This is a genomic window from Streptodolium elevatio, assembly GCF_053592165.1.
The window spans coordinates 407,558-464,324 of the sequence record NZ_JBSFVE010000001.1; the positions used below are offsets into that span (position 1 = coordinate 407,558).

Consider the following 56,767-nt stretch of genomic DNA (forward strand, 5'->3'; position numbering starts at 1 on the left):
CGACGGAAGCCCCCGGCGACCCCGAGGCGCTGCACGAGCCCGAGTACAACCCCTCGGAATCGGACGCGTCCGCGGCGAAGCCCGGCGCGGGCCCGGCGTCGGCCCCGGCCGGCGCCGCCGCCGCGGCCGCGCAGGCCGCGGCCCCCGTAACTACTCCCAGCGCAACGTGAACGGCAACAAGATCCAACTGCACACCTGCAACGGCACCGCGGCGCAGAAGTGGCGCATCGACAGCGCGAACCGCATCGTCAACGCCGGAACCGGCAAGGTTCTCGACGTGGCCGGCAGCAAGACCACGAACGGCACCGCCGTACAACTCTGGGCGCCGCACACCAAGGCCAACCAGAAGTGGACCGTGCGGGCGCAGTAGGCCATCAGAGCCTGCCTGCGCAGCCGGTCGGGCAGAGAAGCCGAGCAGGCCGAGGAAGCCCGGCGGGACCGAGTAGCCCGGCGGGACCGAAAACCCGGCAGGACCGCGTAGGGGCCGCCGCGTCGCGACGCGGCGGCCCCTACGTTTGCCACGTCAGCGCGTCGCCGCGATCGGCTCCAGGATGACCGCGTCGACCAGGTCGCGCGCCCAGTTGAGCAGCGCCGTGTCGCGCAGCGGCTGGCCGCCGATGCGGGCGGTCATCGGCTTCGGCACCAGGATCTGGTGCACGGCCGACTTGACCAGCGTCTTCGGATAGAGCCGCTGGAGCCGCAGTTGCTGCGACTCGCGCAGGTCGACCGGGCCGAAGCGTACGAAGTTGCCCTGCAACGTGACGTCCGACAGCCCCGCCTTGCGAACGTGCGCGCGGAACCTGGCCACTTCCAGCAGGTTCTCCACGGGGACCGGCAAGGGGCCGTAGCGGTCGATGAGTTCGTCCCGCACCGCGGCGATGTCGTCCTCGCAGGTGATCGCCGCGATGCGCTTGTACGCCTCCAACCGCAGCCGCTCCCCCGGCACGTAGTCGTGCGGAATGTGCGCGTCGACCGGCAACTCCACCTTCACCTCGGGCACTTCCTCGCCCTGATCGCCCTTGTACTCGGCGACCGCCTCGCCCACCAGGCGCACGTACAGGTCGAACCCGACCCCCTGGATGTGCCCGGACTGCTCACCGCCGAGCAGGTTGCCCGCGCCGCGGATCTCCAGGTCCTTCATCGCGACGAACATGCCCGCACCCATCTCGGTGTGCTGGGCGATGGTCGCCAGGCGCTCGTGGGCCGTCTCGGTGAGCGGCTTCTCGGGCGGGTAGAGGAAGTACGCGTACGCCCGCTCGCGCCCGCGGCCCACCCGGCCGCGCAGCTGGTGGAGCTGCGAGAGGCCGAAGTTGTCGGCGCGTTCCACGATCAGCGTGTTGGCGTTCGAGATGTCGATGCCCGACTCCACGATCGTCGTGCAGACCAGGACGTCGAACTCCTTCTCCCAGAAGTCCACGACGACCTGTTCGAGGGCGTTCTCGTTCATCTGCCCGTGCGCGGTCGCGACGCGCGCCTCCGGCACCATCTCGCGGATCTTCGCGGCGGCCTTGTCGATCGACTCGACCCGGTTGTGGATGTAGAAGACCTGGCCCTCGCGCAGGAGTTCGCGACGCACCGCGGCGGCGATCTGCTTGTCGTCGTACGGCCCCACGAACGTCAGCACCGGGTGCCGCTCCTCGGGCGGCGTGGTGATCGTGGACATCTCGCGGATGCCGGTGACCGCCATCTCCAGCGTGCGCGGGATCGGCGTCGCGGACATCGTCAGCACGTCGACGTTGGCGCGCAGCTTCTTGAGCTGCTCCTTGTGCTCGACGCCGAACCGCTGTTCCTCGTCCACGATGACCAGCCCGAGGTCCTTGAACCGGGTGTCGGACGAGAACAGCCGGTGCGTGCCGATCACCAGGTCGACGCTGCCGTCGGCCAGGCCCTCCAGCGTGGCCTTGGCCTGCGACTCGGTCTGGAAGCGCGACAACGCCCGGATGTTGACCGGGAATTGCGCGTACCGCTCGGCGAACGTCGAGAAGTGCTGCTGCACCAGCAGGGTCGTGGGCACCAGGACCGCGACCTGCTTGCCGTCCTGCACCGCCTTGAACGCCGCGCGCACCGCGATCTCGGTCTTGCCGTAGCCGACGTCGCCGCAGATCAGCCGGTCCATCGGGACCGACTTCTCCATGTCCGCCTTGACCTCCTCGATGGAGGAGAGCTGGTCCGGCGTCTCGGCGTACGGGAACGCGTCCTCCAACTCGCGCTGCCACGGCGTGTCCGCGCCGAACGCGTGCCCCGGCGCGGCCATGCGCGCCGAGTAGAGCTGGATCAGCTCGCCCGCGATCTGCTTGACCGCCTTCTTGGCACGGGACTTGGTCTTCTGCCAGTCGGCGCCGCCGAGCCGGTGCAGCGAAGGGGCCTCGCCGCCCACGTACTTGGTGACCTGTTCGAGCTGGTCGGTCGGGACGAAGAGGCGGTCGCCGGGCTGGCCGCGCTTGGCCGGCGCGTACTCGACCACCAGGTACTCGCGCTGCGCGCCGCCGACCGTACGCTGCACCATCTCGATGTAGCGGCCCACGCCATGCTGTTCGTGCACCACGAAGTCGCCGGTGCGCAGTTGCAGCGGGTCGACGACGTTGCGGCGGCGGCTGGGCAGGCGACGCATGTCCTTGGTCGAACTGCGCTGACCGGACACGTCGGTCTCGGTCAGCACGAGGAGCTTAAGGCTGTCCGAGACGAAGCCGTGCTCGATGCGCCCGGTGGTCACGTGCACGAGCCCGGACTCGGGCGCGGTCGGCAGGTCGGGGTCGAGCCGGGCGGTCACGCCTTCACCGGACAACAGCTCGACGTACCGCTGCGCCGGGCCCTGACCCTCGGTCACGAAGACGATCCGCCACTCCTCGGCGAGCCGCCCCTTGACGTCGGCCAGCACCCGCGCGGAGTCACCGCGGTACGACTCGACCGCGTGCGCCCCGATGGCCACCGTGCCGGCCTCCAGCCGCACGTCGAGGTCGGTGTCGGCGCTGAACGGGCTCGTGGTCCACCAGGCCACGCCCAGCTCGTTCGCGTGCTCGCGCGTGTCCGCGAGGCTGCGCAGCGAGGCGGCGCCCAGGTCGATCGGGCTCTCGCCGCCACCGGCCGCGGCGGCCCACGACGCGTCCAGGAACTCCTGGCTGGTCGCCACGAGGTCGGCGGCCCGGGTCCGCACCCGCTCGGGGTCGCACACCAGGATGTGCGCACCCGCGGGCAGCACGTCGAGCAGCATCTCCATGTCGTCCACGAGCGCGGGCGCCAGCGACTCCATGCCCTCGACCGCGATGCCCTCGCTGATCTTGCCGAGCATGTCCGCGAGGTTGGGGTGCTCCTCCAGCAGCACGGCCGCGCGCTCGCGCACGTCGGCGGTGAGCAGCAGCTCACGGCACGGCGGCGCCCACAGGCCGCCCTCGGCGACCTCCAGCGAGCGCTGGTCGGCGACCTTGAAGTAGCGGACCTCCTCGACCTGGTCGCCCCAGAACTCCACGCGGAGCGGGTGCTCCTCGGTGGGCGGGAAGACGTCCAGGATGCCGCCGCGTACCGCGAACTCGCCGCGCTTCTCGACCAGGTCCACGCGCGCGTACGCGGCGGCGGCCAGCCGCTCCACCACGTCGTCGAGCTCCGCCTCGACGCCTGCGGTCAAGCTCACCGGCACCAGGTCGCCCAGGCCCTTCACCTGCGGCTGCAGCACGCTGCGGACCGGCGCGACGACGACCTTGACCGGGCCTCCGACGGTGTCCGGCGCGCCGGGGTGGGCCAGCCGCCGAAGCACGGCGAGCCGGCGGCCGACGGTGTCCGACCGCGGCGACAACCGCTCGTGCGGCAGCGTCTCCCACGCGGGGAACTCCACCACGGACTCCGGCGGCAGAAGCGACCCCAGCGCGCTGACCAGATCCTCGCTCTCCCGCCCGGTGGCCGTGACGGCCAGCACCGGCCGTCCGGCACGGGCCGCGATCGCGGCGATCACAAACGGCCGCAGCGCGGGCGGCCCGACCAGGTCGAGGTGGGTACGCCCACCGCTCGCCGCGGCCTCGACGGCCTCGGCGAGGGCGGGATCGGTGACGACGACATCAAGCAGACCGGTAAGGCTCATGAGATGCGCGGATCCTCCGGACGAGCGACGCGCGGGCAACGCGGAACGCCCCGGCCTGAGAAGGACCGGGGTTCCCCCAAGAGTACGCGGCCCACCGAAAACCTGCCGGACAGCCGCCCCCGCCCCCCGCTCCCCCACACCCCACTAGGCCAAACGAGTGAACCCCCACCATTCACGCCACCCCCCGCCACCCCGCTACCTACCGTTCCCCCATGGTCACTTCGCACGCAGGCATTGCGTGGCGCTGACACGGACGTCCTCGGTTACTACTCGGAGTTCCTGGAAGTCGGGCCGGACAACACCCCGGCGCGAGCCTTCTGGAGGGACTTGATGTACCGCGGCAGCTTCTTCCCCGGGCGCGGGACGCTCGTCGAGGAGAGCCAGAAGATCGGCGAGGCGCGGGCGCGCGCGGCCGACGTCCTGCGCATTCTGGAGCGGCGCGGCGTGGCCGTACCGGAGGTCCACCGGCAGCGCGTGCTCGAATGCGACGACCTCGGTGTGCTCGACGACTGGTTCGATCGCGCGATCACCGCCGAGGCGGCGGACGAGGTCTTCGGCGAGCCGCAACAGTAGCTGTCGGCTGCTCTGCCCCGTGTTGTACGGCCCGGTGTGACGAGTGCCGCTTGGCCGGTGCGGTCTTGCCCCTTGGCAACGCAAGGCGTAGGGGATCAAATGAGACCGGAGAAATCTGACGACGCGTCGGATTACTGAGAGTCACATCGGGTCGTACGGGCGTACAGGGCGAGGGAGACGACGCAAAAGATGAGTGGCGAGGCGCAGAAGCTCTTCATCGGTGGCGAGTGGGTCGAGCCGGACCGCGGCCACTATGAGGTGATCAACCCGGCGACCGAGGAGGTCGTGGGCCTGGCTCCCGAGGCGTCGGTCGAGCAGGCGCACGCGGCGGCCGAGGCCGCCTCGAAGGCGTTCGAGTCGTGGTCGCAGTCCACCCCCGAGCAGCGCGCCGCGATCCTCGACCGGGCCGCCGACCTGCTGTTCAAGGGCGGCGATCTGCCGGCCCTGGCCGCGGCCGAGTCCGGCGCGACGCCGCAGACCGCGATGATGATGCACGTCGGCACCGCGTACGCGCGCTTCAAGCGCTACGCGAAGGGCGCCCTGGAGCCGGTCGAGAGCGCGCTCCCGCCGTCGATCGCCCCGGCCACCGCGCTCAGCAAGGCGGGCGTGTTCGGCTCGCTGGTGATCCGCCAGCCGGTCGGCGTCGTCACCTGCATCACGTCGTACAACAACCCGCTGGCCAACACCGCGGGCAAGATCGCCCCGGCCATCGCGATGGGCAACACCTGCGTCGTCAAGCCCGCGCCGCAGGACCCGCTGGCGGTGTACCGCCTGGCGAACGCGCTGGAGGAAGCGGGCCTGCCCAAGGGCGTGCTCAACATCGTGACCGGCTCGGCGCCGGACGTCGGCGTGGCCACCGTCGAGTCGCCGTTCGTCGACATGGTCAGCTTCACCGGTTCGACCCAGGTCGGCATGAAGATCGCCGAGGCCGCGGGCCGCGGCATGAAGCGGCAGCTCATGGAGCTGGGCGGCAAGGGCGCGTGTGTCGTGTTCGACGACGCCGACATCCCCGCGGCGGTCGCCGGCATCGGCACCGTGTGGAGCTTCTACTCGGGCCAGATCTGCACCGCCCCGACGCGCGTGATCGTGCAGCGCGGCGCGTACCAGCAGCTGGTGGCGGGCCTGGAGGCGTACGCCAAGGCACTCAAGGTCGGCAACCCGGCCGACGAGGGCGTCGTGGTCGGCCCGGTCATCTCGGCGGTGCAGCGCGGTCGCGTGGAGGACCTGGTCGCGCAGGGCAAGGCCGAGGGCGCGCACCTGGTGGTCGGCGGCGAGCGCCCCGACTTCGACAAGGGCTTCTTCGTCGCCCCGACGCTGTTCACCGAGGCCACGAACGAGATGAGCATCGCCCGCGAGGAGTTCTTCGGCCCGGTCGTCACGGTCATCCCGTTCGACGACGAGGAGGAGGGCGTCAAGATCGCCAACGACTCCGACTACGGCCTGATCAGCTACGTCTTCTCCGCGGACTCCGAGCGCGCCTTCCGCGTCGCGCGCCGCCTCCGCTCGGGCGGCGTCGGCGTCAACACGGTCGGCCGCAACATGGAGGCGCCGTTCGGCGGCTTCAAGAAGTCCGGCGTCGGCCGCGACGGCGGCTCGTACGGCCTGCACGCCTACAGCGAGATCCAGTCGCTGGTCTGGCAGGGCTGACCCCACACGCAACCACCCGAGGGCCGCACCGGATTCACCTCCGGTGCGGTCCTTCGTGGTCGGGGATGGGGTCGAGGGGTTCGTATGCGTGAGTCGTCCACGTGAGGTCGACCTGAGTCCGATCGAGTTCGTCACGTCGCGCCAACGCGTGGGCCACGAACACACCGAGCAGGCGGTCGCGGCGGTGAGGGGCGGTTGGCAGGGGTGTCGGGGGAATTGCCGCCGGGCGGGTGGGTTGTCGCATAGCCTGACGGGGTGCGGCCGGGGGTGGCCGTGGGGCCGGGGGGCTGGGGGTATCGGGTGCGGGATTTGCGTGCCGATGTGCGGCGGGTCGTACGAGGGGCCGCCGGGCGGTTCGTCGTGCCCGTCGCGGCGCAGTTCGACGCCTCGACGCGCGCTCGTCGGTGGGAGTGGTTTCGCGAGGCGTTCCCGGACATCGACAAGCTGCGGGTGGTCGACCTCGGCGGGTCCGTCGACTTCTGGTTGCACGCGCCGGTGCGGCCGGCGCATGTCGAGGTGGTCGGCATCGACGCCAAGCCGCGGCGGGTGCTGTCGTGGCTGGAGCTCGGGGTCGGCGATCCGGTGACGTACGCCGGAGCGTACGACGTCGCCCTGTGCGACGGGCTGTTCGAGGTCGAGTCCGGTCGTCGGCGCGAGGCGCTCGCGGGGGCGGTGCGCGGGCTCGCCTCCCGCTACTGGGTGCGCGCCGCGCGCGTTCGGCGGGCGGAGTTGGAGCGGTTGTTCCCGGACGCCGTCGTGCGCCGGGAGCGCCGGGGCGGGCTCGTGGTGTCGCATATCGCCGCCAAGCCCCGCTAGCGCGGGGACGGCAAGGGTTGTTGGGGAGGGGAACAGCATGCGGGTGGTCATCGCGGGTCAGGGGTACGTCGGGCTGCCGCTGGCGGTACGCGCGGCGCAGGTCGGCCACGACGTCGTCGGCTACGACACCGACGCACGGCGGGTGAAGCAGCTTGCCGCGGGCGAGTCCTATGTCGAGGACATCCCGTCGGCGCAGGTCAAGGAGATCCTGGACGCGGGCCGCTACCGCGCCACCGCCGAGCCGCGCGAGCTGGGCGGGTTCGACATCGCGGTCATCACGGTGCCCACGCCGCTGCGCGAGGGCGTGCCGGATCTGACGTACATCGAGGACTGCGCGCGCACGCTGTCCCGGTATCTGCGGCCGGGCGCGACGGTGGTGCTGGAGTCGACGACGTACCCGGGCACGACCGAGGAGTTGGTCGGGCCGCTGCTGGAGGAGGGCTCCGGGCTGGCCGCCGGGCGGGACTTCCACCTCGGTTACAGCCCCGAACGCATCGACCCGGGCAATCCGACGTGGAACCTGGTCAACACGCCGAAGGTGGTCTCCGGCATCGACGCCGAATCGCTGGCCGTCGTCGACGGGTTCTACGGCTCGCTGGTGGACCGCACGGTGCCGGTCACGTCGCCCAAGGAGGCCGAGCTCGTCAAGCTGATCGAGAACACCTTCCGGCACGTCAACATCGCGCTCGTCAACGAGGTCGCGATGTTCGCCCACGACCTGGGCATCGACGTGTGGGAGGCGATCGACGCGTGCTCGACGAAGCCGTTCGGCTTCATGCGCTTCACCCCCGGGCCCGGCGTCGGCGGCCACTGCCTGCCGATCGACCCGTCGTACCTGTCGTGGCGCGTGCAACGCACTCTCGGGCAGAGCTTCCGGTTCGTCGAACTGGCCAACGACGTCAACAACCACATGCCCGACTACGTGGTACGCCGCCTCACCGCCGCGTTCAACGCCCGGCAGCGCTCGGTCAACGGGTCGCGCGTGCTGCTGCTCGGTCTCGCGTACAAGAAGAACACCGGCGACGCGCGCGAGTCGCCGTCGACGCGGATCGCCCGCCTGCTGCTGGACCTCGGCGCCGAGGTCAGCGCGGTGGACCCGCACGTCGACCTCGCGCAGCGGGTCGACGCTCGGCTGGTCCGCGTGGAGCTGACGGCCGAGGCGGTCGCCGCGGCGGACGCGGTGGTCCTGCTGGTCGACCACGACGACCTGGACCTCGCGCTGGTGCGCGAGCACGCCGCGTACATCCTCGACTGCCGCCGCTCGCTGGGCCGCGCGGACAACGTCGAGGTGCTGTAGCAGTCGTCCGATCAGCGGTGACCGGAGTGGAGGGGTCGTGAACAACGCCACGGGGGCGTCGAGCGCAGGCGGGCCACCTGTCGATCCGCGGCCGGGGTTCGCCCCGGAACGCCTGGCCCGGCTCGCGGTACGCGCGGTCGCCGATCTGAAGCTCGACCTGACCGGCCGGACGGTGCTCACCGAGGCGGCGACCGGGGCGTACGCGGTCACCCCGGTCCTCGCCTCGCTCGCCGGCGCGCGCGTGATCGCGCTGACCCGCGACACCAGGTACGGCACCGCCGAGGAGGTACGCCACCTCACCGGCCTGGTCGCCCTGTTCGCGGGCACCCGGCAACCAATCGACATCGTCACCGAGTTGACGCCACGTCATATCGAGGCGGCGGACGTCGTGACCAACAGCGGCCATCTCCGGCCCATCGACGCGGAGTTCGTCGCCCGCCTCAAGCCCACCGCCGTCGTCCCCCTGATGTACGAGGCATGGGAGATCGGCCTCGGCCGCCAGGACGTGGACCTCGCCGCCCTGCGGGAACGCGGCATGTCCCACGCGGGCACCAACGAACACCACCCGTCCGTCGGCGTGTTCGACCACCACCGCGCCATGGTGGTGCGCCTGCTGTCGGACTGCGGCGTCGCGGTCTACGGGGCGAACTGCGTCGTCCTGTGCGACAACCCCTTCGAGCCGGAGATCGTCGACGGCCTCGTCCGGGCCGGCGCGCAGGTGCACGGCGCGGACTCGCTCGACCTGGTGAACACCCCGGAGGACGTCGACGCCGTCGTGGTCGCGCTGCGCCCCGGCGACCGGCCCGTCATCGGCGCCGCCGAGGCGTCCAGGATCGCCGCCCGCTGGCCGGGGGCCGCGGTCGTGCAGGTGTGGGGCGACCTCGACCGTGAGGCGCTGACCGCGAGCGGCGTGCCGTTCTGGCCGCCCGTCGGCCCCGCGCCGGGGCACATGGCGATCCTGCCGTCCGCGGTCGGCCCGGAACCGATCGTGCGGCTTCAGGCGGGCGGGCTGAAGGTCGCTCAGATCCTGCTCACCAGGCCGGAGTTGCGCAGTGACGAGGACAGGGAGTACATCGATGACCTCTGAGGCGAAGCCGCGCGTGCTCCTCGTCGGTATCGGCCCGACCACCCGAGACGCACTCGAGGCCCTGGCCGAGCGCTTCGACGTCGTGGCACTGGTACGCCCCGGCGACGACGACACGACCGCGTACGCCGGGAAACTCGGCGTACCCGTCGAGCCCGGGACGCGCGTCGCCGACATCGAGGCGCTCGTCGAACGCCTGGCTCCCGACGCCGTCGTGGTCTCGTCGTACGACCGCATCCTCCCCGACCGCCTGCTCTCCCGCCGCCCGTTCGTCAACGTGCACTACTCGCCGCTGCCGCGCGGGCGCGGCCGGGCCAACGTCAACTGGGCGATCGTCAACGGCGACGCCGAGACGGCCATCTCAGTGCACACCATGGCCCCGGGGCTGGACGCCGGGGGCATCCTGCACCAGGAGTCCGTCCCGATCGGTCCGCGCGACACGGTGACCGACCTGTACGACCGCCTCAACGGCCGCCAGCGCGCCGTTCTCGCGGACGCCGTCGCCCGCCGCCTGGCCGGCGACGAGGGCGATCCCCAGGACCACTCCCTGGCGACGTACGGCTGCACCCGGCTGCCCGAGGACGGCGAGATCGCGTGGTCCGCACCGACCGCGGTGACCGATCGGCTGATCCGTGCGCTGACGCCGCCGTACCCCGGCGCCTTCACGCACTTCGGCCTCGAAACCCTGCGGATCCTGCGCGCCGAGCCCGCCCCCGACGCCCCCGACTACACCGGCCGAGTCCCGGGACGCGTGGTCCTGGTGGACCGCACCGGCGCGGGCTGGGTCGACGTGCTGACCGGCGACGGCGTTCTGCGCGTCCACGAAGTCGCGGTCGGGGACGGCGAGTCCGCGGCGGTGCCGGCCGCGAGCGTGATCAGGTCGGTCAAGACGACCCTCGGCCTGCGCACCGCGGACCTGCTGCGCCTGCTGCGCGCCGCGCCCACCCGGGAAGACGGCTGAGGCCGTCGGCTGCTACGGCACCCGTTCCGACGGGTCGACGCGCAGCGGAACCGTGCCGCCCGAGACGCACTCACCGGTCGCCAGGTCCCACTTCCAGTGGTGCCGCGGGCATTCGACGACGCCGTCCTCGATGTCGGCGTGCGCGAGGTCCTCCCCCGCGTGCGGGCAGAACCGCTGGAAGGCGTACCCGCAGCGCTCGATCGTCTCGCCCGACGCCGCCTCGTCCCGTTCGCGGACCATCTGCATGGTCTGCGCCGGCTGGTTGCCGTAGCGCAGCAGGCTCATCAGCGTCAGGTCGAACACGTCCGGGTCGCGGTGCAGGCTCAGCCGCAGCGACAGCAGCGCCTCCTCCCACCCGATGCGCCCGTCCACGATCGCCCGCAGGGCGCGCGGCGGAACGTGGATGGTGTAGCCCGCGTCGACCGGGTCCTCCTCCAGCACGCCGCCGACCCGGCCCAGGCGTACCGCCCACGTGACGCCGTCCGCGACCAGCCGCACGTCGCGCTCGTAGTCGGCCAGGAACCGCTTGTTCCAGCTCGTCAACTTGGCGAAGTATCCACTCAGTTCCTCGGCCCCCACCGGCTCGAACGGTTCCTCGTGGTACGCCGCCCACTCGTCCGCCCGGCGCACCCGGTACGCCGCGAGGTACCCCTCCGGGTCCTCCCGCCACGCCGCGCGCCCCGGCAGGCCCGACTCGACGGGTCCGTCCGCGGTCAGCGCGTCGCCCGGTTCCAGGCAGACCGCCGCCACTCCGGGGCAGGCCGCCGCGAAGTCGTCGGCCAGGTCGTCCCACACCGGGAAGATGGTCGCCGTACGGTCGTTGAACCGCTCCAACTCGGGGTCGAGGAAGCACGGCGGGCCCGCCGCCGGGAGGTATGCGGACGCACCCGTCAGCCGCACCTTGCGCACGAGCGTGTCGAACAGGTCGCCGCGCACCTCCGCGGTCTTGCGGCGCTGCACTTCGTCCGGGTAGGCGTAGCAGTTCGGGTACCACATGGCTCCCGAGTACTGCGCCGACAACAGGTCCACGTCGGTCGGCAGTTCGGACAGCGGGGTGTTGCAGTCGTTGAGGTCGAGGAAGCGGAAGCCGTCGAGGTCGACGACGAGCCCGCTGTCCTCCTTGTGGCTTGTGTCGAGGAGCATCGTGAGCACGAACCCGTCGGCCACCTCGTGCCGTTCCTTGTGCCCGAGACTGACCACGGTACGGAAACCCAGCTCCTCCAGCCGCCGCACCAGCGCCTTGGAGCGGAAGCGCGGCACGACAACGGTCGTCGCGTCGCGGTCGATGAGTTCGAGGGTCCGCTCGTCGAAGTGGTCCTCGTGCGCGTGCGACAGGTAGAGCAGGTCGTACGCGTTCGTCACCACGTCGTCCAGCAGCGGCCGGTTGTCCGGGAACGGGAACCACGAGCCCAGGAACGCCGGGTGGAACCACGGGTCGATCAACAGCCGCACACCCGCGTGCTCGATCTCGTAGGACGCGTGCCCGAGCGACCGGATGCGGGCGCCTTGGGGCAGCGTGCGGCCGGTCATGCGCCGCTCCCGGAGGCTCCCGCCCGGGCCAGCGCCTTGCCCAGCGCCTCGGCCACGCGGACCTGCTGCTCCTCGGTGATCTGCGGGAACAGCGGCAGCGTCAGGATCTCCGCTGCCGCCCGTTCGGACACCGGGAAGTCACCGGGACCGTGGCCGAGTTCGCGGAAGGCGGCCTGGAGGTGGACCGGCACCGGGTAGTGGATCCCGGCGCCGATGCCGGCGGCGTTGAGTTCCGCCAACACCTCGTCGCGCCGCGGGACGCGGACCGCGTAGAGGTGCCACACGTGCACGTTGCCGGGTGCGGTACGCGGCAGCCGTACGTCCTCCAAGTCCGCCAGCAGCGCGTCGTACCGGGCCGCCGCGGCCCGGCGGGCGGCGTTCCAGTCGGTGAGCCTCCGCAGTTTCGCGCGCAGCACGACCGCCTGCAGGGTGTCGAGACGGGAGTTGAAGCCGAGCCGGTCGTGCGCGTACTTGCGGGACGAGCCGTGGTCGCCCAACTCACGGACCACCCGGTCGAGTTCGGCATCGTTCGTGAGCACCGCGCCGCCGTCGCCGTACGCCCCGAGGTTCTTGCCCGGGTAGAAACTGGTGCCGGCGGCGAGGCCCCACGATCCGGCGCCGCGGCCGTCCTGGGTGGCACCTTGGCACTGCGCGGCGTCCTCGAACAGCCGCAGCCCGGTCTCGGCGGCCAGGGCCGCCAGCGGTGCCATCGGGGCGAGTTGGCCGTTCAGATGGACGGGCAGCAGGCCCCAGGCGTCGCCGCGCGATTCGGCGGCACACTCCGGGTCGAGGAGCAGGAACTCGTCGTCCACGTCCGCGAACACCGGCCTGCCGCCGGCCCGGACGACCGCTTCCGCGGACGCCACAAAGGTGTTGGCGGGCATGACCACCCCGGCACCGGCCGGCATCTCGGCGGCGCGCAGCGCGAGTTCGAGCGCATCGGTGCCGTTGGCGACGCCGACGCAGTGCGCGGTTCCGCTGAACGCGGCGAACTCGGCTTCGAAGGCCGCCACATCCGGGCCCTTGATGAACGCGCCGGTGGCCAGGACGCGGGCGAAGCCCTCCTCCACCTCGGCGGCGACCTCGGCGTGTCCGGCCAACAGGTCGACCAAGGGGACGTTCCCGGCGGCCGGGCTCGTCGCGGGGTTCGCCGTCGCGTCGGTCGCCGGACTCGACGCCGGGCTCGATGCCGGACTCGACGCCCGGCTCGCTGCCGGACTCGATGCCGGGCTCGTCTCCTGACTCATGCCCCCGCCTCCGCCAGCTCCGGTGCGGCGACGCCCGCCGCCGCGTACAACACCGAGACCACACGGTCCTGCTGAGCTTCCGTCAGATCGTGGAAAAGCGGCAGGATCAGCGAGTCCCGGGTCAGGCGCTCGGTCGCGGGAAGCGGCCCGTGGGGGGTGTCGGCGTACGCGGGCTCCAGGTGCGCCGCCATGATGCCGCGCCGCGCCGATATGCCCTCGGCGGACAGGCGGCCCAGGAGCGCGTCGCGTTCGAGCGGGAAGTCCTCGGGGAGCAGCGCCCAGCACGCCTGGTAGTTCGTCGTGCCGTACTGGGGGTCCGCGACGAGCCGCAGCCCCGGCACCCCGGCCAGCAGCCTGCGGTACCGGTCCGCCAGCTTCCGGCGGCGCTCGACCATGGCGTCCAGGCGCCCGAGTTGCACGAGTCCGATGGCGGCCTGGACGTCGGTCATGCGGTAGTTGAAGCCGAGTTCGTCGTACGTCTCCAGAACCGGCGGCGCGCCGCCCCGGTCGGCCGCGTCGCGGTCCGCCGCGCTGACGCTCATGCCGTGCTCGCGCAACCGCCGCAGCCGGACGGCGACATCGGCCCGGTCCACCGTGACCATGCCGCCCTCGCCGCAGGTGAGCAGCTTGCGCGGGTGGAACGAGTAGGTCGCGAAGGCCGCCCCCGCGCCGACCTGGCGGCCGCGCAGCCGGGAGCCGGCCCCGCACGCGGCGTCCTCGACCACGACGATGCCCAGCGGGTCGCAGAGTTCGCGTACCGCGTCGAGGTCGGCGGGCACGCCGCCCTGATCGACCAGGATCACGGCCCGCGTGCGAGGCGTGCGCACCGCGTCGACGGTGTCCGCCGTGAGGTTGCCGGTCTCGATGTCCACGTCCGCGAAGACGGGGCTCGCGCCCACGTACCGCACCGCGTTCGCGGTCGCGATGAACGACAGCGACGGGACCACGACTTCGTCGCCTGGACCGACCCCGGCGCCGATCAGCGCCAGATGCAGCGCGGTCGTGCACGACGACACCGCGACCGCGTCGGCCGCGCCGACCCGCTCGGCGAACGCCGCCTCGAACGCGGCCACTCTCGGCCCCTGGGCCACCCACCCGGAGCGCACGGCCTCGGCCGCCGCCTCCGCCTCCTCCGGACCGAACCACGGCCGCATGACCGGAATACGCTCGCTCACCGAACCCCCCACACGGATTTCCCCCCACGTTTGTCCACTTGCCTCGGGCGGCCGCCTCGTCCGGCCGCCCGGTACCGCTCCTCGGTCAACCGCCAGCTACGGCCGCCGTCACTTGCTGTCCACCCACCACCGCACGAGTTGGCGCAGCCCCTCGTCGAGCCCGATCTCGGCGCGGAAGCCGAGGTCGCGCTCGGCCTTGCCGGTGTCCGCGAGGCGCCGCGTGACACCGTTCACGGCGCGCTCCGGGCCGTGTTCCACGCCCAGTTCGGAGCCCATCGCGACGAGCAGCCGCTCGGCCAGCTCCTTGAGCGACGTCTCGACGCCGGACGCGATGTTGTAGACCTCGCCGGTCACCGGGGCCTGGACGGCCAGCAGGTTCGCGCGCGCGATGTCGGCGGTGTGCACGAAGTCCATGGTCTGCAGGCCGTCGCCGAAGATCAGCGGGGGCTCGCCCTTCGAGATGCGCTCCATCCAGCGGATCAGCACTTCGGTGTAGAGGCCGTGGATGTCCATCCGCGGGCCGTACACGTTGAAGTAGCGCAGCGCCACGTAGTCGATGCCGTACATCGCCCGGAAGCTGCGCAGCAGGCCCTCGTTGAACAGCTTCGCGGCACCGTAGATCGTGTCGTTGTCGTACGGGTGGTGCTTCTCGGTCGTCGGGAACTCCTCGGCGAGGCCGTAGACCGATGCGGACGACGAGGCCACCACCTTGCGCACCCCCGCCTTCTGCGCGGCCTCAAGCACGTCGAACGTGCCGTCCACGAGCACTTCGAGGGCCAGCCTCGGGTCCTCGACGCACTGCGTGATGCGGATCGCGGCGAGGTGGAAGACCACATCGGTGCCCGGCATCAGATCGGCGAGCAGGGCGCGGTCGCGGATGTCGCCTTCGACGAGGCGGCAGCGGCCCTCGCGGGCGGGGTCGAGGGCGTACGCGAGGTTCTCGCGCCGCCCGCGCGTCAGGTCGTCGAGCACGACCACTTCGCGCGCGCCCGCGTCGAGGAGCTGGTCGGCGATCGTCGAACCGATCGTCCCCGCACCGCCGGTGACGAGGCATCGGGAGCCGGCGAGGGATACCGCCGGGGTGCCGGGGGCGGCCGCGTCCACGCCGTGCTCCGCTTCGGTCGGCTCAAGGGGCTCGGGTGCCATGGGTGTTCAGCCCTTCGTCGGCGCCGGGGAGACCGGCTGGATCGGCGTCGCGGCGGCGACCGACGCGGCCACCGGTACAGATGCGGGCACGGGCACCGGCCGGGCGGCCGGAACCCCGGGTCCCACCGGGACCGCGTGGCCCCCCGTCTCCAGGCTGCGCGAGGCGGCCTCGAGCAGTTCGAGCACGCGCAGGCCCGACCGTCCGTCGGTCAGCGCGGGCCGTGTCTCCGCGATCGCCGACGCGAACTCGGCCATGACGCCGCGCAACGCCTCGGTCTCCGGCAGCGCGGGCGACACCACGTCGCCGGTGCGGTACGACACGAGCTTGCTGTAGCGCGCCTCGCGGCCGAGCGCGGCGTCCTGCGCGAGGTCTATCCCCTTGTCGTGCACGTGGAGCCGGGCGGCCGGGTTCATGTCGTCCCACACCAGTGTGCGGCGCGACCCGCCGATGATCGTCGTACGTACCTTGGTCGGCGACAGCCAGTTGACGTGCACGTGCGCCATGGCGCCGGTGTTCAGGCGCAGCACGAGGTACGCCAGGCAGGCCCGCCCCGTACCGATCGGGTCGGCGCCGTGCGCGGACACCGAGATCGGGTGCACACCCGGCGGCAGGATGAAGTCGAGGATCGACAGGTCGTGCGGCGCGAGATCCCACAGCACGTCTACGTCGGGTTGGACGAGCCCGAGGTTGATGCGTACCGAGTCGACGAACTGCACGTCGCCCAGCTCGCCGCCGTGGATCATGTCGCGGATGCGGCGGACCACCGGCATGTAGCAGAACGTGTGGTCGCACATGAGCGTCAGACCGTTGCGCTCGGCGAGTTCCACCAGCTTGACGGCGTCCGCGCGCGACGACGTGATGGGCTTCTCGACCAGCACGTGCTTGCCGGACTCCAGTGCGGCGCGCACGAGTTCGAAGTGCGTCGCGGCAGGTGTCGCGATGGCGACTGCCTGCACCGCGTCGTCGTTCAGGACGTCCTCGTAGGACGTCGTCACCCGGACCGTGCTGTAGGCGCCGAGCACCGCCCGGGCGCGGGCCTCGTCCAGGTCGCACAGCGCCTCGACCCGGAGCCCGGGTGTGGCCTGCGCGTTGCGTACCAGATTCGGGCCCCAGTATCCGGCGCCGACAACCGCCAACCCCACAGAAGACATGACGAAACGTCAACTCCTTGGCTTCCCCCTGCCACACGCCCCCCTGGCCTGCGACATCCCCACCCGCGGTGCCCGCGGCCGACCGCGTTCCGCCCCGACGGCGCACCCGGCATGAACCCCCACCCCGGGCGTGCTCGTCGACGTGCTGCGGACCGTCCCCACGACGCTAGCGCCCGGGAGGCGCTGCGGGTGCCCATCCGCAGAAAAATCGGGGTGGACCGTGCGATGTGGTCCGGGAACCAGCCGGTGGGCGACGTGGAACCGGCCTCCGGGCCGCCGCGGAAAAACGGAACTCCGGTTTCCGATAGCGTCTGTGGCGGTGATCACTTAGGGTCACCCTGGTTGTGTGGCGTGCGACTCCGTTTGGCACCCTGTGACAAGGACACGCGTCCGAGACGCCCGACGGAAGAACGGCAGACTCACGCCGGCACCAGTTGCAGGAAGGAAAGCGATCGTGGCCCCGCTCAACCCGACGACCAGCCGGGCACCGCAGGAAACCACGACGGACGGCGCCGGGGCGGTGCTCGTACGCGTACCGCGCGACAGCATCCTCCCGGCCGTGGCAGCGGCCCTGTTCACCGGCAAGAAGGTGCGTACCAGGGCGGGGGCGAAGGGCGACACGGCGCCCGCACCGCACCCGTTGGTCCGCGAGTTCCTCGCCGGGCTCCCCGCCGACCAGCGCGAGCGGTGGAACGGCCGGTGCCCGGAGGTCGAGCTGCTGTCCGAACACCTCATCGAGGCCGAGGAATCACGCAAGGGGCGCGCCGCCAAAAAGCCCTTCACCCTGGCCGACGCGCGGCGCGCACTGAAGGGGGCACGTGTGACGCTGCGTCGCATTCGCGAGGAGGGGGACCCGGAGCACGGCGGTTACCAGCCGCCCTGCCGTTCGTGCGCGGCGCTCCTGGAGCACTTCGGCGTCACCGCGACGGAGGGCTGAGCGTGTCGCGGTTCCCGACCGAGGTGGTGTACGAACTGGGCCGCGCGGGCTGGCGGGTGGGCCGTAAGCGCCTCGAACAGGCGGAGGCCTGGGCGAAGGAGGTGGCCGACCACACGTCGCCGGACGGCTACCGGCACACGGTCTTCCCGGCCGCACTGGACGCGTGGTCGGAGTTCGGCGGGCTGCGCGTGGCGGTCGACGGACCGGGGGCGGCGGTCGCGCTGCGGCCGTTCACCATCGATCCGAGGGTGGGGCTGCACCTGGCCCGCACGCTGGGGGACGTCGGGCGCGCGCTCGGCACGCACCTGTGCCCGTTGGGCGGGGAGGACGGCGGGGCGGGCTACCTGGCGATCGACCCGTCGAGCCGGGTGTTCGCGATAGACCACACCGGCGAGTGGTTCCTCGGCGAGAGCATGGACGCGGCGTTGATCACACTGATCCTGGGCACCGCGCCGGCGCGCGTGCGCGACGACGGCAGCTGGTAGCCGCCGCGGCGTCGGGAGTTCAGGAGTCGCAGAAGCCGGTTCAGGAGTTGTAGAAGCTCTGCGCGCGTTCGAGGCCGTCGGTGATGAGCGACTCGACGGCGTCGGCGGCGCGGTCCACCTCGACGTCCAGGCCCTTGCGCTCGGTCGACGAGAAGTCCTTGAGCACGTACGCCGCGACATCCATGCGCCCGGGCGGCCGGCCGATGCCGAACCGCACCCGGTAGTAGTCCGGCCCGAGCGACTTGGTGATCGGCTTCAGGCCGTTGTGGCCGTTGTCGCCGCCGCCGCGCTTGAGGCGCAGCACCGCGAAGTCGATGTCGAGTTCGTCGTGCACGACGACGATCCGCTCGGTCGGGACCTTGTAGAAGTCCCGGAGCGCGGTGACCGGTCCGCCGGAGAGGTTCATGTACGTCATGGGCTTGGCCAGCACGACGCGCCGACCCGCGAGCCGGCCTTCCAGCACCTGGGCGCGCGACTTGTGGGCCTTGAACTTGCCGCCCACGCGCGCCGCGAGGAGGTCGGCGACCATGAACCCGACGTTGTGGCGGTTGCCTTCGTACTCGGGCCCGGGATTGCCGAGGCCCACGACCAGCCACGGACCGTTGTCGTCCGTGGCGGCGTGGGCCTGCGGCGTCACCATGTCGAGTGTTCCCCGTGTCGTCCGGGCCGTGTCGGCTCGGGCTGTCTCGGTCCGCGTCGGGTGCGGATCAGGCCTCGACGGGCTCGGCGTCCGCCGGAGCCTCGGCCTCGTCGGTCTCCTCGTCGGACGCCTCCGCCTCGGCCGCGGCCGGGACCATAACGTGCAGCACGACGGCGTCGCCGTCGATCGCGAGGGTCGAACCGGACGCCAGCTTGACGTCCTTGGCGTGCACGGACTGGCCGGCCTCCAGGCCCTCGACCGAGATCTCGATCGACTCGGGCAGGTGGGTGGCCTCGGCCTCGATCGGCAGCGCGACCAGGACGGTCTCCAGCAGGCCGCCGGGGGCGACGGTGCCGGTGGCGACGACCGGGACGTCCACGACGACCTTCTCGCCGCGCTTCACCAGGATCAGGTCCACGTGCTCGAGGTGGCGCTTGATCGGGTGGCGCTGCACGTCCTTGGGGAGCGCGAGCTCCTTCTTGCCGTCCACGTCGAGGGACAGCAGGACGTTCGGCGTCTTCAGCGCGAGCATCAGGTCGTGGCCCGGCAGCGACAGGTGGACCGGCGCGGTGCCGTGTCCGTACAGGACGGCGGGAACCTTGCCCTCGCGACGGGCACGTCGCGCGGCGCCCTTGCCGAACTCGGAACGCGACTCGGCGGCGATACGGACCTCGGACACGACGGGTACTCCTCGAAACGACGCGGTGGCGGATGTGCGGGGTGGGATCCCCATGGATGAAGCCCGATCCGAGCGACGCCGGAAAGCGGACGAACTCGATCGGACCCCGTGGTGCCCGAGTGGCACCGGGTTCCCTGCACCCTGTGAGGAGCGTGCAAGCCGTCAGCTACCGCGTCGATCACGGAGCAAGATCTCGCATCCCTCGCCGGGCAACCCCGTAAGCCTACCCGCAACCTCGGGTGAGGCTGAAATCGGGTACCCCCGAACAGCCGGACGCCGCCCGGTCGCGAGGACCGGACGGCGTCCGAAGAGGCGTTCCGCACCGGCCCGTTGGGCCGGTACACGAACTCCCGGGAGCCCGAGGGCGACCGCTCAGCTGTGGCCCTCGAACAGGCTCGTGACCGAGCCGTCCTCGAAGACCTCGGTGATGGCACGGGCCACCATCGGCGCGATCGACAGCTCGGTGAGCTTGTCGAAGCGGCGGTCGTTCGGGATGGGCAGCGAGTTGGTCACGATGACCTCGCTGATCCGGGAGTTCTTCAGACGGTCCACCGCGGGGCCGGACAGCACCGCGTGGGTCGCCGCGACGATGACGTCCGCCGCGCCGTTGGCGAACAGCGCCTCGGCGGCCGCGCAGATCGTGCCGCCGGTGTCGATCATGTCGTCGACCAGCACACACGTGCGGCCCTCGACCTCACCGACGACCTCGTGCACGGAGACCTCGTTGGCGACGTTCGGGTCGCGGCGCTTGTGGATGATCGCCAGCGGCGCGCCGAGGCGGTCGGTCCACTGGTCGGCCACGCGCACCCGGCCGGCGTCCGGCGACACCACGGTCAGGCGCTCGCGGTCCACCCGGTTGCCGACGTGGTCGGCCAGCAGCGGCAGCGCGAACAGGTGGTCCACCGGACCGTCGAAGAAGCCCTGGATCTGCGAGGTGTGCAGGTCCACGCACATCAGGCGGTCGGCGCCCGCGGTCTTGAACAGGTCGGCCATCAGGCGGGCCGAGATCGGCTCGCGGCCGCGGTGCTTCTTGTCCTGGCGGGCGTACCCGTAGAACGGGATGATCACGGTGATGCGCTTGGCGGAGGCCCGCTTCAGCGCGTCGACCATGATCAGCTGCTCCATGATCCAGGTGTTGATCGGAGCGGTGTGGCTCTGGATGACGAACGCGTCGGAGCCGCGGACGGACTCCTCGAAACGTACGTAGATCTCACCGTTGGCGAAGTCGAAAGCCTTGGTCGGGACAAGAGTCGCACCGAGCTCGGACGCCACTTCCTTCGCCAGCTCGGGGTGGGCCCTGCCGGTGAACAGCATGAGCTTGCGCTCAGGTGCCAGCTTGATCCCGGTCACTGATCCATCTCCTTGTTGCTCGCCTCGACCTGGCCGGCGGTCGGCCCTGCCGTGTCCTGCACGTCCCCGGCCGCATCCCGCTGCGCCGTGCTGCGCTGCGCCGCCTCGGCGGCAGGCGAACCCGCGCGCCGCCGGACGACCCAGCCCTTGATGTTCCGTTGGCGACCGCGCGCCACCGCCATCGCTCCGGGCGGGACGTCCTCGGTGATCACCGACCCGGCTGCGGTGTACGCTCCGTCACCGATGGTGACCGGCGCTACCAGCATCGAATCGCTGCCCACTCGTACATGGTCGCCCACCACGGTGTGGTGCTTGGCGACTCCGTCGTAATTCACGAAAATCGTAGCGGCACCGATATTGGCGCCGACACCGATGGTCGCATCCCCGACGTAGGACAGGTGCGGGACCTTGGAACCCTCGCCTACCTGCGCGTTCTTCATCTCGACGAATCCGCCGGCCTTCGCCTTGGCGGCCAGCACCGTCCCCGGGCGCAGGTACGTGTACGGCCCGACCGTCGCGCCCGGACCGATCACCGCACCCTCGCACGTGGCGTTCAGGACGTGCGCGCCGGCCTCGACCCGGGTGTCACGCAGCGTGCAGTTCGGCCCGACCTCGGCGCCGGCCCGCACCACCGTGCGGCCGTGCAGCTGGGTGTTGGGCAGCACCGCCGCGTCGGCCTCCAGGACCGCGTCGACGTCGATCCACGTGGTCGCCGGGTCGACGACGGTGACCCCGGCGCGCATCCAGTCCTCGACGATGCGCCGGTTCAACAGCCCGCGCGCCTCCGCGAGTTGCACCCGGTCGTTGATGCCGAGGATCTCGCGGTGGTCGGCGGCGGCGACCGCGCCGACCCGGTGCCCGGCCTCGCGCAGCACGGTCAGGGTGTCGGTGAGGTACTCCTCGCCCTGGCTGTTGTCGGTGGTCAGCCCGGCCAGGGCGGCGCGCAGCAGCTTGCCGTCGAAGGCGTAGACGCCGGAGTTGATCTCGGTGATCGCCCGCTGCGCCTCGGTGGCGTCCTTGTGCTCGACGATCCCGGCGACCGCGGTACCGCCCTCGCCGGGGCGGGCGTCGTCGGCGATGCGGACGATGCGGCCGTAGCCGGCCGGGTCGGGCACGTGCGCGGACAGCACCGTGACGGCGTTGCCCTCCAGTTGGTGCGTCTCGACCAGCGCGCCGAGCGTGCCGGTGGTCAGCAGCGGGGTGTCGCCGCACACCACGACGACCGTGCCGGACGGCTCACGGCCCTGGTCGGCGAGCGCGTCGACGGCGACGCGCACGGCGTGGCCGGTGCCGTTCTGCTGCTCCTGGACGACGGTGAGTGCGGCCGGGTCGAGCTCGGCCAGATGCGCGGTGACCTGGTCGCGGCCGTGGCCGACCACGACGACGAGTTCTTCCGGATCGAGTCGTCGCGCGGCCTCGACGACGTGCCCGACCAGGCTGCGCCCGGCGAGCGCGTGCAGGACCTTGGGCGTGGTCGCGGATCTCATGCGGGTTCCCTCACCCGCGGCGAGAACGACAACGGCAGCGGGGCGGACGGGGCTCACGCAGGTGGCTCCTCGGCTCTGCTTGCGGGGGGACCGTCCGGTGACAACGTGCCGACGGCAGGCCGAACACGCCGGAAAGACCGGACACTAGCGAGGATACCGGTGCCTCACCGGGGAGCCGCCACCCGGACATGAGCTCCGCTGCCAGGACTCGAACCTGGACATAGGGTTCCAAAGACCCCAGTGCTGCCGATTACACCACAGCGGACCGAACGGACCGGCACGCCGCGAAATCGTGTCCGCGGACCCGCCGTCGTCGGCTCCTACTATGCCAGCCCGCGCGCGCCGCATGCCGCGCGTTAAACCGGGTAGCGACGTGCGACCCCGTGGGCGCGATAACCGGTTGACTCGGGGAGACCTCACATTCCACGTGTCGCCTGCCATACTGGCGACAACCTACGGACCCGTAGGTTACGCGTACGTATGCCTTCAGACAGGCGCCGACTCCGCTCCGCAGACCCCCGTCCCCGACGTGCGAGGGAATCCATGACACCTCCGTCCGGCACCGCCGTGCTCGAAACCGAGACCCCGACGCCGGCCCCGACAAGGGGCACGCTGGGCGGGGAGCAGAAGAACTGGGCCGAACAACTCGCCCTGGCCCTGTTCATCGGCCTTCCGTTCGCCGCCCTCGTCGCCGCGGTCCCGGTGATGTGGGGCTGGGGCCTCTCGTGGCTCGACGTGGTGCTGGCCGCGGTCATGTACGCGATCACCGGACACGGCATCACCATCGGCTTCCACCGGTACTTCACGCACGGCTCGTTCAAGGCCGGCCGCAAGGTGCGCATCGGCCTCGCCATCGCCGGGAACATGGCGGTGCAGGGCCCGCTGGTCCGCTGGGTCGCCGATCACCGCAAGCACCACAAGTTCTCCGACCAGGACGGCGACCCGCACTCCCCCTGGCGCTACGGCACCGGCGTGCGCGCGCTGACCAAGGGCATGTGGTGGGCGCACATGGGCTGGCTGTTCGACATCGAGCAGACGCCGCAGGACAAGTACGCGCCCGACCTGCTCAAGGACGCCGACATGGTGCGCGTCTCCCGGCAGTTCCCCTTCTGGGTGGCCGCGTCGCTGCTGCTGCCGGCCCTCGCCGGCGGCCTCATCACGTGGTCCTGGCAGGGTGCGCTGACCGCGTTCTTCTGGGCCGGCCTGGTCCGCGTCGGCCTGCTGCACCACGTCACCTGGTCGATCAACTCGATCTGCCATGCCGTCGGCAACCAGCCCTTCCGGTCGCGCGACAAGTCGGGCAACGTCTGGTGGCTCGCGGTGCCGTCGATGGGCGAGTCGTGGCACAACCTGCACCACGCCGACCAGACCGCCGCACGGCACGGCGTACTGCGCGGTCAACTCGACTCCAGCGCCCGCATCATCCGCTGGATGGAGAAACTCGGATGGGTTTCCGACGTGCGATGGCCGGACCGTGCGCGGGTCGAGTCGCGGCGCGCGGCATGATGGAGCGATGACCGAAAGCAGCAGACGCGGCGGTGCTCCGCGCGGCGGCGGTCGTGTGCGCATGACCGGAAAGGAACGGCGCGAGCAGCTGATCGACATCGGTCGGACCCTGTTCGCGGAACGCGGGTTCGACGCCACGAGCGTCGAGGAGATCGCGGCGAAGGCCGGCGTGTCGAAGCCCGTCGTGTACGAGCACTTCGGCGGCAAAGAGGGCTTGTACGCGGTCGTCGTCGACCGCGAGATGCGCATCCTCCTGGACGGCGTCACCAGCGCCCTCACCGGCGGCCATCCGCGCGAACTCCTCGAGCAGGCCGCGTTCGGCCTGCTCGACTACATCGAGCATTCGACCGACGGCTTCCAGATCCTGGTCCGCGATTCGCCGGTGGCGCAGTCCACCGGCACCTTCGCGTCGCTCATCAGCGACATCGCGTCGCAGGTCGAGCACATCCTCGGGCTGGAATTCGCGTCGCGCGGCTACGACCAGAAACTCGCGCCGATGTACGCGCAGATGCTCGTGGGCATGGTCGCGCTGACCGGCCAATGGTGGCTCGACGTGCGCACACCCGCGAAATCCGAGGTGGCCGCACACCTGGTGAACCTCGCGTGGAACGGGCTCTCAGGCCTGGAACAGAACCCGCGTCTGGTGACCCGTCGCAAGCACGACCGCGCGTAGGCGCGGCCCGCGCGCCCGGGCGACCGCGCCTTCGGGAGAATGTCCCGGAAGCGCGATCGCCCATCCGTTTCGCGCGGCCTTCCCGGCGCGGCACGGCCGACGGCTATGCGGTGCTGCCCGCCTCCACCCAGTCCGGCACCGGCTCGGCCGCCGCGAGCCACGCGTCCGGGACCCGGTCGAGCCCCGTCCGCGCGGCGACGACACCTCCGGTGATCGCGCACGTGGTGTCGACGTCACCGAGTCCGAACGCGGTCGTCCACAACGCCTCGACGAGGTCGTCCGGGTTGTGCGCCGCGGTCCACAGCGCGAACGGCACGGTGTCCGGGCAGGAAATGCGCTTTCCGGTGCCGAGGACTTCGGCGGCGTGCAGCCAGGTGGTGCCCGCCGCGAAGGAGGCGGCCGTACGCAGACCGCCGCGCACCTCGCTGTGCGGTGTGTGGTCCGCGACCTGCCCGAGGAACGCCTGCGGGTCGGAAGCCGGCCGGGCGCGGCCCGCCGTCATGAGCGCCGCGGCCACCGCGACGGCCACCGCGCCCGCGGTCGCCTCGGGGTGCGCGTGGGTGGCCTCCGCGCTGAGCGCGGCCTGTTCGACCACCAGGTCGAGGTCGTCGACGGCGTACCAGGCGCCCAGCGGCGCGACGCGCATCGCCGACCCGTTGCCCCACGAGCCCTGGCCCTCGAACTGCGCGGTCGTGACCTCGCGCCAGTCGGCACCTTCGTGGATCGCGCGCAGGACGCCGTGCATCGACGGGCCGTAGCCGCGGTACGCGTCGGCGACGTACGCGTGCGCGAAGTGGTCGGCCAGGGCGTCCTGGTCGATGTGGCCGTGCAGGTGCAGGATGCGGACGACGGACAGCGCCATGGCGGTGTCGTCGGTCCAGTTCCAGGGGCTTTCGGCGGGTGTGCGGCGGGCGGCGAGCTCGTCGACGCGCTCGGCCCCCTTGCGGAAGAACCAGCGTTGTCCGAAAGAGTCTCCGAGGGCGAGGCCGCGCAGTGACCTGGCGGCATTGTGGATGCGTTCCATCCGGGCATCCTCCCGTCCGCCCGGCCGGACCCGCGAGCGATTTCACCCCCGGCACGCGGGTGTTCGGTCCGTTCAGCCGGAGGGCGCGAGCACCTCGATGCGGTTGCCGACCGGGTCCTCGGTGTGGAACCGCCGTACGCCCGGGATCTCGTCGCTCCAGCGCACCGGCGCCCCCGCGGCGGCCAGGCGCTCGGCGAGCGCGTCGAGGTCGTCCGCGACGAGTGCGGGGTGCGCTTTGCGGGCGGGGCGGAAGTCCGCCTCGACGCCGAGGTGGAGTTGGACCGGTCCGGCGGCGAACCAGCAGCCGCCGCGGACCGCGAGGGCCGCCGGCTTGGGCACTTCGGTCATGCGCAGCGGGCCGGTGTAGAAGGCCCGCACCACGTCCTCGCTTCCGGCGGGGATCGCGAGCTGCACGTGGTCGATCGCGACGAACACGTCGGATCCTCCTCTCGGTTCTCGGCTCTCGGTTGTTCCGGGTCCTCAGTCCTTGACGGCGACGGCGAAGATGCGGCGGAAGGGCAGGACCGTCCCGTACGGCCGGGGCGGGTACGCGTCCGCGAGCAGCGCGCCGTACGCGGCCAGGAACTCGGCCTGTTCCGCCGGGTCGAGCGCCGCCAGCACCGGCCGGAGGGCGGTGCCCCGCACCCACCCGAGGACCGGGTCGGGCCCGTGCAGCACATGGCGGTACGTCGTCTCCCACGCGTCGACCCGGAACCCCGGCCGCGCGAGCGCGTCCAGGTACTGGTCGGCGGACCCCACCTCGGTGCGCAGGAGGGCCACGCCGCCGAGGCGGTCCTTCCACCGCGCGGAGGCGGCCAGTTCGCCGAGCAGCACGTGCGTGGGGTCGGCGAAGTTCCCGGGCACCTGCACCGCGAAGGCGCCGCCGTCGGCCAGCGCGTCGGTCCAGCCCGGCAGCAGGGCGAGGTGGCCGGGGACCCAGTGCAGCGCGGCGTTGCCGACGATCACGTCGACCGGGGCGTCGCCGTCGGCGGGTGCCCACGCGGCCACGTCGGCGAGCCGGAAGTCGAGGCGGCCGGGGCGGGCGTACTCGCCCGCGGCCTCGATCATCTCCGGCGCGTTGTCGATGCCCGTGACGTACGCCTCGGGCCAGCGCGCGGCGAGTTCCGCCGTCGCGTTGCCCGGCCCGCACCCGAGGTCGACGACCCGGCGCGGTGCCGCGACGGGGACGCGCGCGAGCAGGTCGCGGAAGGGGCGGCCGCGTTCGTCGGCGTACCGCAGGTACTGGTCGGGGTCCCACACAACGGCCTCCCGGTGTCGCCGACGATTGGCATCGACGCTTTATCTTGACATCAAGACAACTCCACCAGAGTAGCTTCCTGATCAAGATTTGTCTTGATATCAAGAGGCTCGTCATCAAAACACTCGCTAGAATGACGGGCATGAAGGACGAGGTCGACCGACTGATCGAGGCGTGGCAGCGCGAGCGCCCCGACCTCGATGTCGAGCCGCTTGAGGTGCTCAGCCGCGTCACCCGGTTGGCCCGGCACCTCGACCGCGCGCGGCGGCTCGCCTTCTCCGCCCGCGACCTGGAGCCGTGGGAGTTCGACGTGCTGTCCGCGCTCCGTCGTGCGGGCGCACCGTACCAGCTCTCGCCGGGTCAGCTCCTCACCCAGACGCTGGTCACCTCCGGCACGATGACCAACCGCATCGACCGGCTCGCCGCGAAGGGCCTCGTGCTGCGGCAGCCGGACCCGGGCGACCGCCGCGGCGTGCTGGTGCGCCTGACCGACGACGGACGCGACCGCGTCGACGCCGCGATGGCCGAACTGCTGGAGCACGAGCGGGACATCCTCGCCGGACTCGACACCGGGCAGCGCGCCGCGCTCGCGGACCTGCTGCGCTCGGTCGTCGCGCCGTTCGACAACCACGCCGCGTCGCACTGACCGATCTCCCGCCGCACGTCCGCCTGTCGGGCGACCCCGGTGCCCCGGTGCGCAACCTCCCGCCGGGCGATTTCCGCTGTCCGGTCGATCTCCTGTGGGCCGCCCGCCGTTTCGCGCGGCGATCTGGTGCGATTCCGCCCGCGCGCTCAAGATGGGCGCCAGGTGACCGCCGCCCGGCGGTCCCAGCGGGAGGGACCACGGCATGCGTACGAGACCGGGCACGCTGCTCGCCGCACTCCTCAGCGCCGTTCTGATCGCCGTCGGGGGCGCCGCAACGGCGTCCGCCGCACCGGCGGCGAGCGGCCCGACGTACTACGTCTCACTCGGCGACTCGCTCGCCAAGGGCTATATGCCGGGGCAGGGAGACACCGACCAGGGCTACACCGACCGGCTGTTCGCCGCATTGAAGGCGAACGACCCCGATCTGCGGCACGTCAAGCTCGGGTGCAGCGGAGCGACCACGACCTCGCTGCGCAACGGCGGGGACCGCTGCACGTACCCCGAAGGCAGCCAACTCGCCGCCGCCGAGCGGTTCCTGCGCGACCACCGGGGCAAGGTCCGCTACGTGACGATCGACATCGGGGCGAACGACGTGCAGCGCTGCGCCCGCGGTGTCACGGGCATCGACCTCGTCTGCGCCCGGGCGGGAATGGACACCGTCTCCGAGAATCTGCCGGTCATCCTGAAGCGCCTGCGGGCCGCGGGCGGAAAGCACGTCCAGTACGCCGGCATGACTTACTACAATCCGTCGCTCGCCGCCTGGCTCACCGGCGAGCAGGGCAAACAACTCGCTTATCTGACAAGTCTGTTGCAGGAAGTCCTGAACGGAATCATCTCGTTCAAACTGCGTGAGCGGGACTTCGCGGTCGCCGATGTCGCGCTGGCCTTCTCCAGCCGGGCCTATTCTCCCGAGGTGCCGCTTCCCGGGGTCGGGCCGGTGCCGCTGAATGTGGCGCGCATCTGCCAGTGGACGTTCATGTGCACGCGGCAGGACATCCACGCGAATCCCACGGGATACCAGGTGCTCGCGGACACGTTCGCGGCAAAGCTCAGGCCGTGACGTGACGTGCGGGCGCTGACCTGAGAAAGCGGCACGGCAAAGGGGGCCGCGTGCGTCCGGGCGGACGTACGCGGCCCCTCTCCGTCTGTCGGGTGGCGCCGGCCAGCTCGGGCGGGCGCCCGGGCGGGCCGAATCAGATGAGACCCTGGGCGAGCATCGCGTCCGCGACGCGCTCGAAGCCCGCGATGTTGGCACCGAGGACGTAGTCGCCGGGACGCCCGTACTTCTCCGCGGTGGCGAAGCAGGTGTCGTGGATGTCGCCCATGATGGCCGCGAGTTCGGACTCCACGGCGTCGAACGTCCAGGACTCGCGCCCGGCGTTCTGGCGCATCTCCAGCGCACTGGTGGCCACGCCGCCGGCGTTGGCGGCCTTGCCCGGCCCGAACGCGACGCCGGCCTCCTGGAACAGGTGCACCGCCTCGGGCGTGGTCGGCATGTTCGCGCCTTCGGAGACCGCCTTGACGCCGTTGCGCACGAGCGTACGCGCGGCGTCGGCGTCCAGTTCGTTCTGCGTCGCGGACGGCAGCGCGACGTCGGCCGGCACGTCCCAGACGCTGCCGCCCGCGACGTAGCGCGCCGAGGCGCCCCGCCGCGCCACGTACTCGCTGATCCGGCCGCGTTCGAACTCCTTGATCCGCTTGAGGAGTTCGAGGTCGATGCCCTTGTCGTCGACGATGTAGCCGCCGGAGTCGGAGGCGGTCAGCACGTTGGCGCCCAGCGCCTGGGCCTTCTCGATCGAGTAGATCGCGACGTTGCCGGAGCCGGAGACGACGACCTGCTGGCCCGCGAGTTCCTCGCCCCGGCGGGCGAGCATCGCGGCCGTGAACAGGACGTTGCCGTACCCGGTGGCCTCCGGGCGGGCGAGCGAACCGCCCCACGCGGCGCCCTTGCCGGTCAGCACCCCGGCCTCCCAGCGGTTCGTGATGCGGCGGTACTGGCCGAACAGGTAGCCGATCTCCCGGCCGCCGACGCCGATGTCACCCGCCGGGACGTCGGTGTGCTCGCCGAGGTGGCGGTACAGCTCGGTCATGAACGACTGGCAGAAGCGCATCACTTCGGCGTCCGAGCGGCCGCGCGGGTCGAAGTCGCTGCCGCCCTTGCCGCCGCCGATACCGAGGCCGGTCAGGGCGTTCTTGAAGATCTGCTCGAACCCCAGGAACTTGACGATTCCGAGGTTCACCGACGGGTGGAAGCGCAAGCCCCCCTTGTACGGCCCGAGCGCGCTGTTGAACTCCACCCGGAATCCCCGGTTCACCTGGACGATTCCCTTGTCGTCCTGCCAGGGGACCCGGAAGATGACCTGCCTTTCCGGTTCGCAGACGCGCTCGAGAACGCGGGCGTCCACGAACTCCGGCCGCGCTTCGAGGATCGGGCCGAGCGAGTCGAGTACCTCGCGTACGGCCTGGTGGAATTCCGGCTCCCCGGGGTTCCGGCGCAGGATCTCCGCATGGAGTCCGTCGGAAACGGCCACGGATCAATTCCCCTTCCTTGGCGACGCGAAAACCCTATCGCGGCAACTGTCCCCAGAAATCACCCTGCCCGGGCGATTATGTCCGCCACCCGTTGTGTGACCGCGGTCACGGGTGTAAACAAGTCGATGTGCACACAGGACGGGACGGCGGGGAAGACGTCTCGTCGGGCGGGGCGGTACGGGCCCGCCGGATCTCGGGGATCCGGCGGCCCGCACCGGCAAAGGGCGTTCCGGCGCCCGTGGTTCGGCCGGCGTCCCGCGGAGCGCGGCGCCGGGGTCGCGGCCCGTCACGGGCTCGGGGTGAACCGCACCGGCAGGCGCTGCAGTCCGCGCATGATGAGACCACCTCTCCACCGCAATTCCGCGGCCGGTTCCGCGAGTTCCAGGTCGGGCAGGCGACGCAGCAGCGTGGTCACCGCGATCTGGCCCTCCAGCCGGGCCAGCGGCGCCCCGATGCAGTAGTGGATGCCGTGGCCGAACGCCAGATGCGGGTTGTCGCTCCGGGCCAGGTCCAGGGTGTCCGCGTCCGCGAACCGGCGCGGGTCGCGGTCCGCGGACGCGAGAACCACCAGAACGGGTTCGCCCGCGGGGATGACGACACCGCCGACCGGCGTATCGCACGTCGTGAAGCGCCACGTGGCAAGCTCCACCGGCCCGTCGTAACGCAGCAGTTCCTCGATCGCGGCGGCGACCCGCAGGTCCGGCTCGTCCTGTAGGCGGGCCCGGGCCTCGGGGTGGGTCAGCAGCGTGAGCAGCCCGTTGCCGATCAGGTTGACGGTGGTCTCGAAGCCGGCGAACAGCAGGATGAACGCCATCGCGGCGGCTTCGTCCTCGGTGAGGTGCTCGCCGTGGTCGCTCGCCCGGATCAGCCCGGAGATCAGGTCGTCGCCGAGGTCGCCGCGCTTGCGGTGGATGAGCTCCTTCAGATAGCCCTGCATGTGCCGCACCGCCCGGGCCACGCCGCCGCGCGGGCCGGCGCCGTGCCGGATCATCATGCCCGCCCAGGTGCGGAAGTCCGCCTGGTCCTCCTCGGGCACTCCGAGCAGGTCGCACACCGCGTAGATGGGCAGCGGGAACGCGAAGTCGTGGATGAGGTCCGCCTCGCCGACGGCCGCGAAACCGTCTATGAGCCGGTCCGTCAGCTCCTGGACGCGCGGCCGGAACTCCTCGGCGCGGCGCGGGGTGAAGGCCTTGGAGACCAGCCGGCGCAGCCGCGTGTGGTCCGGCGGATCGAGGTTGAGCAGGTGCGCCCCGATGCCGGAGCGCTGCTCGCCGGGCACCCCGACCTTGCCCTGCTTCCATGCCTGTTCGGAGTGCCGGGGGTTCTTGCTGAGCCGTTGGTCGGCGAGCGCCTGGCGGGCGTCGGCGTACCTGGTCACGAGCCACGCCTCGACGCCGCTGGGCAGCGTGGTGCGGTGCACGGGGGCGTGCTCGCGCAGGTAGGCGTACGCCGGATACGGGTCGGCGACGAACTCGCGCGTGAACAGCCCCGGGTCGTCAGCCACGCGGGCCGGCGGACGCCGTTGCCACGTCGCGGGCCTCGCCCCGGGCCGCCCCCGGTCCCCCGGCGGGCTGCGCCGCGGGCGTGTCGGCCGACGTGCCCGCCGCCGTCCCGGCATCCCCGCGGCGTGTCGCGCGCAGGCCCTTGACGCCCAGCCAGCCGATGGCGTTGCCCGCCGCGAAGGACACCACGGTCAGGGCGAGATGGACCAGGAAGAAGGCCGTCGGCCCGTCGTTCCAGGACTTCTCGTCCTTCCAGATGTTCTTGAGAAAGTTCGGCCACAGGATCCACGTCCAGACGCCGAACACCACAAGCAGGGCGGAGGTCTTGCGGCCGATCCGCATGGCGGTGCACCTGTTCCTTCGGAGACTCTCACGGACGCGCGCTAGGCCATTCGGTCACAGTCGCGTCCGTGTCCAGTATGCGTCGTGTTCCCACGTCAACCGCAGGCGGGTCGCGCGGATACGCTCATCTGCATGTCATATAGGTCTGGACCGGCGTCGCGCTTCGCCGCCGTCGGTGCGGTACTGATCGCAGGTGTTCTCGGGGGAGCCCCAAGCGTGGCAGGGGCAGCTCCGCGACTGCCGCAGACCAGTCCGCCGCCGTCGCCCACCGCCCCTCCCGAGCCCCCGCCGCCGTCCGACATGTCGGCGCTCGGCGGCGACCGGCTCGCGAGTCCCGGCGTGCAGGCGGACCTCCAGCCGGGCGCCGCCGGGCCGCCCCCCGTCGAGGCGTACTCGTGGCTCGTGGCCGATCTGTCGACGGGTCAGATCCTGGCGGCCAAGAACCCGCACTGGAAGCTCGCCCCGGCCAGCACGCTCAAGATGCTGTTCGCGGACACCGTGCTCCCCAAGCTCGACCGCAACCAGACACACCTGGTGACCAACGAGGAACTTCTCGGCATGGGCGCGGGCAGCAGCGCGGTCGGCATAAAGGAGAACTTCACCTACCGCGTGGAGGACCTGTGGAACGGGGTCTTCCTGCATTCGGGCAACGACGCGGTCCGGGTGCTGTGCCACATGAACGGCGGCATCGACGCGACCGTGGCGCAGATGAACGAGCGCGCCAAGTCCCTCCAGGCGCACGACACGCACGTGGTGTCGCCGGACGGGTACGACGCGCCGGGGCAGGTCTCGTCGGCGTACGACCTGGCGCTGTTCGCCCGTGAAGGCCTCAAGAACCCGGACTTCCGCGGCTACGCGGCCACGAAGGACGCCAAGTTCCCCGGCAAGGACGGCACCACGTTCGGCATCACCAACACCAACACGATGCTGGGCACCTACCCCGGGATGATCGGGGTCAAGAACGGCTACACGACGAACGCGCAGAACACGTTCGTCGGCGCCGCCACGCGTGACGGGCGGACCCTGGTGGTGAGCATCATGCACGTCGCCGGCAAGGGGAAGACGTACGAGTTCACAAAGCAGCTCCTCGACTGGGGATTCGCCTCGGCGAACTCGGTCAAGCCGGTCGGCGAGCTGGTCGGCGCGGAAGGCGACCCGACCGGCGCGCCGGGCACCGCCTCCTCGACCGGCGGCCAGAAGCCCGGCCAGGCCGCCGCGGTGCCGGGTGTCGAGAAGGCCGCGGGGGCGTCGGATGACGGCCCCGCGTGGGGGCTGTGGGCCGGGATCGGCATCCCGGCCGTGCTGCTGGTCGGCGGTGTCACGGTGTTCGTACTCCGGCGCCGCGGGCTGCTGACACCGACCGTGCACTTCGAGGACGACATACTCCCCTGACCGCCTGCCCGGTCTCCCCCGTGGCCGCCTGCGCCGCCTGCGGCTGAAGAGTCGTCAGGGACCGGCGCTCGGGCGGCGGGTGATGCGCTCCAGGGCGACACCCGCCCCCGCCGTGCCGAGCATGCCGAGGGCGTACCTGCGCAGCGTGTGCGGCGGCTTGTCCGTCCGGGCCCGCTCCGGCGCCTCGGCGGCCGACCACTCGACCGCGCCGTCGGACTTCTCGTCGGCCTCGTGCGCCTTCTCTTCGACGTACTTCTCCGCGCGCTTGTCGGTCGCGGTCCACGCCGCGCAGAACAGCAGCAGCCGGGTCACGAAGTAGATCCACAGGAGCAGCGCGACGGGCACACCGAACGCGCCGTACATGCTCTTGCCGGCGACCCCGGAAATGTACGACGCGACCAGCAGCTTCAGCAGCTCGAAACCGACCGCGCCGATCAGCGCGCCGAGGAACGCGGTGCGCCGCGGCATCGTCAGCCGCGGCATTCCGACCAGCAGGTAGACGAAGAGCACCACGCTCGCGAACACCGCCACCGCGATCGCCGCGATCTGCAGCAGCACCCGGCCGACCGGCTGGTCGTCCAGCCCGATCGACTCGGAGATCCGGCCGATGACACTCGTCGCGAACGTCGACGCGCCCACCGACAGCGCCATCGCGAGCCCGAGCCCGATCAGCACGCCGATGTCCTTGAGCTTGCCGAGGACGGTGGCCTTCACGCCCTCGGGCTTCTCCTCGTCGGCGAACCACATCTTGCGGATCGACGGGCGCAGCGCCTCGACCCAGCCCAGGCCCGAGATGAGCAGCAGGACACCACCGATGAGGCCGACGGTGCCGGCGTTGTCCACCAGCGCGGACAGGTTGACCTTGTCGGCGATGCCGGGGATCTGGTCGGAGATCTTGTCCTGGAGCTCCTGCACCCGGCCGGGGCTCAGCGCGGCCGCGACCACCGCCGCGGCGAGTGCGAGCAGCGGGAAGAGGGACAGGAACCCGTAGAAGGTCACCGCCGCGGCGGAGAAATTCCCGTCGCGATCGGTGTACCTCTCGTACGCCCGCATGGTGCGGCCCACGACCGGCATCGTCTGGAGCTTGTCCTTGATCGCCACGGATGCACGTGTGCCCGGATTCGGCCCTGCCCACACACCCGGACCGACCAGGAGGGCGGGCGCCCGCGCGGCGCCGCGCGGTTCAGCCGCCGAACGGGAACGCGCGGCGCGGGCGCCACACCGCGTCGTCGCCGTGCTCGTACAGGCTGAAGCCGGTCACCTCGAAGGACGCCTCGTAGCCCGAGAGCTTGTCGAACGCCCGGTCGAGTACGTGGTCCGGCAGGTGGTGCGCGACGGTGACATGCGGGTGGTACGGGAAGTGCAGCTCACGCGTCAGCGGCCCGGCCCGCACCCCCTCCTCCAGGCGCTCGCAGTCCGGAATGCCCAGCGCGACCTGGATGAAGACGACCGGCGACGTGGGCCGGAACGTCCCGGTGCCGCGCAGGATCATCGGGAACGGGTGCTCGGCCGCCGCGACGGCGCGCAGATGGGCCTCGACGTCGTCGAGCGCGTCCTCCGCGATCTCGGTGGGCGGCAGGAGCGTCACATGGGTCGGGATGGCCCTGGCCAAGGGGTCGCCGAAACCCGCCCGCAAGTCCTGGAGCTGTCCGCCCCAGGGCTCGGGGATCGCGATCGAGACGCCGATGGTGCGCATGGTCCGCTCCGGTCCGCTCCCGCCGGGTGCCTCAGGCTCCGGCCGGCGGCAGGAGGCCGATGCGGTCGTACGCGGAAGCGAGCGTGACGGACGCGACCTCGCGCGCCTTGGCCGCCCCCTTCGCGAGCGTGCGGTCCAGCTCGGCCGGGTCGTCGTGGTATAGGTGGAAGCGCTCCTGGAACGGCGTGACGAAGTCGACCAGCACCTCGGCCACCTCCTTCTTGAAGTCGCCGTACATCCGGCCCGCGAAGCGCTGCTCCAGCTCCGCGACCGGGGTGCCGGAGACCGCCGAGTGGATCGCCAGCAGGTTGCTGACGCCCGGCTTCTCCTTCTCGTCGTAGCGCACCTCGGTGCCGGTGTCGGTGACCGCGCTCTTGATCTTCTTGGCGGTCTGGTTCGGCGGGTCGAGCAGGTTGACGATGCCCTTGGGGGACGACGCCGACTTGCTCATCTTGATCGTCGGGTCCTGCAGGTCGACGATCTTGGCGGTCTCCTTGACGATGTACGCCTCGGGCACCGTGAACGTCGCGCCGTACCGCGAGTTGAAGCGCTGCGCGAGGTCGCGCGTCAGCTCCAGGTGCTGGCGCTGGTCCTCGCCTACCGGCACCGCGTTCGCCTGGTAGAGCAGGATGTCGGCGACCTGGAGGATCGGGTAGGTGAACAGCCCGACGGTCGTCGTGTCGGTGCCCTGCTTGGCCGACTTGTCCTTGAACTGCGTCATGCGCGACGCCTCGCCGAACCCGGTCAGGCAGTTCATCACCCAGCCGAGTTGGGCGTGCTCGGGCACGTGGCTCTGCACGAACAGCGCGCACCGGTCCGGGTCGAGCCCGGCGGCCAGCAGCTGTGCCGCCGACACGCGGGTGTTCGCGCGCAGCTCGGCGGGGTCCTGCGGCACCGTGATGGCGTGCAGGTCGACCACCATGTAGAAGGCGTCGTTTGCTTCCTGCAGCGCGACGTACTGCCGCACGGCGCCGAGGTAGTTGCCCAGGTGGAACGAGCCGGCGGTGGGCTGGATGCCGGACAGCACACGGGGGCGCGCGGAGACCGTCGAGACCATGCCGCCATTCTCGCAGGCTCCGGCGGCTACTCCATCCCGGGTACGCGCACACCGCCCGCAACGATGCGCCGTCGTGCGCGCCGGAGCCGCAACGATCGCGCACAGGCGCGCAACGTTCACCCATTTACCGGGCCCCGCCCGCCCGCCTAGGCTGACGACGGCCGACACCGAGGGTCGCGGACCGGGCATCGAGGGTGACGATCCGGGTCGGTCGGTTTCGGCGAAGACGTCGGGCCCCGGAGACCCCGGGCACCCGGGTGGGAACGCTGCCGTCCGCGCTGCCGTCAGCCAAAAGGGGGAGACCGCGTGCGCCCGACTTCTTCCGCGCCCTCGGCGGGGTCCGGCATGCTGTGGCTTCCCGCCGGGTCGCGGACGACCCGCGGGCAGACCCGGCTGCCGCGGCCGCGCCGGCGCCGCGAGTCGGCCGGACGCCGCGGCTCGACCCGGCACTACGCGATGTGCCCGCCGACCCATCTGGAGTCGGCGGAGGCGCCCGGTGCGATGGACCAGTGGGGGCTGCTGCGCGAGACGCTGCTGCGCCTGGGCCACCGCGTCAGCCTGATCCCGCCGCGCAGCGGGCTGCCCGGCATGGTCTTCGCGGCGCACGCCGCCACCGTCGTGGACGGCCGCGTGCTCGGCGCGCGGTTCCGCAGCACGGCGCGGCAGCCCGAGGCTCCGGCCTACCTGCGCTGGTTCGCCGACCGCGGGTACGGCACCAGGCTGGAGCCGGTGTTCGCGCACGAGGGCGAGATCGACCTGGTACCGGCCGGGCGCCACCTGCTGGCCGCGTCCGGGCCGCACACCGAGTCGCGGGCGCACCGGGAGGCGGGCGCGTTCCTGGGGCTGCCGGTCGTGCCGCTGGAGCTGACGAACCCGCGCTTCACGCGCCTGGGCAGCGCGATAGCCGTGCTGACCGACCGGACCATCGCGTACCACCCGGCGGCCTTCTCGGCGGCGGCGCGCGAACGCCTCGCCCGGCTGTTCCCCGAGCGCATCCCGGTGGGTGAGGCGGACGCCCTGGCCGGCGGCCTGGACGCACTCTGCGACGGCCGCACGGTGGTGCTCACCGACCGGGCACCGGGCCTGGCGCTCCAGCTGGCCCGGCACGGGTTCCGCAGCGTTCCCCTGGACATGTCACGATTCGCCGGTTTCGGCGTCGGCGTCCGCAGCTGCGTGCTCGAACTGCGCGACAATCGGTGAACTGGGCCAAGTGCCCGCTAAAGTCCGGGTTCTCCGGGATTGTCGATGTCGGGCGGAAGGACGCCATGATCAAGCACGACGAGGAACTGATCGCGCTCGCCGACACGTACAGCGCGCACAACTACCACCCCCTCCCCGTGGTCGTCGCGCATGCCGAGGGCGCGTGGATGACCGACGTCGAGGGCCGCCGCTACCTCGACATGCTGGCCGGGTACTCCGCCCTGAACTTCGGGCACCGCAACCCGCGCCTGATCGAGGCCGCCAAGCAGCAGCTGGACCGCGTCACGCTGACCAGCCGCGCCTTCCACAACGACCGGTTCGCGCCGTTCTGCCGTCAACTCGCGGAGCTGTGCGGCATGGACATGGTGCTCGCGATGAACACCGGCGCGGAAGCCGTCGAGACCGCGGTCAAGACGGCCCGCAAGTGGGGGTACGAGGTCAAGGGCGTGCCGGACGGCCGCGCGAAGATCGTGGTGGCGACCGACAACTTCCACGGCCGGACCACGACGATCGTCAGCTTCTCCACGGACGAGGACGCCCGGCGCCATTTCGGGCCCTACACACCGGGGTTCGAGGTGCTGCCGTACGGCGACGCCGAGACGCTCCGCAACGTCGTGGCGGCCGACCCCGAGATCGTCGCGGTGCTGCTGGAGCCGATCCAGGGCGAGGCGGGCGTTCTGGTCCCGGCGCCGGGCTATCTGGCGGAGGTGCGGCGGCTTTGCACGGAGCACAACGTGCTGTTCATCGCCGACGAGATCCAGTCCGGACTGGGCCGCACCGGCCGCACGTTCGCGTGCGAGCACGAGGGCGTCGTGCCCGACATGTACATCCTGGGCAAGGCGCTGGGCGGCGGCGTGCTGCCCGTCTCGGCGGTGGTGTCCTCACGCGAGGTGCTGGGCGTCTACAAGCCGGGCGAGCACGGCTCGACCTTCGGCGGGAACCCGCTCGCGTGCGCGGTCGGACTGGAAGTGCTGGAGATGCTGCGGAGCGGCGAATTCCAGCAGCGCTCCGCCGAGTTGGGCGAACACCTGCACCGCGAGCTGAACGCGCTGGTCGGCGGCCCGGTCACCGCGGTACGCGGCCGCGGCCTGTGGGCGGGCGTCGACATCGACCCGGCGCGCGGAACGGGGCGCGACGTGTCCCGCGAGCTGATGGCACGCGGCGTCCTGGTGAAGGACACCCACGGCACGACGATCCGCATCGCGCCGCCGCTGGTCATCGAGAAGGACGATCTCGACTGGGGGCTGGAGCAGTTGCGGGCGGTGCTCAGCGGCTGAGCGCCGCGAGCGCGCCGCATCGGGGACCTGGGCGGACGCATCGGCAACCGCCACCGACAGCTGTGGGGCCGCCCCGATTCGGGTCGGCCCCACAGCTGTCGGTGGCGGTGCTGCGTCGTGGCGGTGCTGCGTCGTGGCGGTGCTGCGTCGTGGCGGTGCTGCGTCGTGGCGGTGCTGCGTCGTGGCGGTGCTGTGCGGTCGGCTCAGCCCTCGGGGGACCTGCGGCGCTTGCCCGCGGTCACGCCGACGGCGATCGCGCCGAGCCCCAGGAAGGTGAGCCCGGTGACCAGCATGGCGATGCCGTCCGTCTCGCCGGTGTCCGGCAGCGAGTTCCCCGAGGCGTCCGACGCAGAAGGTTCCGCCGCGGCGGACGGCGACGCGGCCGACGGATCCGGGGGCGGCACGACCGGCTGCCCGGCCGGCGCGGCGGACGCCGGCGAGGCGTTCCACGTGGCCACGGCGAAGCCGAATCCGCCCAGAAGGAGACCCACGGCCAGCACGACCGCCACGGGGGTGCGGAGCACGCGCCACGTTCGCGGCGCCGTACCCCGCGACGTAGGCGGGTTCGTGTTCGAGGGCATGTGCGGGTTCGTGTGCGGGGGCATCAAGAGCTTCCGTCTTCGGCGCCGGGAGTGCCCCCAAGCCGCTCCGGCGCTTCGGCATCGAACGCTCCACGGTAGCTCTGCCTCAGACCAAAAAATGGTACTTATACGATGAATTTCGTCACATGACGGAGCCTGCCTCTGGAGCGCATTAGGGCAACCGAGCTCTCCTGAGTCGGCCGTTCGCGTCCTCGACGAGGCGTGCCCGGGGCCGCCGATGCGCCGGAGCCACCGGTCGCACGTGTGGGTGGGAAATGGCCGAAACCACCACCGCCGAAGGGTTCAGCCGCCACCATGGGTCCCGTGCCCCTGGACGCCCTGGACGAGAAGATTGTCGCTCACCTGATCCAAGACGCCCGCGCCAGCTACGCCGAGATCGGCACCGACGTGGGCCTGTCGGCACCTGCCGTGAAGCGGCGCGTGGACCGGCTCCGGGGCAGCGGCGTGATCAAGGGGTTCACCGCACAGGTCGATCCGAGCGCACTGGGCTGGACCACGGAGGCGCTGGTGGAGATCTTCTGCGAACCGCGCACCTCCCCGGCGGCGCTGCTCACCTGCCTGGAGCGCCACCCCGAGGTGGTGCGGGCGGACACCGTGACCGGCAAGCCCGACGCCGTGGTCCGCCTGCTGACCGCGGACGTACGCCACCTCGAAGCGGTCCTGGAGCGCATCCGCCAGGAGCCCGTCGTCATGACGACGCGCAGCACGGTCGTCCTCAACCGCCTCCTGGAGCGCCCCGGGAACGGCTGAGGGGTGTCCGCCCGCCTTGGGTGCGGCGGGCGAACACCCCTCGTACGCCTGTGCGTCGGCGCGCCGGGCGGCTCAGATCAGGCCGAGCTCACGCACCGCGTCGCGCTCCTCGGCGAGCTCGCGCACCGAGGCGTCGATGCGGCCGCGCGAGAACTCGTTGACCGCCAGGCCCTGGACGATCTCCCACTTGCCGTCCTTGCAGGTGACCGGGAAGGAGGAGATGAGGCCGGCGGGCACGTCGTACGAGCCGTCGGAGACGACGCCCATCGAGGTCCAGTCGCCGGCCGCGGTGCCGTTGACCCAGGTGTGCACGTGGTCGATGGCCGCGTTGGCCGCCGACGCCGCCGACGAGGCACCGCGCGCCTCGATGATCGCGGCGCCGCGCTTGGCGACGGTCGGGATGAACGTGTCGGCGAGCCACGCCTCGTCGTTCACCGTCTCCGCGGCGTTCTTGCCGGCGATCTCCGCGTGGAAGATGTCCGGGTACTGCGTCGCGGAGTGGTTGCCCCAGATCGTCAGCTTGGCGATGTCGCCGACCGCGGCACCGGTCTTCTGCGCGAGCTGCGAGATGGCCCGGTTGTGGTCGAGGCGGGTCATCGCGGTGAAGCGCTCGGCCGGTACGTCCGGCGCGTGCTGCTGCGCGATGAGCGCGTTGGTGTTGGCCGGGTTGCCGACCACGAGCACCTTGATGTCGTCCGCGGCGCCGGCGTTGATCGCCTCGCCCTGCGGCTTGAAGATGCCGCCGTTGGCGGACAGCAGGTCGCCGCGCTCCATGCCGGCGGTACGCGGACGCGCGCCCACCAGCAGCGCGATGTTGGCGCCCGCGAAGCCGTCGGCCGGGTTGTCGAAGATGTCGATGCCCTTGAGCAGCGGGAACGCGCAGTCGTCCAGCTCCATCGCGGTGCCCTCGGCGGCCTTGACCGCCTGCGGGATCTCCAGGAGACGCAGCTTGACCGGCACATCCGGGCCGAGCAGGTGGCCCGAGGCGATACGGAACAGCAGCGCGTAGCCGATCTGGCCGGCCGCGCCGGTGACGGTGACGTTGACGGGCGTGCGGGTCATCGTTGCGATCTCCTGCTACCTGGCGGGTGAGGGTTCCCGGAACGGGGATATCTCGTGATCGAGATACTTCCGACGGCCACCCTACTCCGCCCGCGATGCCCCGATGGCCGGTCTGGTACGGCATGTGGGAAACACCACCGAAACCGGCCTTCCGCCGCCGCCCCGGGCCGCGCCCGGGTCAGCCGGTACGCCGGGGCACCCACGGCAGGTCGACCAGCGGCGGAGGCACCGAGAGCCCGAGCATCACGACCGCGCCGCCGAGCACCAGCATGACCATGACGTCGGTGAACCGGCTGCGCACCGCCAGGATGCCGACCTCGCGGACGAACAACCGCAGTATCGCAGCCACCGTGAGGGTGCCGCCGACCATCAGCGTCGCGGACCGGAACCCGAACAGCGCGGCGGTCACGAGGGATCCGGCCAGCAGCGCCAGCACCAGGACCGCCGGCCACTCGCGCAGGCCGCCGGGGCCGGTGGGCGTCGAACCGCCTTCGGGGAGGAACGTACCGTCGTCCCGCGAACCGCGGCCGGAGCGCGGGGCGCGGCGTGAACCGCGCGACGCGGCCCGCCCGGGCCCGTTCGGCGCACCGGGCCCACCGCCGTGACCCGGCCCCCGGGATGCGGCCGGTGTGTTCGACGCCATCGCCGTCACCGCACTCGGCCGGGGTGCGCCGGGAACGCCGTCGCGGTGGCGTCCCGACCGCGAGCCGGCTTGTGGGCCATGCCTGTTGCCCTCCTGCTGTCCGAGCGTTCCACTCTAGTGGGATCCCCGTGCGGGCGGTCCAGGGGTCGGCGGCGCTCCCGCGGGCGGCGGGCACCGCCCGCGGACGACGGCTCAGCGGCTCGCCAGCTGCCGCTCCGCCGCCTCCACGACGTTCGTCAGCAGCATCGCGCGGGTCATCGGGCCGACGCCGCCCGGCATCGGAGCGACCCACGCGGCCTTCTCCAGGACCTCCGGGTGCACGTCGCCGACCAGGCCCTGCTCGGTACGCGTGATGCCGACGTCGAGCACGACCGCGCCGGGCTTGACGATGTCGGCGCTGACCAGCCCCGCGACGCCCGCCGCGGCGACGATGATGTCGGCCTCCAGCGCGTGCCGGGTCAGGTCCTTCGTGCCGGTGTGGCACAGCGTCACGGTGGCGTTCTCGGTGCGGCGGGTCAGCAGCAGCCCGATCGGGCGGCCGACGGTGACACCGCGGCCGATCACGCATACGTCGGCGCCGTTGAGCGGGATGTCGTACCGGTGCAGCAGCTCGACGATGCCGCGCGGCGTGCACGGCAGCGGCGCGTCCTGGCCCAGCACGAGGCGGCCCAGGTTGGTCGGGTGCAGGCCGTCGGCGTCCTTGTCCGGGTCCATCAGCTCCAGGACGCGGTTGGCGTCGAGGCCGCGCGGGAGCGGCAGCTGCACGATGTAGCCGGTGCAGGTCGGGTCCTCGTTGAGCTCGCGGACGACCGTCTCGACCTCCTCCTGCGTCGCGGTGTCGGGCAGCTCGCGCTGGATGCTCGCGATGCCGACCTCGGCGCAGTCGCGGTGCTTGCCGCGCACGTAGGAGTGGCTGCCCGGGTCGTCCCCGACGAGGACGGTGCCGAGGCCGGGGTTGATTCCCTGGGCCTTCAGGGCCTCGACACGGACCGCGAGTTCGGACTTGATGGTGGCGGCGGTCGCCTTGCCGTCGAGCTTCTGCGCCTTCAAGGGGTTCTCCTGATCCACGGGTGCAGGCCGTCTCCCGGGCGGGGAAGGGCCGCGGGTCACCTCGATTGTCCCGTACGCGGCGTGTCCGCCTCACGCACCCTGCGCGGAGGGGCGCCGAGCTGGGCCAGCACCTGCGACGCGACGCCGGAGCCGGGCTCCCGGGCACCGGCGAGGAGGGCGTACGTCAGGCGCTTGAGGTGCTGGCGGAGCACCGGGTGCCCCCACAGTTCGGGCAACTCGGGCGGCACCGGCGCGCGGCGCTGCTCCGCGGCGGAGGCCAGGGCCTCGATGTAGGCGTCCAGCTTCTCCGCGTCCTCGTCGGTGAACGGCGCCTCCGTGGGCTTGCCGTAGACCGCGAAGCCCTCCGGGTCGAGCGCCGCCTTGTAGTCCGCCAGTTGGTCGGCCACCGGCTTGAGCGGCGCGGCCATCAGGCGGAAGCCGAGGCGCTGCACGATGACGACCGCGGGCCACAGGCGCTCGACGCCGCGGCGGCGTCCGACCAGCTCGCCGAGGGACGACTCGTAGACGGTCCACAGGTCGATCAGCTCGCGGCGCACCGCGGTACGCAGCTTCAGCCACGCCGGCGCGTTCTCCTCCGCCTGCCCCGCGACGACCGCGCGCAGCATCATGCCCTCGGCCCGGATCGCCCGGCCGAGCGCGACGGGCAGGCGCTCGGTGGACGCCCGGCGCCACAGCAGGAAGCTCGCGAAGACGCCGATCCCGAGGCCGATCAGCATGTCCAGCAACCGGGTCGAGGCGAGGTCGCCGACGTGCCGGTCGGGTGATCCGGCCCCGACGAGCAGCAGCGGCACGGGCGTGATGAAGGCGACGCCGGCGACGAGGTTGCGACGCATGACGGTCTGCGCGGCGCCGTACAGCAGCGCGACCATGACCACGGTCTCCCACGCGCCGGGCGCCAGGTCGTGCAGGAAGACCGTGACGATCGCGACGCCGATGAAGGTGCCGATCGCGCGCTGTAGCGCGCTGCCGAGGTCGAGGACCGCGTTGCCGCCCTGGAGTGCCGCGGCGGCGCCGATGGCGACCCACGAGGGGTGCACGATCGGCAGGATCTCGGCGAGGCCCGTGGCGGCACCGACCGCGAGTCCGGTGCGGACCGCGGCGGGCGGCAGGCGCGACGCGCGGCCGGCGGCGGCCTTGAGGAGTTCGAGGGTCTTGGGACGGTCGCCCTTGAGTGCCTCGCCCTGCGGCATGGCCGGTTCGCCCGCGGCGCGTACGGCGTCCCGCAGCGCGGTGCGCAGCCGCCGCTGGCCGTTGGTCTCGGTGTCCGCGAGCAGGGTCGGCAGGGCGGGGCTGAGCCGGGGGCGGCCGACGGCGTCGGCGAGGCCGCGTACCGCTTCGCCGATCTCGGGCGGCAGCGGTCTGGCGCGTTCCTCGGCGAGGAGTTCGCCCGCGTGGAAGATGTCGTGCGCGCGGCGGACCAGCACCTGGAGCCGCCGGGCCTCGCCGGACAGGCGCGTACGGCGGCCGTCGGCGCGCAGCAGCGTGACCCACGCCTGGTAGACGGCCTGGGACGCCTGGTGGCGCGCGGCGTCCACGCGCGGCCCGCCGATGGCGTCGAGGAATCCGGCGACGGCGGTGAACGCGTCGGCGATGGCCACGTGTTCGGGGTGGGTCGGGCGGACGAGCCGGCCGGACATCGAGATGAGCCAGCCGCCCGCGCAACCGACCAGCAGCAGCGCGACGTTCCGCGGGATATCGGAGGTGCCGCCGGTGGCGAACGTGCCCATCGCGCACACCAGCGTGAACATGTAGCCGCCGGGGCGGCCGACGCGGAGTGCGCCGCACATGAAGGTCGCGGCCGCCGCGACGACGGCGATGACGAGTGCGGTGACCCAGCGGTGCCCGGCGGCGAGGGAGCCGGCCGTGTAGGACGCGGCGAGGCCGAGCCCGACGGCGGCGAGCACGCGGGCGCGGCGGACGTACGGCTCGCGCGACGCGTAGAGGACGGAGTAGCCGCCGATCGCGGCGGTGGCGCCGTGCGTGACGCCGCCGACCGCGGTGACGAGGGCGAAGGGGAGGCCGACGCCGAGGGCCGCGCGGGCGCCGTTGGCCCAGGCGAAGCGGTCGTCGGTGAGGGTGACGATCGGGCGCAGTGTTCCGGCGGCGCTGTGTCCGAGGTCGGGCGGGTGCTCCTCCGGGAAGAGGGGCAGCGGACCCGGGTCGGCGACCTGCTTGCTCATCCCCTCGAACACTACACAAGTTGATCAAAGCGGACAAAGGCTGGATATTACGATTTCCGGTGATCAACTTCGCGATAGAGAATTTAATACCCGAGACCCGACCGGAGCGAATTGACTAAAGATCCCCGTGGGCCGATTCTTTCCCTCGGCGGCCCAGGGGGGCTACCTGGCGACCGTTCCGGGGGCAATGGGCCGTCTTCTTTTCGCGAGGAGAAGTCTTTCCCATGTTTCGGACACAGCGGGGCATATCCCGCATGGGTTCGGCGTGCGCGGCCACCGGTCTGGCGGCTGTCGCCGTCATCGGCATGTCGCCGGCCGCGTATGCGGACGCCGGCAAACTGCGCTTCAAGGGCCACGTCAAGGACACCGCCGGACGCATCGTCGTCGACCGTCCCGAGCAGTGGTTCGACGAGAGCGCCGGCACCAATTTGAAGGTGCTCGGGAGTGGTGGGCCCGAGGTCACCGTCTACTGCATCGACCTGGACACCGCGGTGAACGGCAGCGCCGACTACCGCGAGGGCACCTGGGCGGAGTCCTGGCTCAAGGACACCGCGAAGATCGCCAAGATCAACTGGGTGCTGAACAACTCGTACCCGAAGGTCACGAGCCTGGCCGAACTGGCCGAGAAGGCCGGTGTGCCGAAGGGCCGCAAGCACGACGGGCTGTCCCCGGCCGAGGCTGTCGCGGCCACCCAGGCGGCGATCTGGTACTACAGCAACGGCGCCAAGTTCGAGCGGGTCAGCGAGTCCGGCTGGGCCGCCAAGGACGGCGACAACGAAGACGTGTCGGCCGTCTACAAGTTCCTCACCGGCAGCGCCAACACCGGCCTGGACACCGAGCCTTCCGCATCGCTGGAGCTCGACCCGACCAAGGTGACCGGCACCGACGGCGACCCCAAGGGCGTCGGCCCGGTCACCGTCCGGACCACGTCCACCGAGCCGGTCGCGGTCGCGCTCGAGGGCACCGTGCCGGCCGGCGTCTCACTGGTCGACGGCCAGGGCCAGCCGATCACGACGGCCGCCGACAAGACCGAGCTGTGGGTCAAGGTTCCCAAGAACCAGAACCCGGGCGCGGCGAACATCTCGGCGCAGACCAAGGCGTCGGTGAACGTCGGCCGGGTGTTCATCGCCGAGAGCCGCAAGAAGTCGCAGACGTTCATCACGGCCGGCTCGCAGCCGTTCGACGTCAAGGCGAACGCCAAGGCCGAGTGGAGCCACAAGGCCGTTCCGGCGCCCTCGGTGGCCTTCCGCGAGGAGTGCCAGGAGGGCGGCGTCTCGGTCGAGCTGAAGAACGCGGGCGACGCGCCCGCCGACTTCGTGCTCAACGGCCAGACGATCAAGGTGCCGGCCGACTCGGGCAAGACCGAGCTGGTCAAGGTGGCGGAGGACGCCGACTACAGCATCACGGTGACCGGCCCGGGCAACTTCTCGGAGACCTTCGCCGGCAAGCTGGACTGCGTGCAGCCGCCGGTCGACCCGGAGCCGACGACGACCCCGACGACCGAGCCGCCCACCTCGCAGCCCCCGACCTCGGAGCCGCCGACTTCCGAGCCGCCCACCTCGGAGCCGCCGACCTCCGAGCCGCCCACCTCCGAGCCGCCCACCTCCGAGCCGCCCACTTCGGAGCCGCCCACCTCGTCGGCCCCGACCACCGGCAAGCCCGCGACGTCCGCCCCGGCGACGTCCACCAAGCCGGCGACCAGCGGCGCGCCCAGCTCGCCCGCGGCTTCGTCGCCCGCCGCCTCGTCGTCGGCGCCGCCCGCCGCGACGAGCCCGACCGGAGGCGAGCCGCCGCTCATCCCCGAGGTCGAGCCCGGCACCGAGAACCCGCCGCTGACGATCCCGTGGGTGCCGGTCGGTGACGGCCAGGACCTGGCCGAGACCGGCGGCGACGACAACTCCACGACGCTGATCGCCGGTGCCGCAGCCGCACTGCTGCTGGCCGGCGGCGGTGCGGTGTTCCTCAGCCGCCGCCGCGGAGGACGCCACCAGGCGTGAGCCGACCGCACCCGCGGATAGCCGCGGGCAGCGTCCGGTGACCGTCGCATAGCACCGCAGAAGTACCCAGAAAGGGCCCCGCCTCGCCGGCGGGGCCCTTTTTGTGCGACCGATGCCTCCCGAATTATTGGGATTGACTCCGGAGGGTGCACTTTATTTGTCGACAGCACGACTAATTCCCGGCGTTCTACCCGTTCTTTGGGAAAGGTAAAGCCCTTGGAACAAGCCTGTGACAATTCTCGAACCGCATTGCCGGGCCCCCCTAGGCTGCGGACAGTCATTTGGCGGCCCCGTCACCCCGCCTGACACCACGACCTCTCATTCCGAGCCCTACTCGATGGGGAGCAACTTATGTTCCGTACGCATGACCGGAAGATCGTCGGACGCGTGTCCGCGATCGCGGCGGCGTCCGCTTTGGCGCTGGGCGGCACCCTCGCTCTCGCGGGTCCGGCGCACGCGGAAGGTGTCAAGGGCGAGTTCAAGGGCTTCGCCGATGTGACCGGCGACAACAAGGAGGACTCGCTCGGCCTTTTCGTCAAGGGCTACAAGCACGGCGACAAGGTCGTCGCAGGCCTCATGGACCTCAAGCTGGAGACCGGCGAGACGCTCAAGGTCTACTGCGTCGACATCGAAACGGGCACCGAAGGCGGCAACAAGTACGCCGAGGGTGAGTGGGGCACCACCTGGCCGTCGGGTGCCGACGCCGCCGAGCGCCGCGCCAAGATCAAGTGGATCCTGCTCAACTCGTTCCCGACGGTCTCGGTCGACACGCTCAAGACCAAGGTCGGCATCGAGGGCCTGGACGCCCAGGAGGCGGCCGCCGCGACGCAGGCCGCGATCTGGCACTTCAGCGACAAGATCGACCTCAACGACGCCGGCAAGGGCGACGTCACCAAGCTCTACGACCACCTGGTCAAGTCGGCCACCGCGACCGACAACAACGAGCCGAAGATCTCCCTCGAACTGACCCCCGAGGAGCAGAGCGGCAGCCCGGCCGCCACCCCGGGCGTAGGCCCGTTCACCGTCAAGACCAACGCCGAGGGCAAGGTCATCGAGGCCGACCTCAAGGCGGGCGCCCCGGCCGGCACGACGCTGGTCGGCAAGGACGGCAAGGCCGTCACCAAGGTCGGCAACGGCGACGAACTGTACGTCAAGCCCGCCGCGGGCAGCGAGACCGGCGAGGCCACCGTCGAGGTGTCCGGCAAGTCCAAGCTGGACGCCGGCCGCATCTTCAACGGCACCAAGAAGGGCACCTCCCAGGCTTCGCAGAAGCTGATCCTCGCCGAGCACCAGACCGTCACCGCCAAGGCCGACGCGAAGGCCAAGTGGGCGGCCAAGGGCGCGCTCCCGGCGTTCACCGCCAAGCAGATCTGCGCCGAGGGCGGCGTCGAGGTGACCACGAAGAACAACGGCGACATGCCGTTCGAGTTCACCCTCGACAACAAGAAGTCGACCGTGAAGCCCGGTGACACGGCCAAGCAGGTCGTGAAGATCGAGGAAGACCAGGCGTACACGATCAAGATCCTCGGTCCGGACAACAAGACGCTGAAGGAGTTCAGCGGCGTCCTGGACTGCAAGACCGCCTCGACGACCGGTGGCGGCGGCAGCACCCCGACCCCGTCGGCGCCCGCACCCAGCGCCCCGGCGCCGGCCCCCGCGCCGAGCGGTCCCTCGCTCGCCGAGACCGGTGGCAGCGACAGCAGCAACGGCCTGTACCTGGGCGGCGGCGCCGTGCTGCTGCTCGGCGGCGGCCTGGTGTTCTTCGTGATGCGTCGCCGGGCCGCGCAGTAAGCGGCACGGCGCGGGCCGCGACGGTCGTACGGCCGACCACGCGCCGCACGTAGCACCACCCGCACGACACAAGGCGACAAACGGCGAGGGCCCCGGACTTCGAGTCCGGGGCCCTCGTACGTCACCTCCCGCCCGGCATCGCGCAGCTGGCGGTGGTCATCGCATCAGTGGAAGAAGTGCCGCGTCCCGGTCGTGTACAGCGTGATGCCGGCCGCCCGCGCCGCCTCCACGACCAGCTCGTCGCGCACCGAACCGCCCGGCTGCACCACGGCCTTGACGCCCGCCGCGGTCAGCACCTCGAGACCGTCGGGGAACGGGAAGAACGCGTCGGACGCCGCGACCGAGCCGATCGCCCGCTCCCCCGCCCGCTGCACCGACAGACGCGCCGAGTCGACCCGGTTGACCTGTCCCATGCCGACGCCGACCGTGGCGCCGCCGGACGCCAGCAGGATCGCGTTGGACTTGACCGCGCGCACCGAGCGCCACGCGAAGACCAGGTCGCGCAGGGTCGCCTCGTCGGCGGGCTCGCCGGTCGCGAGGGTCCAGTGCTCGGGGTTGTCGCCGGGCGCCTGGAAGCGGTCGGTGTTCTGGAGCAGCAGACCACCGTCGATCTGCCGGAACTCGGCCACCGCGGACGGCGGCTCGGGGGCGCGCAGCACCCGGATGTTCTTCTTGCGGGCCAGCGCCTCGACCGCGCCCTCCTCGTAGTCGGGCGCCACGATGACCTCGGTGAAGATCTCCGCGACCTGCTCGGCCATCGCCAGCGACACCGGGCGGTTGACCGCGATGACGCCGCCGTACGCCGAGACCGGGTCGCACTCGTGCGCGAGGCGGTGCGCCTCCGCGACGTCCGCGCCGATCGCGATGCCGCACGGGTTGGCGTGCTTGATGATCGCCACGCACGGCAGGTGGTGGTCGTACGCCGCGCGGCGGGCCGCGTCGGTGTCGACGTAGTTGTTGTACGACATCTCCTTGCCGTGCAACTGCTCCGCTCCCGCGAGCCCGCCCGTGCCGCCGCTGTAGAGCGCCGCGGCCTGGTGCGGGTTCTCGCCGTACCGCAGCACCGCCCGGCGCTCGCGCGTCGAGCCGAGGAACGCCGGGAACTGCTCGTCGTCGGCGGGCGCGTAGGCGTTCGAGAACCACGAGGCGACCGCGACGTCGTAGGCGGCCGTGTGCGCGAACGCCTCGCCGGCCAGGCGCTTGCGCGCGGCCAGGTCGAAGCCGCCGTCGGCGACCGCGGCGAGCACGTCGGCGTACCGGGACGGGCTCGTGACGACCGCCACCGACGGGTGGTTCTTGGCCGCGGCCCGGACCATCGAGGGCCCGCCGATGTCGATCTGCTCGACGCACTCGTCGGGCGTCGCGCCCGAGTCGACGGTCGCCTGGAACGGGTAGAGGTTCACCACGACGAGGTCGAACGGCTTGACGTCGAGCTCCTCCAGCTGCGCCCGGTGCGACTCCAGGCGCAGGTCGGCGAGGATGCCGGCGTGCACGCGCGGGTGCAGCGTCTTGACGCGGCCGTCGAGGCACTCCGGAAAGCCGGTCACTTCCTCGACCTTGGTCACCGGCACCCCGGCGGCGGCGATCTTTCCGGCGGTGGACCCGGTCGAGACGAGTTCGACCCCGGCGGCGTGCAGCCCCTGGGCGAGCTCCTCAAGCCCGGTCTTGTCGTACACGCTGACCAGCGCGCGGCGGATCGGACGCTTGCTCGAGGAGCTCTCGGGGGTGCTCATGATCCGAATCGGACCTTTCTTCCTTCGATGCGGTAGCCCTCGCGGGCGAGGCGGCCCACGATTTCGACGAGCAGGTTGCGCTCGACAGTCTTGATGCGCTCGTGCAGCGCGTCGCCGCCGTCGGCCTCGTCGTCGTCCTCGACCGCGACCACGCCCTGCGCGATGATCGGGCCGGTGTCGACGCCGGAGTCGACGAAGTGGACCGTGCAGCCGGTCACCTTCGCGCCGTACGCGAGCGCGTCGCGCACGCCGTAGGCACCGGGGAACGACGGCAGCAGCGCTGGGTGCGTGTTGACCGTGCGGCCCTCGTAGCGGCCCAGGAACGCCGGACCGAGGATCTTCATGAAGCCGGCCGACACCACCAGGTCCGGCCGGTACGCGGCGACCGCCTCGGTCAGCGCCCGGTCCCACGCGGCACGGTCGGCGTGGTCGCGGACCTTGACGACGAAGGTGGGCAGGCCGGCCTTCTCGGCGCGTTCGAGGCCCAGGATGCCGCCGCGGTCCGCGCCGACGGCCACGATCTCGGCGCCGTACCCGGGGTCGGCGCTCGCGTCGAGGAGTGCCTGGAGATTGCTGCCCGATCCGGAGACGAGGACGACGAGCCGCGCGGGCCCGGAGGTGCGCGGGGCGTGTACGGCCACTGCGGAGGCTCTTTCCGAACGGAGGGCGCGAGCGGGGGTGTGCGACCGGCGGCGCGGCGGCCTGGCTCCCTCAGGTACACCCCGGACATCCGGATGGGGATATCCGACGGGATATAAGGGGAACACGCGGGCAGCGCCCGATCGTCAGCAACGATAGCGTCAGGTGGTACGCGGTACCGAACCCGGGGATGGGCGCGGGCCGGGTCATGCGTACGACGTGCCGGACCGCGCGGGCGACCGCGGGGGGACGCGCGTGTATCGCACCACCGCCCGGACCGCGGAGGGGGCGCACACGTACGATCCCGGGGTAATGGTTCGCATCGGCCGGCTCGCGCAGCCGGGCCCAGGGCACGGAGGTAGGGCACTCTGCTGGACGACGCCGGGCGCGGCACGGTCGCGAGAGCCCGTGGTACGGACGCGCGTGAGGCATTGGGAGCGGGTGCCCCTTGGGGATCCGGCACGACGAGGGCAGGCGGCATGAGTACGGGCAACAGCACCGGCAACGAGACCGACGAGCGCGACCCGTACGCACCGCCGCCCGAGGGGGCCCCCGACCGGCCCCCGGCCGCGCCCTGGAACCTGCCCGGTTCCGGCGGCGACGGGTCCGGCGGTCCCGGTGGCTCGGGTGGCTCGGGCGGATCCGGAGGGTCGGGCGGCTCCGGCGGCGGTCCGTGGGGCAGCCCGCGGCAGGGACGCGACCGGCAGGACCGCGACCGCGAGGACCGCGACGACGAGCGTCCGCCGGCCGACCCGCGCCGGCGCAACGCGCGCATCGCGCTGTGGATCGGCGTGTGGGGGCTGTTCCTCGCCTTCTTCTTCTGGGAGGAGGCCGGCATCGTCATGGGCATCGCGGCGGTCGTGCTCGGCGCCCGTGCCCTGCGCGGCACGTCGGCCCCGCAGGTGGGACCGCGCATCGAGCAGGGGCCCGGCGGTACTGCCCGTACGCCTGGGCGCGCACGGCGGCTGGTCCGCCCGGCACGGGTCGCCACCACGCCCGGCGCCACCACCCAGGGCACGGTGCCGCGTCCGCCGGGTGCCATGGTCGGCCTCGTCACCGGCGCCCTCGCCGTGGTGTGGGTGCTCGGCGTGTGGAGCTTCCGGTGGTCGCAACAGGACTACTACGACTGCATGGACGCCGCGCTGACCAAGCAGGCCCAGAAGCAGTGCGAGCGTGAACTGCCGAGCTTCATGCGGAACATGGTCGACAACATCGACAACAACCCGATCTGATCCGAGACCGGGTCGGGCTACGCCCGCCGCCCGCCGCGGCACAGAGCCGTCGTCGAGGTCTGCACCACACCGGGTTCCGGGGTGGTGCGGGATCCGGGGCGGTGCGGGCCTCGACCGGTTCCGGACCCGGTTCCGGATCTCGACCGGTTCCACGGCCTTGCGGCGTCGCGGCCCTACCTCTCGAACATCGGCTGCGGCTGGGCGTCGGGGGTCGGCCACAGCGGCGCCTTCGGATCGTCGCCCAGGTGCCGGAGCGCCTCCAAGACGCGGTGTTCGCTGCCCGGCGGCATCTGGGCGAGCAGCCGCAGGGTCCGGACCAGCTGTGCGGTCGGAGTGCCCGCCGGCCATCGACGGCGCATGCTGTGTTCGGTCTGGATACCGCGCTCTCCGACGCGGGCCGGGCGTTCGCCGGCACTCGGTGTCGGCGCGAACTCCCGGTGTCAGCGGGAGGATTGCTCCGGTACCGGGACCACGACCGTGGCCAGTTGCGCGGCCGCGCGGACGCGGCGCCAACGCCACCAGCCCGCAAGCGCCGCGGTGAGGACGGCGGCGACCGCCACCGCGGCGGTGACGGATCCGGCCGCCGGCCAGATGTGGGGGCCGGTGCGAGTGAGCCGCTGCGCGCCCGCGGCACCGGTGGAGAGCCAGGCTGCCCCCGCGACGAGTACGCCGGTGACCGGCCCGGCCGCGGCCGCGGCGGCGAGCGCGGTCCGCAGCCTGCCCGCCTGTCCGCCGCGCGCGGCGATCAGGCCGGCCGCCACCCCGGCGGCCACCGGCACGGCGAGCGTGCACCACCCGGCGATCGAGGTCGTCCCGGGGAGCGCGCCCAGCAACGGCAGGGCCGGGACCGCACCGAGGTCGACACCTGTGGGCGCGACCGTGGTCCCCACGCCGACCGCGAATCCGGCACCCGAGGCGTACGCGACGGCGCACATGATCGCGTTGGGCATGAGCGCCGCGCACAGCAGCGCGAGCGCGACGGTGTCGGGCACCCCCACGGCGACCCGGTCGACGTACGCACCGACCGCGTGCGCGTGCACGATCAGCGACGCCGAGACGATCACCGCGCCGCCCGCGGCCAGCACGCACGCCGCGGCGGCCCCCGCCCGCAGCGCCACCGCGGCCGGCCCCGCGTACGGCCGTACGCGGTCGCGCAGGTGCGACGGCATCCGCTCGGACAGGTCGCGGTAGGCACCCGTGCGGAGCGCGCCGTACATGCCGAACACCAGCGCGGCGGCTCCGGCGGCGACAGGGGCGCGCTCGCGCACCGGCTGGATCGCGGGGGTGCCGGCGATGACGGCGATGCCGTACGCGAGCCCGGCGTACACGATCGCGAACGCCGAGAGCGCGAAGGTCACCGCGCGGGCGCCCCCGGTCTGCCCGCTCTCTCCGGCCGCGGCACACCGGCGGCCGGCGCGTACCAGGACGATCACGAGGGGGACGGTGACGCCGAGCGGGACGATGCCGAGGCGTACCGCCGCACCCGGCTGCTCGCCCGCGACGTCGAGCCCGACGCGCTGGGCCGCGAGCCAGACCTGCCCGGCGGTGCGCAGGATGTCACCCGGGTCGGTGAAGCCGCCGCCGAAGGCGTCGGCCAGCACGGCGAGGAGCACCGGTACGAGGGCGAAGCCGAGGCCTAGGCCGACGGCGACGAACCCGGCGGCAGCCCCGTCGAGTGCGGCGCGCAGGTCGGCGGCGGGGTCGGGAGCGTCGGAGAACTCCTCGTCCTCGACGCCCGCACTGTGGCCGTCGCCGTGGAGGCCGTCTTCGGGACCGTCGTGATCGTCGAGGACTTCGAGGCCTTCGGGACCGCCGAGATCGCCGACGTCGGGGTCGGCCGCTGCGGGGTGGCTCGGCAGCGCGGGTACAGGGGTGTCGCTCACGATCCCTCATGCTGCCAACGCGAAGGCAATCTGCCCGGTATATGGCCTTCGCACCGGCCGTGTCGGCTGGGATCTGCTGGCATTCACACAGATTCGACAGTTATTGATCTGATTTCACAAGAAATATGGCATTACCAAGTACGCGGTGGGGTATCGGTGCGCCCAGGCGGATGCTCCACCCGTCCCGTCCCGTTCCGCACGGTCCGGCACACGAGCAACCGAACGGCGGTCCCACCTGTCGGAGCGAGTACGGGGAGCACGGCGAGCATGCACGACGACGCGAGCTTCGACGCCTTCTACAACAGGACGGCGGCGGACGTCGCGCGGCACGTCTACCTGCTGACGGCCGGGCCGCACCGCGCCGCGCACGTGACGCACCGGGCGTACGCGCGGGCGTACGCCGAATGGGAGACCGTCTCCGCACTCCCCTCACCCGAGTCGTGGGTGCGCATGCTCGCGTCGGACATGGCGCTCGACCACCTGCACCGCGCGCAACAGCGGATCGGCAGTTGGATACCCCATCCGGACCGGGTCGCCGCCCAGGTCGCAAGGGTGCGGCGGTCACCCGCCCCCGGCGGTGTGGACCAGGCCGAGGCCGAGGCCGCAGCCGAAGACGTGCCCGAAGTCGCGGCAGAGGACGCGCCCGAGAGCAGGGTCAAGGACTCCGCCAAGGACGCCGCCGAGGATGCGGCCTTGTCCACACCCGCGACCGCACCCGATGCCCCTTCCTCTTCCTCGTCGGATGCCGACGAACCCGGCACGGATCCCGACGCGGGTCCGGATGTGGACGCGGCGGCCCCGGACATGGATGCCGACGCGGGCCCGGGCTCCGGCACGGGCCCGGACAAGGGCAGCACCGACCCAGACACGGGCGGCGCGGACCCGGGCGCGGTGGCCGCGGACGCTCCCGGCGGGGCGTCCGAACCGCCGGAGACCGACTCCGCCCCGGGCAGCCCCGTACCCGACCTCACCGGCGACAAGAGCGACGCCGTGGACCGCGCGTGGTCCGCCGACGTCGCGCTGCTGCGCGCGCTGCGGCGGGTGCCCGCGCACCGTCGCCGGGCGGCCGTCCTGCGCCACCACCTGGGCATGGAGCCGGAGGAGATCGCGGTCGAGACCGAGGCCACGACCAACTCCACAATCGAGCGCATCAGCCTTGCCAACGAGCAACTGGCGCGACGTGTCGGCGAGTTGACGGGCCCTGACCCGGACGGCCCGGAGGCGCACGAGCGCCTGAACGCGGTGATGACGGATCTGACGAAGCGGTACCGGCCCAAGCTGCACTCGGCCGCGAGGATCCGCGGCAGCGCCCGTACGCGCGCCGTCGTGCTGGTGGCGGCGGTCGTGGCGGCGGTGCTCGGCCTGGGCGGGTACGCCCTCTCCTCCATCGCCGACCCCGGTGGGCTGCCCGACAAGCGTGCCGAGGTCCAGGCTTCCATCGCCGCGCGCGGCGGCCTGGGCGCGCAGGTCGCGGAGCAGGCTCCCAAGCAGGAGTTCAGGTTCGGACGCACCAATGCCAAGGCGGAGCAAGTACCGCAGGGTCAGTACGAGTTCGTCTACATCAAGGGGTCGTCCGAGCGCGACGGGGGCACTTTCCTGTCGATCGAGGCGGCGCACGCGGGTGTCGACCCGGAGGCGATCGTGGGCGTACGCGACGTCCCCTTGGCGACCGAGGCGCGCTTCCGCGGCGAGAAGGCGTTCGGGATCACCGAGGAACGCTTCGTGGACCCGCCGCTGTTCCTGTCCCGCCTCGCCGAAGGCCACCTGGCCAGAACGGTCTTCCAGATCCACTACGACGACAACAACCAGGTCGACCGCGTCGTCGAATACATCCGTTAGCGTCGGCCGCCCGGCAAGTTCGCCGTCACCGCCGCGCGGGGCAAACGTCGCTCGTGGTCACCGACAATCGCGGCCTCGCCGCTACCGGGCGGTGAGTTCGTCGACGTACACCGCGCTCCGCCCCTCGGCCCCCGCCGCCGGAGCGAAGGCGACGCCGATCTCCCGGACGTCGTGGAGGTCCGCCACCCCGGACAGGTCCAGGGTCAGGCGCGCGCCGTTCGGACCGACGGTGACCGCACCGCTGTCGTACCAGGCCATTCCGCCGCCTGTCCGCACGTACTCGCGCGACGCATGACGCTGTCCTCTGCCCCGTCGGAAGCCCGCCCGGGAGCCCGTTGCCGTCACGAACTCGCCAAGCCGACACGCGTTTTCGCCAACTGCCCGGGCAGCATACGCGCCATGGCGATACGGCATCGCCGCACCGGACCACCGCGGAGCCGAGCCGGGCCCGTCGTGGGGTTGGACCGCCGCAGCCGGCCCGTCGCCGGAAGCGGGAACGGCTGTGGCCCCCACCACTGGTGGGGGCCACAGCCGTTCGTGCCTTGCGCCCTACGCCGACGGCGTGGGTCAGCCCTCCATGATGGCGCGCATCAGGCGGGCCGTCTCGGACGGGGTCTTGCCGACCTTGACGCCGACCGCCTCGAGCGCGTCCTTCTTGGCCTGCGCGGTGCCCGCGGAGCCCGAGACGATGGCGCCGGCGTGGCCCATCGTCTTGCCCTCGGGGGCGGTGAAGCCCGCGACGTAGCCGACGACCGGCTTGGTGATGTGCTCGGCGATGTACGCCGCCGCGCGCTCCTCGGCGTCGCCGCCGATCTCACCGATCATGACGATCGCGTCGGTGTCCGGGTCGTCCTGGAACGCCTGGAGGCAGTCGATGTGCGTGGTGCCGATGATCGGGTCGCCGCCGATGCCGACCGCGGTCGAGAAGCCGATGTCGCGCAGCTCGTACATCATCTGGTACG

At 71.8% G+C, this 56,767-nt stretch carries 52 protein-coding genes and 1 tRNA gene (2 of these 53 cut by a window edge); 22 read left to right on the top strand and 31 right to left on the bottom strand.

Annotated elements, in window-relative coordinates; all coding sequences use genetic code 11:
- Together ACWD12_RS01775 and ACWD12_RS01780 are read left to right on the top strand one after the other, a co-directional pair.
- On the top strand, positions 1-170 hold the 3' portion of the coding sequence (locus ACWD12_RS01775) for a hypothetical protein (RefSeq protein ID WP_450097892.1). Its footprint begins 163 nt before the window's first position; 170 of the gene's 333 nt are visible here — the last part of the coding sequence; its start codon lies beyond the left edge, outside the window; it ends in the stop codon at positions 168-170.
- Positions 167-370 (top strand): RICIN domain-containing protein, encoded by a 204-nt coding sequence (locus ACWD12_RS01780; RefSeq protein WP_450097893.1) that lies wholly within the window; start codon positions 167-169, stop codon positions 368-370. Before ACWD12_RS01775 ends, ACWD12_RS01780 begins: the two co-directional genes overlap by 4 nt.
- 153 nt (positions 371-523) lie before the next feature.
- Here ACWD12_RS01780 and mfd read toward each other — a convergent pair whose 3' ends face one another.
- Positions 524-4,072 (bottom strand): transcription-repair coupling factor, encoded by a 3,549-nt coding sequence (gene mfd / locus ACWD12_RS01785; RefSeq protein WP_450097894.1) that lies wholly within the window; start codon positions 4,070-4,072, stop codon positions 524-526.
- A gap of 330 nt (positions 4,073-4,402) precedes the next feature.
- On the opposite strand from mfd, the gene ACWD12_RS01790 reads away from it, so the two are divergent.
- From ACWD12_RS01790 to ACWD12_RS01815, 6 genes are all read left to right on the top strand, one after another.
- Entirely contained in the window at positions 4,403-4,645 is a 243-nt protein-coding gene (locus tag ACWD12_RS01790) for a hypothetical protein (protein ID WP_450097895.1), read from the top strand.
- Positions 4,646-4,834: 189 nt separating this feature from the next.
- Complete coding sequence (locus tag ACWD12_RS01795) at positions 4,835-6,292, top strand: aldehyde dehydrogenase family protein (RefSeq protein ID WP_450097896.1); 1,458 nt, start codon at positions 4,835-4,837, stop codon at positions 6,290-6,292.
- Between the two features lie 309 nt (positions 6,293-6,601).
- Complete coding sequence (locus tag ACWD12_RS01800; protein ID WP_450097897.1) at positions 6,602-7,108, top strand: hypothetical protein; 507 nt, start codon at positions 6,602-6,604, stop codon at positions 7,106-7,108.
- 37 nt (positions 7,109-7,145) lie between these two features.
- Positions 7,146-8,405: a nucleotide sugar dehydrogenase gene (locus ACWD12_RS01805; RefSeq protein WP_358360687.1), complete on the top strand. Its 1,260-nt coding sequence runs from the start codon at positions 7,146-7,148 to the stop codon at positions 8,403-8,405.
- Positions 8,406-8,442: 37 nt separating this feature from the next.
- Complete coding sequence (locus ACWD12_RS01810) at positions 8,443-9,492, top strand: hypothetical protein (RefSeq protein WP_450097898.1); 1,050 nt, start codon at positions 8,443-8,445, stop codon at positions 9,490-9,492.
- Positions 9,482-10,450, top strand: a complete 969-nt coding sequence (locus tag ACWD12_RS01815; RefSeq protein WP_450097899.1) for a methionyl-tRNA formyltransferase — start codon at positions 9,482-9,484, stop codon at positions 10,448-10,450. The genes ACWD12_RS01810 and ACWD12_RS01815 overlap by 11 nt, the downstream gene beginning before the upstream one ends.
- A gap of 12 nt (positions 10,451-10,462) precedes the next feature.
- On the opposite strand, the gene ACWD12_RS01820 is transcribed toward ACWD12_RS01815, so the two are convergent.
- The 5 genes from ACWD12_RS01820 to ACWD12_RS01840 all read right to left on the bottom strand — a co-directional run bounded on the left by ACWD12_RS01820 (position 10,463) and on the right by ACWD12_RS01840 (position 16,700).
- Positions 10,463-11,980, bottom strand: a complete 1,518-nt coding sequence (locus ACWD12_RS01820; protein ID WP_450097900.1) for an MBL fold metallo-hydrolase — start codon at positions 11,978-11,980, stop codon at positions 10,463-10,465.
- Complete coding sequence (locus tag ACWD12_RS01825) at positions 11,977-13,227, bottom strand: DegT/DnrJ/EryC1/StrS family aminotransferase (RefSeq protein ID WP_450097901.1); 1,251 nt, start codon at positions 13,225-13,227, stop codon at positions 11,977-11,979. The genes ACWD12_RS01820 and ACWD12_RS01825 overlap by 4 nt, the downstream gene beginning before the upstream one ends.
- A complete protein-coding gene (locus ACWD12_RS01830) occupies positions 13,224-14,402 on the bottom strand; it encodes a DegT/DnrJ/EryC1/StrS family aminotransferase (RefSeq protein ID WP_450097902.1) in 1,179 nt (392 codons plus the stop codon). Before ACWD12_RS01830 ends, ACWD12_RS01825 begins: the two co-directional genes overlap by 4 nt.
- A 108-nt stretch (positions 14,403-14,510) precedes the next feature.
- Entirely contained in the window at positions 14,511-15,548 is a 1,038-nt protein-coding gene (locus ACWD12_RS01835; protein WP_450097903.1) for an NAD-dependent epimerase/dehydratase family protein, read from the bottom strand.
- A gap of 6 nt (positions 15,549-15,554) precedes the next feature.
- Positions 15,555-16,700 carry a Gfo/Idh/MocA family protein gene (locus ACWD12_RS01840; RefSeq protein ID WP_358360669.1) on the bottom strand — a complete coding sequence of 382 codons (1,146 nt, stop codon included), beginning with the start codon at positions 16,698-16,700 and terminating at the stop codon, positions 15,555-15,557.
- Between the two features lie 454 nt (positions 16,701-17,154).
- On the opposite strand from ACWD12_RS01840, the gene ACWD12_RS01845 reads away from it, so the two are divergent.
- Together ACWD12_RS01845 and ACWD12_RS01850 are read left to right on the top strand one after the other, a co-directional pair.
- A complete protein-coding gene (locus tag ACWD12_RS01845) occupies positions 17,155-17,637 on the top strand; it encodes a YwqJ-related putative deaminase (RefSeq protein WP_358360667.1) in 483 nt (160 codons plus the stop codon).
- Positions 17,638-17,639: 2 nt separating this feature from the next.
- Positions 17,640-18,122, top strand: a complete 483-nt coding sequence (locus ACWD12_RS01850) for an SUKH-3 domain-containing protein (protein ID WP_358360664.1) — start codon at positions 17,640-17,642, stop codon at positions 18,120-18,122.
- Between the two features lie 40 nt (positions 18,123-18,162).
- Here ACWD12_RS01850 and pth read toward each other — a convergent pair whose 3' ends face one another.
- The 5 genes from pth to ACWD12_RS01875 all read right to left on the bottom strand — a co-directional run bounded on the left by pth (position 18,163) and on the right by ACWD12_RS01875 (position 22,543).
- Positions 18,163-18,762 (bottom strand): aminoacyl-tRNA hydrolase, encoded by a 600-nt coding sequence (gene pth / locus ACWD12_RS01855; RefSeq protein WP_450097904.1) that lies wholly within the window; start codon positions 18,760-18,762, stop codon positions 18,163-18,165.
- Positions 18,763-18,829: 67 nt separating this feature from the next.
- Positions 18,830-19,441, bottom strand: coding sequence for a 50S ribosomal protein L25/general stress protein Ctc (locus tag ACWD12_RS01860; RefSeq protein WP_450097905.1), 612 nt, complete (start codon positions 19,439-19,441; stop codon positions 18,830-18,832).
- A gap of 372 nt (positions 19,442-19,813) precedes the next feature.
- Positions 19,814-20,791: a ribose-phosphate diphosphokinase gene (locus tag ACWD12_RS01865; protein ID WP_358360656.1), complete on the bottom strand. Its 978-nt coding sequence runs from the start codon at positions 20,789-20,791 to the stop codon at positions 19,814-19,816.
- Positions 20,788-22,335, bottom strand: coding sequence for a bifunctional UDP-N-acetylglucosamine diphosphorylase/glucosamine-1-phosphate N-acetyltransferase GlmU (gene glmU, locus ACWD12_RS01870; RefSeq protein WP_450097906.1), 1,548 nt, complete (start codon positions 22,333-22,335; stop codon positions 20,788-20,790). Before glmU ends, ACWD12_RS01865 begins: the two co-directional genes overlap by 4 nt.
- A 136-nt stretch (positions 22,336-22,471) precedes the next feature.
- A tRNA-Gln gene (locus ACWD12_RS01875) sits at positions 22,472-22,543 on the bottom strand.
- 278 nt (positions 22,544-22,821) lie between these two features.
- Here ACWD12_RS01875 and ACWD12_RS01880 point away from each other — a divergent pair.
- Both ACWD12_RS01880 and ACWD12_RS01885 read left to right on the top strand, forming a co-directional pair.
- Positions 22,822-23,784, top strand: coding sequence for an acyl-CoA desaturase (locus ACWD12_RS01880; protein ID WP_450097907.1), 963 nt, complete (start codon positions 22,822-22,824; stop codon positions 23,782-23,784).
- 7 nt (positions 23,785-23,791) lie between these two features.
- Positions 23,792-24,457 (top strand): TetR/AcrR family transcriptional regulator, encoded by a 666-nt coding sequence (locus ACWD12_RS01885; RefSeq protein ID WP_358360647.1) that lies wholly within the window; start codon positions 23,792-23,794, stop codon positions 24,455-24,457.
- 103 nt (positions 24,458-24,560) lie between these two features.
- Here the strand turns inward: ACWD12_RS01885 and ACWD12_RS01890 are convergent, their stop codons facing one another.
- The 3 genes from ACWD12_RS01890 to ACWD12_RS01900 all read right to left on the bottom strand — a co-directional run bounded on the left by ACWD12_RS01890 (position 24,561) and on the right by ACWD12_RS01900 (position 26,741).
- Positions 24,561-25,481: an ADP-ribosylglycohydrolase family protein gene (locus tag ACWD12_RS01890; protein ID WP_358360644.1), complete on the bottom strand. Its 921-nt coding sequence runs from the start codon at positions 25,479-25,481 to the stop codon at positions 24,561-24,563.
- Positions 25,482-25,553: 72 nt separating this feature from the next.
- Entirely contained in the window at positions 25,554-25,916 is a 363-nt protein-coding gene (locus tag ACWD12_RS01895; RefSeq protein ID WP_450097908.1) for a VOC family protein, read from the bottom strand.
- A 45-nt stretch (positions 25,917-25,961) separates the two neighbouring features.
- Complete coding sequence (locus ACWD12_RS01900) at positions 25,962-26,741, bottom strand: trans-aconitate 2-methyltransferase (RefSeq protein ID WP_450097909.1); 780 nt, start codon at positions 26,739-26,741, stop codon at positions 25,962-25,964.
- Between the two features lie 140 nt (positions 26,742-26,881).
- Between ACWD12_RS01900 and ACWD12_RS01905 the strand changes: the two genes are divergently transcribed.
- Together ACWD12_RS01905 and ACWD12_RS01910 are read left to right on the top strand one after the other, a co-directional pair.
- Positions 26,882-27,385, top strand: coding sequence for a MarR family winged helix-turn-helix transcriptional regulator (locus ACWD12_RS01905; protein ID WP_358360637.1), 504 nt, complete (start codon positions 26,882-26,884; stop codon positions 27,383-27,385).
- Positions 27,386-27,587: 202 nt separating this feature from the next.
- Positions 27,588-28,445 carry an SGNH/GDSL hydrolase family protein gene (locus tag ACWD12_RS01910; protein WP_450097910.1) on the top strand — a complete coding sequence of 286 codons (858 nt, stop codon included), beginning with the start codon at positions 27,588-27,590 and terminating at the stop codon, positions 28,443-28,445.
- 133 nt (positions 28,446-28,578) lie between these two features.
- Here ACWD12_RS01910 and gdhA read toward each other — a convergent pair whose 3' ends face one another.
- The 3 genes from gdhA to ACWD12_RS01925 form a co-directional block, all read right to left on the bottom strand.
- Positions 28,579-29,916 carry an NADP-specific glutamate dehydrogenase gene (gdhA, locus tag ACWD12_RS01915; RefSeq protein WP_450097911.1) on the bottom strand — a complete coding sequence of 446 codons (1,338 nt, stop codon included), beginning with the start codon at positions 29,914-29,916 and terminating at the stop codon, positions 28,579-28,581.
- A gap of 287 nt (positions 29,917-30,203) precedes the next feature.
- Positions 30,204-31,421, bottom strand: a complete 1,218-nt coding sequence (locus tag ACWD12_RS01920) for a cytochrome P450 family protein (RefSeq protein WP_450097912.1) — start codon at positions 31,419-31,421, stop codon at positions 30,204-30,206.
- Positions 31,414-31,761: an SCO4848 family membrane protein gene (locus tag ACWD12_RS01925; protein ID WP_358360626.1), complete on the bottom strand. Its 348-nt coding sequence runs from the start codon at positions 31,759-31,761 to the stop codon at positions 31,414-31,416. Before ACWD12_RS01925 ends, ACWD12_RS01920 begins: the two co-directional genes overlap by 8 nt.
- A 216-nt stretch (positions 31,762-31,977) precedes the next feature.
- Between ACWD12_RS01925 and ACWD12_RS01930 the strand changes: the two genes are divergently transcribed.
- The gene (locus ACWD12_RS01930; protein WP_450097913.1) at positions 31,978-33,153 is read left to right on the top strand and encodes a D-alanyl-D-alanine carboxypeptidase family protein; all 1,176 of its coding nucleotides are present in this window, start codon (positions 31,978-31,980) and stop codon (positions 33,151-33,153) included.
- 54 nt (positions 33,154-33,207) lie between these two features.
- Here ACWD12_RS01930 and ACWD12_RS01935 read toward each other — a convergent pair whose 3' ends face one another.
- From ACWD12_RS01935 to trpS, 3 genes are all read right to left on the bottom strand, one after another.
- A complete protein-coding gene (locus ACWD12_RS01935; RefSeq protein ID WP_450097914.1) occupies positions 33,208-34,254 on the bottom strand; it encodes a YihY/virulence factor BrkB family protein in 1,047 nt (348 codons plus the stop codon).
- An 82-nt stretch (positions 34,255-34,336) separates the two neighbouring features.
- Positions 34,337-34,849, bottom strand: coding sequence for a 2'-5' RNA ligase family protein (locus ACWD12_RS01940; RefSeq protein WP_450097915.1), 513 nt, complete (start codon positions 34,847-34,849; stop codon positions 34,337-34,339).
- 31 nt (positions 34,850-34,880) lie between these two features.
- Positions 34,881-35,906, bottom strand: coding sequence for a tryptophan--tRNA ligase (gene trpS / locus ACWD12_RS01945; RefSeq protein ID WP_358360617.1), 1,026 nt, complete (start codon positions 35,904-35,906; stop codon positions 34,881-34,883).
- Positions 35,907-36,212: 306 nt separating this feature from the next.
- On the opposite strand from trpS, the gene ACWD12_RS01950 reads away from it, so the two are divergent.
- Together ACWD12_RS01950 and rocD are read left to right on the top strand one after the other, a co-directional pair.
- The gene (locus ACWD12_RS01950; protein ID WP_450097916.1) at positions 36,213-37,106 is read left to right on the top strand and encodes a dimethylarginine dimethylaminohydrolase family protein; all 894 of its coding nucleotides are present in this window, start codon (positions 36,213-36,215) and stop codon (positions 37,104-37,106) included.
- A 65-nt stretch (positions 37,107-37,171) separates the two neighbouring features.
- Positions 37,172-38,383 carry an ornithine--oxo-acid transaminase gene (rocD, locus tag ACWD12_RS01955; protein WP_450097917.1) on the top strand — a complete coding sequence of 404 codons (1,212 nt, stop codon included), beginning with the start codon at positions 37,172-37,174 and terminating at the stop codon, positions 38,381-38,383.
- Positions 38,384-38,586: 203 nt separating this feature from the next.
- Here the strand turns inward: rocD and ACWD12_RS01960 are convergent, their stop codons facing one another.
- Positions 38,587-38,907: an LPXTG cell wall anchor domain-containing protein gene (locus tag ACWD12_RS01960; protein WP_450097918.1), complete on the bottom strand. Its 321-nt coding sequence runs from the start codon at positions 38,905-38,907 to the stop codon at positions 38,587-38,589.
- 381 nt (positions 38,908-39,288) lie between these two features.
- Here ACWD12_RS01960 and ACWD12_RS01965 point away from each other — a divergent pair, with 381 nt between their 5' ends.
- Positions 39,289-39,735: an Lrp/AsnC family transcriptional regulator gene (locus ACWD12_RS01965; protein ID WP_358356664.1), complete on the top strand. Its 447-nt coding sequence runs from the start codon at positions 39,289-39,291 to the stop codon at positions 39,733-39,735.
- 72 nt (positions 39,736-39,807) lie between these two features.
- Here the strand turns inward: ACWD12_RS01965 and ACWD12_RS01970 are convergent, their stop codons facing one another.
- The 4 genes from ACWD12_RS01970 to ACWD12_RS01985 form a co-directional block, all read right to left on the bottom strand.
- On the bottom strand, positions 39,808-40,797 hold the full coding sequence (locus tag ACWD12_RS01970) for a malate dehydrogenase (protein WP_358356662.1): 990 nt from the start codon (positions 40,795-40,797) through the stop codon (positions 39,808-39,810).
- 178 nt (positions 40,798-40,975) lie between these two features.
- A complete protein-coding gene (locus tag ACWD12_RS01975) occupies positions 40,976-41,440 on the bottom strand; it encodes a DUF3017 domain-containing protein (protein WP_358356660.1) in 465 nt (154 codons plus the stop codon).
- Between the two features lie 192 nt (positions 41,441-41,632).
- On the bottom strand, positions 41,633-42,490 hold the full coding sequence (locus ACWD12_RS01980; protein WP_450097919.1) for a bifunctional methylenetetrahydrofolate dehydrogenase/methenyltetrahydrofolate cyclohydrolase: 858 nt from the start codon (positions 42,488-42,490) through the stop codon (positions 41,633-41,635).
- Between the two features lie 56 nt (positions 42,491-42,546).
- The gene (locus ACWD12_RS01985) at positions 42,547-44,691 is read right to left on the bottom strand and encodes an FUSC family protein (RefSeq protein WP_450097920.1); all 2,145 of its coding nucleotides are present in this window, start codon (positions 44,689-44,691) and stop codon (positions 42,547-42,549) included.
- 224 nt (positions 44,692-44,915) lie between these two features.
- On the opposite strand from ACWD12_RS01985, the gene ACWD12_RS01990 reads away from it, so the two are divergent.
- Complete coding sequence (locus tag ACWD12_RS01990; protein ID WP_450097921.1) at positions 44,916-46,688, top strand: Cys-Gln thioester bond-forming surface protein; 1,773 nt, start codon at positions 44,916-44,918, stop codon at positions 46,686-46,688.
- Between the two features lie 351 nt (positions 46,689-47,039).
- Complete coding sequence (locus ACWD12_RS01995; RefSeq protein ID WP_450097922.1) at positions 47,040-48,479, top strand: thioester domain-containing protein; 1,440 nt, start codon at positions 47,040-47,042, stop codon at positions 48,477-48,479.
- Positions 48,480-48,643: 164 nt separating this feature from the next.
- On the opposite strand, the gene purH is transcribed toward ACWD12_RS01995, so the two are convergent.
- On the bottom strand, positions 48,644-50,212 hold the full coding sequence (gene purH / locus ACWD12_RS02000) for a bifunctional phosphoribosylaminoimidazolecarboxamide formyltransferase/IMP cyclohydrolase (protein WP_450097923.1): 1,569 nt from the start codon (positions 50,210-50,212) through the stop codon (positions 48,644-48,646).
- The gene (purN, locus tag ACWD12_RS02005; RefSeq protein WP_358356652.1) at positions 50,209-50,853 is read right to left on the bottom strand and encodes a phosphoribosylglycinamide formyltransferase; all 645 of its coding nucleotides are present in this window, start codon (positions 50,851-50,853) and stop codon (positions 50,209-50,211) included. Before purN ends, purH begins: the two co-directional genes overlap by 4 nt.
- Positions 50,854-51,330: 477 nt before the next feature.
- Between purN and ACWD12_RS02010 the strand changes: the two genes are divergently transcribed.
- Complete coding sequence (locus ACWD12_RS02010) at positions 51,331-52,083, top strand: hypothetical protein (RefSeq protein ID WP_450097924.1); 753 nt, start codon at positions 51,331-51,333, stop codon at positions 52,081-52,083.
- A 173-nt stretch (positions 52,084-52,256) separates the two neighbouring features.
- Here the strand turns inward: ACWD12_RS02010 and ACWD12_RS02015 are convergent, their stop codons facing one another.
- Positions 52,257-52,442, bottom strand: a complete 186-nt coding sequence (locus tag ACWD12_RS02015) for a hypothetical protein (RefSeq protein WP_450097925.1) — start codon at positions 52,440-52,442, stop codon at positions 52,257-52,259.
- Positions 52,443-52,523: 81 nt separating this feature from the next.
- Entirely contained in the window at positions 52,524-53,966 is a 1,443-nt protein-coding gene (locus tag ACWD12_RS02020; RefSeq protein WP_450097926.1) for a cell division protein PerM, read from the bottom strand.
- Between the two features lie 267 nt (positions 53,967-54,233).
- On the opposite strand from ACWD12_RS02020, the gene ACWD12_RS02025 reads away from it, so the two are divergent.
- Positions 54,234-55,805, top strand: coding sequence for a hypothetical protein (locus ACWD12_RS02025; protein WP_450097927.1), 1,572 nt, complete (start codon positions 54,234-54,236; stop codon positions 55,803-55,805).
- 81 nt (positions 55,806-55,886) lie between these two features.
- Here the strand turns inward: ACWD12_RS02025 and ACWD12_RS02030 are convergent, their stop codons facing one another.
- Together ACWD12_RS02030 and sucD are read right to left on the bottom strand one after the other, a co-directional pair.
- The gene (locus ACWD12_RS02030) at positions 55,887-56,219 is read right to left on the bottom strand and encodes a hypothetical protein (RefSeq protein ID WP_450097928.1); all 333 of its coding nucleotides are present in this window, start codon (positions 56,217-56,219) and stop codon (positions 55,887-55,889) included.
- A gap of 153 nt (positions 56,220-56,372) precedes the next feature.
- Positions 56,373-56,767 carry the 3' portion of a succinate--CoA ligase subunit alpha gene (gene sucD, locus ACWD12_RS02035; protein WP_358356643.1) on the bottom strand. 490 nt of this gene lie beyond the right edge of the window, so the window shows 395 of its 885 coding nt (coding positions 491-885); the start codon falls outside the window, past its right edge — the gene reads right to left on this strand; the stop codon is at positions 56,373-56,375.

Excerpts from the sequence above, each read along its gene's own strand:
- ACWD12_RS01970 (WP_358356662.1), bottom strand. The coding sequence starts at position 40,797 with ATGACCCGCACGCCCGTCAACGTCACCGTCACCGGCGCGGCCGGCCAG.
- ACWD12_RS01910 (WP_450097910.1), top strand. The coding sequence starts at position 27,588 with ATGCGTACGAGACCGGGCACGCTGCTCGCCGCACTCCTCAGCGCCGTT.
- ACWD12_RS01795 (WP_450097896.1), top strand. The coding sequence starts at position 4,835 with ATGAGTGGCGAGGCGCAGAAGCTCTTCATCGGTGGCGAGTGGGTCGAG.
- ACWD12_RS01990 (WP_450097921.1), top strand. The coding sequence starts at position 44,916 with ATGTTTCGGACACAGCGGGGCATATCCCGCATGGGTTCGGCGTGCGCG.
- ACWD12_RS02015 (WP_450097925.1), bottom strand. The coding sequence starts at position 52,442 with ATGCGCCGTCGATGGCCGGCGGGCACTCCGACCGCACAGCTGGTCCGG.
- rocD (WP_450097917.1), top strand. The coding sequence starts at position 37,172 with ATGATCAAGCACGACGAGGAACTGATCGCGCTCGCCGACACGTACAGC.
- ACWD12_RS01890 (WP_358360644.1), bottom strand. The coding sequence starts at position 25,481 with ATGGAACGCATCCACAATGCCGCCAGGTCACTGCGCGGCCTCGCCCTC.
- ACWD12_RS01885 (WP_358360647.1), top strand. The coding sequence starts at position 23,792 with ATGACCGAAAGCAGCAGACGCGGCGGTGCTCCGCGCGGCGGCGGTCGT.
- ACWD12_RS01815 (WP_450097899.1), top strand. The coding sequence starts at position 9,482 with ATGACCTCTGAGGCGAAGCCGCGCGTGCTCCTCGTCGGTATCGGCCCG.
- ACWD12_RS01985 (WP_450097920.1), bottom strand. The coding sequence starts at position 44,691 with ATGAGCAAGCAGGTCGCCGACCCGGGTCCGCTGCCCCTCTTCCCGGAG.
- ACWD12_RS01995 (WP_450097922.1), top strand. The coding sequence starts at position 47,040 with ATGTTCCGTACGCATGACCGGAAGATCGTCGGACGCGTGTCCGCGATC.
- pth (WP_450097904.1), bottom strand. The coding sequence starts at position 18,762 with ATGGTGACGCCGCAGGCCCACGCCGCCACGGACGACAACGGTCCGTGG.
- ACWD12_RS01820 (WP_450097900.1), bottom strand. The coding sequence starts at position 11,980 with ATGACCGGCCGCACGCTGCCCCAAGGCGCCCGCATCCGGTCGCTCGGG.
- ACWD12_RS01940 (WP_450097915.1), bottom strand. The coding sequence starts at position 34,849 with ATGCGCACCATCGGCGTCTCGATCGCGATCCCCGAGCCCTGGGGCGGA.
- ACWD12_RS01835 (WP_450097903.1), bottom strand. The coding sequence starts at position 15,548 with ATGGCACCCGAGCCCCTTGAGCCGACCGAAGCGGAGCACGGCGTGGAC.
- trpS (WP_358360617.1), bottom strand. The coding sequence starts at position 35,906 with ATGGTCTCGACGGTCTCCGCGCGCCCCCGTGTGCTGTCCGGCATCCAG.
- ACWD12_RS01825 (WP_450097901.1), bottom strand. The coding sequence starts at position 13,227 with ATGAGTCAGGAGACGAGCCCGGCATCGAGTCCGGCAGCGAGCCGGGCG.
- ACWD12_RS02010 (WP_450097924.1), top strand. The coding sequence starts at position 51,331 with ATGAGTACGGGCAACAGCACCGGCAACGAGACCGACGAGCGCGACCCG.
- ACWD12_RS01840 (WP_358360669.1), bottom strand. The coding sequence starts at position 16,700 with ATGTCTTCTGTGGGGTTGGCGGTTGTCGGCGCCGGATACTGGGGCCCG.
- ACWD12_RS02025 (WP_450097927.1), top strand. The coding sequence starts at position 54,234 with ATGCACGACGACGCGAGCTTCGACGCCTTCTACAACAGGACGGCGGCG.
- ACWD12_RS02030 (WP_450097928.1), bottom strand. The coding sequence starts at position 56,219 with ATGCCGTATCGCCATGGCGCGTATGCTGCCCGGGCAGTTGGCGAAAAC.
- ACWD12_RS01975 (WP_358356660.1), bottom strand. The coding sequence starts at position 41,440 with ATGGCGTCGAACACACCGGCCGCATCCCGGGGGCCGGGTCACGGCGGT.
- ACWD12_RS01790 (WP_450097895.1), top strand. The coding sequence starts at position 4,403 with ATGTACCGCGGCAGCTTCTTCCCCGGGCGCGGGACGCTCGTCGAGGAG.
- purH (WP_450097923.1), bottom strand. The coding sequence starts at position 50,212 with ATGAGCACCCCCGAGAGCTCCTCGAGCAAGCGTCCGATCCGCCGCGCG.
- ACWD12_RS01805 (WP_358360687.1), top strand. The coding sequence starts at position 7,146 with ATGCGGGTGGTCATCGCGGGTCAGGGGTACGTCGGGCTGCCGCTGGCG.
- ACWD12_RS01925 (WP_358360626.1), bottom strand. The coding sequence starts at position 31,761 with ATGCGGATCGGCCGCAAGACCTCCGCCCTGCTTGTGGTGTTCGGCGTC.
- ACWD12_RS01905 (WP_358360637.1), top strand. The coding sequence starts at position 26,882 with ATGAAGGACGAGGTCGACCGACTGATCGAGGCGTGGCAGCGCGAGCGC.
- mfd (WP_450097894.1), bottom strand. The coding sequence starts at position 4,072 with ATGAGCCTTACCGGTCTGCTTGATGTCGTCGTCACCGATCCCGCCCTC.
- ACWD12_RS01880 (WP_450097907.1), top strand. The coding sequence starts at position 22,822 with ATGACACCTCCGTCCGGCACCGCCGTGCTCGAAACCGAGACCCCGACG.